Here is a 45,179-nt window from a genome sequence, read left to right as displayed (position 1 = left end):
ACATCATGCTCGCTGAGCCAAACAGGTGGTCCCTAGCTGGTGGCAAACCAGTGGTCCCTTCCCGGTGGCAAATGACAGTTGGTGGCCAAGCGCTGACTAGCTTGGACTGGGCTCGGGTGTTGTACTTGACGGAATGCTCCTGGGCCAGCGAGTTGGTGGGCGCGGGATTGGACTTTGCGACCGTTAGCGGGTTCTCCGACACGGGGGCGGTGAGCTTACTGCGCGGCTTGCAGCGCAAGATCGGCCGCGTCACCACGGCTGAGTTGCTGTTTCCTGGGAGCGGTCGGCACTCAAGACCCGCTGATGGAGGCTAGCGTCCTGCTCCTAATCGAAGTCTCTGACTCATCGGCGGAGTCATGCTGGGCCGGCGGGGCACAGCCCTGCGGAGCATCCTCATGCTAACCGTTGCTCATCGTCAATGGTGCGATTCTGGTGTACTGAATCTGAAATCGGGCTACCGGCAAGGGGTCACCGGTTCGACTCAACGACGAATTACCTGTCGTGCGCAGTGTTGCCACGCTGAGCGTCGCTGCGGTTAGTATCCGGGTTGCTTGCTGGGTAGGGGACACCGCGCATTTCCGTGCCACGTCGAGGATCAGATTGCCCCCCGTCCGTAGGCTTCACTGAGGTGCCCGGTGCGACCGGTGGTGCTGCCGGGCTGGCCGAGGAAGCGCCCACGTCTTGAGATGGTTCTGTGTGCTGTATAGCCACCTCGTAACCCATCGCCCTGCGCACCTGAAGGACATCGCGAAGCGGCGGGTTGGCTGGGTCTTGCCCCAGCAGCACCAACGTTCCGGTGCCGAGGTGTTCAACTGTTGCCCCAGCCGGCAACAACGCCATGTCGAATTTTACCGAATCGGAATCGCTGAGGAAATTAGCCCATCCGGCCGGATGTCCAATCAATTTCCCGAGCACATATCCGCGGCCGTCTTTGGTAGGGCGGTCCGGCTCTTTTTGCTTGTTGCGAAGATCGCTGTTCGTCCAAACACCCCAGTCGGGGTCGAAGATATCCAGTAGCGCCTGCAGAATATGGTGCGCGGTCTCTAGTCTGTACAAGCATGGCGCCGATTCTTGATCGGGAAGATCGACCGTGACGTTGTTTAATCCGATAGCTGATGTCCCAGCGATACGGATCGACAATTTAGCAGGTGGCCGGTTGTCGTCGGAGCCGCCATTCCACCAGTGTGCCGCGTACCCGTAGGGTTCGATGACTTCGTTGTTGTCCGGGCGGCGATTGCGCCCTGCCAGCAGTCGCTGCACCAAGTCGGTGTGATCGTTGGTTACCAGCGGCTGGGCTAACGCGTCCCCTTTTGATCGGCCCCCGTCACGCCAGCCTGAAAGTACGGGATCGAGCGCAGCCAGCGTCGTCACGAGCCGCGCAATCCGATAAGCGCATTCATCCAGCGATTCAGCACGGGGTCCCCAATACACCCCCACATCCGCTTTAGGCATGCGACCCTCTCTACTTGGGCGGAACCACTATGACACTAATGGTGTATCCGTTTCTTGTCAGAAGATCTTCCACGAGCGCCGCGGCTTCCGGCTGAGCGAATACCCACTCTATCGGTGTTGTCCCTGCGACCCGTATTTGATTGTACGCCTGATTGAGTATTCCCTGCTCTCCGGTAAACCAGGGCTTCCAGTGACCGTTTTCGATAAACTGATCGTAATAGCTCTTGACTTCGATGAGCGTTCCGTCTGTGAATCCGTCGAATTTGACTCCGTCGACGATGTATCCCTCGCTGACGGGTTGTCCGGTGATCTGCATTTGGTATTGGGCGGCGCGGTCGGACATGGATTCGGTGACCGGTTGCCAGGCGCCGGGGTCGTGCGGGACCGGTGTTGGCGAGTGTGCCGGCGGTTGCCATGGCTGTGCCCAATCGGGCACCAGCCGCGATAGCTGCGCCGGCGCGGTCTCCGAAATACCCAATTTCGCCTCTAGGGCGGCCTTTCTGGCGTTGAGCGCATCAGCTTCTCGATCGTAGGCGCTGACCGCGCCAGCATCGTTGAGTGGGGGCCGCCACGCATTATGCTTGCGGATCTCCTCCTTGAGTTGGTCATAGGCGGTCCGTGCCTGCTCAGCTGTCATACCCGACGGATCACCCGGCTGCGGTTGCTGTGGGCTGTCTTTGAAGGTGTGGCGGTCGACGGCTTGGATGTGAGGTTTGTGGTCGTGGGGTGTTTCCGGAAAGGTAGTAGTCGCGATTCCGGCGGTTGCGGCGGTGATCTTGCCGGCCACTTCATGTTCGACCGCCAGCAGTTGGGTGGCGCGCTGGCGGATGTCGGCAGCGAATGCTTGGGCTTGGGCTTGGCGCCCCGCCCGCTCGGCGGCATTGCCGCTGGCCCGGGTATCGGTCACCGAGAAGTCTTCTGCGACAGTGAAACCCGCGTTCTGAGCGTCCTCGACGGCATAGAGGACCCGGCGTTGGGCGGTGCCGATGGTTCCGGCGCCGTCCCGGGCGATCTTACTGGCTTGGCGTAGTTGGTCGGCTTTGGCGCTTACGACTGCGAAGTCGGCGCCGGTTCGCGCCCGCAGCGCATCACCGCCGGCGCCTTCCCACACCAGGGTGTGGGATTGGTTGCGCATCTGCAAAAACACGTCTTCCCACTGATGGGCGGTCTTGGTCCAGTAGGTGGCCGCCTCGATCAGATGCTGGGTGCTCCAGGCCCGGACTTGGGAAAGGGTGGCCACCGATTACACCAACCTGGCTTGCACGGCTGCCATCTCGGCCACAGCGGTCGCTTCGTTGCTGGCATATCCCGTAGCACCGGCCTGCACCGTGCTGGCCGTCGCTTGGGTGCGGGCGGCCAACGCCGCCGCAGCCAGGTCAACCGCTGCGTGGGCACTGCCCACCGCTACGGCGGTGGGTTGAAACGGCTGCCCCGGCAAGGGCGGTGCTAGGACGGCAAGTTCGGCGCTTCGCTGACTCCATTGACACGCCGTAGCTTCTAGCTGACCGACATCGATCCGCAACGGACCCTGCTCCATCCTCGGGAAGTGTAGCGGCGGGCCTAGAGCAACGCATCGGAGGCCGAATGATAGCGCGCCCCCGTCGGTTGCCGGGCCGTCCTTGCGCTTTGCCCGCGTCATCGCAAGACGCGATAAAGTGCTGGCCAAGAACGCCTTACGGACCAACCGAATGCGCATTCCCACTTTCCGGCCGGAAATCGCGTCGCACGAGACGGTACTTGCGTGGAACTGGGTCGTAATCCGAGCTATTGGCGAATTCGACTAGGGCACCAGCAGTTTCGGGTGAGTTGCATCCACTCGCCAGTGGAAGGCTCGGCAAATGACTGAACAGCCGCCACCCCCGCCCTCCGGTTATCCGCCACCGGCCGGTTCGCCACCGCCACCGCCGGGATATCCGCCGCCGCCGGCGCACGCGGGATATCCGCCGGTCCCGGGCCAGCCGATGGATGACTTGCCGATGGAAGCCTACGCCTCGTGGATCCGGCGGGTAGCCGCCTATCTCATCGACCACATGCTGGGGTTGGCGATCGGCGTGGCTCTCGGGATCGTCGGCGGGTTGATCGTCGCATGGGCCGGCGGGGGCGCACGCTTGCAGGGCGTCGTCGGATTGATCGTCAATCTGGCGATGCTGGCGTACTGGATCTGGAATTGGGGCTTCCGCCAAGGGATTACCGGCTCGACCGTGGGACAGGTGCGCCCATTGGCGTCGGATCGTCGATCGGCCGCTACTTCGCCCACATCCTGGATGCGATCACGTACGGCATCGGCTACCTGCTGCCGTTGTTGACCGCCAAACGGCAGACAATTGCCGACATGGTCATGGATACGGCTTGCTTGCTCGACGAGCCGCCGCAGGTGCCGAGTAGCCGCCAACCAAGACCGAGACTGCGGATGGCGATCGGTGTCGCGGTGCTGGCAACTGCGGCCATCCTCACCGTGCTGGCCTGTTTGAACAGCACCAGCCAGTGGGTCTGCACGAGCGGCGGCCGGTATCCGCACTGCGGGCCGCAGGTATCGGTCGGCCCGATCTCCTACGGCGCACCAAAAGTTTTCAACCCCTATATCGAGGCGGCCCTCGTAACGCCGCTGTGGACCGCGGGGATCTTCATCCTGCGGCGGTACTACCGGGCGATCTACGTGTTGGTAACGATTGCGGGCATCGATTATGGCATTCGCGCAGGGTCGCTACGACTGGGGCTGGAATCACAATTGGTTTGCGTTCCTGGCATGTGTTTCCTTGACGACGGCGGTGTTCGAGCTGATCGCGCGAAGCATCACCCGTTACGTTGCGGCACGCCGGGCTTAGCCACGGATGGCCCGGCGATCAGCCTGCCGGCTGGTACACACTCGTCACCTCCAACAGGCGCATCACCGGCGGGGGATCGAACTGCAGCGCGTCGGACATGTGCAACCGGCCGGCCGAGGCAACCATGTTGTCCAGGATCGCCTGCAGGTCATCGCCTTCGATCTCGTAGAGGGCCACGTATGGCCCGTCATCATTGACCGGTCTGAGGCGCCGCGCCGAGACGAATCCGTCGAGCGCCACCAGTTCGGGAATGTGGACGTCGTCGTACCAGCGGTTGTATTCCGGTTCGCGTTCGGGTGAGCTGGGACGAGTCTCGACATAGATGATTCCCCTGGCCATGGTCGGTGCCTCTCTGCTGACTATTCGTAGCGCACGGTGATCGATGCGGTTTCGGGAACGCCCTGGCAGGTCAGAATGTAGCCCTCGGCCACCTCGTCTTCCTCGAGCGCGTCGTTGACCCGCATGGTCGCGCTGCCCTCGACGAGCCTGGCCATGCAGGTTCCACAGTTGCCGGCCTCGCAGCTGAACGGTGGGTCCAGGCCGGCCCGGCGCGCGCTTTCCAACAGCGTCTCGCCGGGGACCAGGGGCACCGACACCTTCTTGCGGTCGAGCTGGATCGTCACCATGCCTGGCTCCGTCATGACCGCCTTCTCGGACTAGCTCGACTTGCGTTCTTCACTATAGAGAATAGTATTCTCCTGAGACGATAGTATCTTCTCAAGACGTCAAGGCCCTGGGGAAGGACGAGACGTGACCGAACCGGCCGCGCTCGTGTTCGAGGATCGGCGCTTCAGCCTGCCCACGCTCGACGCGCTGACCGGCGGTCTCGGAGCGGCCTTGCGGAAGCGCGGTGTCAACGCCGGCGAACGGGTCGCGCTGATGGCGTCCAACCGGCCGGAGTTCGTCGCCGCGTTGCAGGCGATCTGGCGGCTGGGGGCGGCAGTGGTGCTGATCAGCCCCGCCTGGAAGCGCGGCGAGGTCGACCATGCGCTGGGCGTGACCAACCCGGCTCACGCCGTCGGCGACCAACCGGTGCTGGCCGACCTGATGCCGATGCTGCACCTGGACGACCCGATCGCGCCCGCAGCGCCGTTGGCGGGTTCTCCTCGGCCCGGGGACGATGCGGTGCTGGTGTTCAGCTCGGGTACCACGGGTATGCCAAAAGCCGTGCGGCACACCCATGCATCGCTGGACGTCGCCGTTCGCCAGTGGCGCGATGCGTTGCAGCTGACCGAGCGCGACCGCATCCAGGTCGCCACGCCGCCGTCGCACATCCTCGGCCTGCTCAACATCCTCACCGCGTTTCGGACCGGCTCGTGGGTGCGGCTGCATCCCCGCTTCGACGTCGACCGGATGTTGTCGCACATCGAAAATGACCGCATCACAATCGAAATGGCGGTTGCGCCAATCGCGCACGCTATCGCGTCGCACCCTCGACTCGAGTCCTACGATCTGTCGTCGCTGCGTTTCATCATGTGGGGTGCCACACCGGTCACCGCCAGCATCGCCGAGACGGTGACCCGGCGGACCGGCGTCGGATGGGTGCCCGCCTACGGCACCACCGAATTACCGGTCATCGCCTGCAATCCCGTCCACCAGGCCCGGCTGGACTCGGTGGGGCGCCCGGTTGCCGGTGTGGATTTGCGGATCGTGTCGCCGGACACCGGCGAACCGGTCGACCCGGGGAAGGTCGGTGAGATTCAGGCCCGCTCGGCGTCGCTGATGGCCGGCTACCTGCCGGCCGCGGCCAGCGCTGAGGTGTGCTGCAACGGCTGGTATCGGACCGGGGACGTCGGCTGGCTCGATGGCGAGGGCTGGCTCCGAATTACCGACCGGCTCAAGGAGATGATCAAAGTGCGCGGGTTCCAGGTCGCGCCGGCCGAAGTTGAGACCGTGTTGCACGGTCATCCGGCGGTCCGTGATTGCGCGGTATTCGGTGTTCCCGACGGCGTCAACGGGGAGGCGGTCGTCGCCGCGGTCGCCACGCATACGCCCGCCAATGCCGGGGTGGCCGCCGAGCTCACCGAGCGGGTAGCGGCGAGGCTGGCGCCCTACAAACGGCTGAGCCGGGTGGTGTTCGTGCCCGACATTCCGCGCCTGCCCTCGGGCAAGGTGCTGCGCCGAGTGCTCAAGGAGCTTCATGGATGTCCGTCTGACAGCTGAACAACAACAATTGTGCGACGCCGCAACGAAATTGGGCGACGATCTGGGACCCGGGTCCGTGTCGGACCTGGCCGGTGAGGACCGGATTGCCCGGCTGGACCGCCAGATTGTCGCGACGGGCTGGCGGTCGCTGCGCTCCGATGGGGCATCAGGCATCGAAGTCGCCATTGTCGCAGAGGAATTCGGGCGCCGACTGGTCGATGCCCCGTTTCTCGGGCCGGTGCTCGCCGACGACCTGGCCCGCCATCTGGACACCGAGGCCGGTAGCAAGACGATCGCGGTCGACGACCTGGCATTCGATGCTCGCGGATATCGGCGGGCCCTGCTGCTATCAGGAACCGCGGTGTTCGCGGCTGACATCGATGCCGGCCGGGGCAGCGGCGCGGACCTGACCCGAGTGACGACGGGCATTGTCGAACCGCCGCTGCCCGTCGGCGAGGTATCCGCCGATACCGCCGGACGATGGCTAGCGCTCGCGCTGGTAGCCACCGCGGCGGATCTGGTGGGTGACGCCCGCGGCGCGCACGCGCTGGCCTGTGACTACGCGAAAATCCGTGAGCAGTACGGAAAGACGATCGGTTCGTATCAGGCCGTCGCGCACCTGCTGGCCGAAAGCCTGGCCCTGATCGAAGGGTCCATCAGCATCCTGCGCCACGCCGCCTGGGCGGTCGACGAACTCGAACCGGCCGCGGCGCTGCACGCTGCCCGGGTCGCCAAGCTCTATTGCGCACGAGCCACCCGAACGGTCTGCGAGACCGCGGTGCAGGTACACGGCGGCATCGGCAACACCTGGGATTGCCTGGCGCATGTGTACCTGCGCCGGGCCTTGACGTCGACCGAGCTGTGGCCGGTGAGCCTGAAGGAGGTCGGTCGTGGACTTTCGTGATTCCCCGCAGGAGGCCGCTTTCCGGGAACGACTGCGGGCCTGGCTTACCGTGCATGCCAAGGAGTTCTGCGCTATCGGCGACGAATACTGGGCCCGTCAGGCCGATTGGCATCGGGCGCTCCACCGAGCCGGGTTCTTCGGATTGTCCTGGCCGCGCGAGTACGGCGGCCAGGAGCTGCCGCCGGTCTACGACGTCATCGTCGACGAAGAGCTGGCGCGCGCGGGCGCTCCGCCGCGCCCCAGCGTGGGCTACCTGGTCTTCGGGATCGGCAGGCACGGCAGCGACGCACTGCGGCAACGCTTCCTGCCCGGCATCATCGACGGCACCCAGCGCTGGTGTCAGGGCTTCAGCGAGCCGGGTGCCGGCTCGGATCTGGCGTCACTGACCACCACCGCCACCCGCGAGGGCGACCACTATGTGGTGCACGGACACAAGATCTGGACCAGCTACTCCGATGTGGCCGACTGGTGTCTGCTGCTGGCCCGCACCGATCGGGAGGCGCCGCGACATCGCGGCCTGTCGGCGTTCGTCATCGAGATGAAACAGCCCGGCGTGCAACAACGTCCGCTGCGCATGATGAACGGCGTCAGCAACGAATTCGGTCAGGTGTTCTTCGACGGCGCAACCGTTGCGGCGGACCGCATGGTGGGCGGTCCCGGCGACGGCTGGGCGGTGGCCATGACCGTGGTCGGGCACGAACGCGAGCCGTCGACGCTGGGCTATGCGGCCCGCTACGCCAAGCTGGTACGAGAGTTGCTGGCGCACAACGATGATCCGATAACCGACGAGCTCGCATGGGCGGCGGTCCAGGCGGAGATGTTGACCCACCACGTCCGCCGCCGGCTGTCCGAACAGCTCGACGGGGTCTCGCACGGACCCGAAGGATCGCTGGACAAGCTGCTGATGACGTGGGTGGAGCAGTCCGTCGGGCACGCCGCACTGGCCGTCGGCGGAACCCGCGACCCGGACCTGCTCAGCGCCTACCTGTACAGCCGCGCGCAGAGCGTGATGGGCGGCACCTCGCAGATACAGAAGAACATCATCGCGTCGCGAATCCTCGGATTGGGAGTCTGAATGTACGACATGCCAACAGAAATCGATGTCCGTGCCGACGGGGGGTTGCGGATCATCACCCTCAACCGTCCCGATGCCCTCAACGCCGTCAACGACAATCTGCATGTCGGGCTGGCGCAGCTGTGGCCGCGATTGAGCGACGATCGCACTGCCCGCGCCGCGGTGCTCACCGGCGCCGGCCGGGCGTTCTCGGCGGGCGGCGATTTCACGTATCTGGCGGAATTGGCCCACGACGCCGATCTGCGCGCCAAGACCATCGCGCACGGGCGCGACATCGTGTTGGGTATGGCACGCTGCCGAGTGCCGGTAGTGGCGGCGGTCAACGGCCCGGCCGTCGGCTTGGGCTGCAGCCTGGTCGCACTGAGTGACATCGTCTACATTGCCGAAGAGGCCTACCTGGCCGACCCGCATGTGCAGGTGGGATTGGTGGCCGCGGATGGGGGTCCGCTGACCTGGCCGTTGCACATCAGCTTGATGCTGGCCAAGGAATATGCGTTGACCGGCACCCGAATTCGCGCCCGGCGAGCCGTCGAACTCGGGCTGGCCAACCACGTCGTCGCCGACCCGGTCGCCGAGGCGGTGGCGTGCGCCCAGCGGATCATGCAGTTGCCCCAGCAGGCCGTCGAGAGCACCAAGCGGGTGCTCAACATCCATCTGGAACGAGCGGTGCTGGCCAGCTTGGACTATGCCCTGTCGGCCGAGCACCAATCCTTCACCACCGAGGACTTCCGTTCGATCATCACCAAACTGACCGCCGGCAAGAACTGACGAGCGGAACGTCACGGCGAAATTTCGCGCCGGTTTTGGCCCCAGTTTTGGCCCCGGTTTTGGCCCCGGTTTCGGCCCCGGTTTTGGCCTTGGCGTTACGCGCGCGATGGGCCGCGTCGGTCGTGGTGACCCAGGAAGTCCCGCAGCAGCGCGTCGAAGCGGTCCGGTTCCTCGATGAAGGGCAGGTGTGCGCTGCGCTCGAAGAACTCGAACCGCGAACCGGCGATACGGCGGTGCATGTCGCGCATGTGTTCCGGCGAACATTCGTCATACCGACCGGCGATCAGCAGCGTTGGCAGGGTGATCTCAGCCAACCGATCGACGATGTCCCAGGATCGGATGGTGCCGACAATGTGAAAATCGCTGGGGCCGAACATCGTTTCGAAAATCTCGGTGCCCATGTTGCGGAATGCTTCGTAGAGTTCGTCGGGCCAGGGGCGGGTGCGGCACAGATACGTCTGGTTCCAGGTGGTGATCGCGGCCTGGTATTCGGCGGAATGCGTGGTGCCGGCGGCTTCGTGGCGGTCGATGGCGGCTTGGGTCGCCGGGTCCAACCTCGACTTCAGTCGGATCACGTGGTCGGCGAACTGTGGTATGGACGCGGTGCTGTTCGAGACGATCAGGCTGACGGCACCGGATGGAACGTCAAGAACATACTGTTGGGCGAGCATCCCGCCCCACGAGTTGCCGAAGATGTGAAAGGCATTGAGGCGCAGCGCTTGCACCACGGCATCCATTTCGGCCACCGAGCGTTGCATCGTCCACAGGTCCGCGTTCGACGTACAGTCGGAGTTTCCGCAGCCGAGCTGATCCCAGAAGATGACTTCCCGCGCGGTTGCCAGGCGTTCCAGCGAGGTCAAGTAGTAGTGCGGCAAACCCGGGCCGCCGTGCACCACAAGCAGCGGAAGGCCCGGTCCGCCGCCGACCCGCTTGAACCACACATTTCCGCCCGGGACCGCGATCGTCCCTTCCGGTCGAGTCATGCCACCAGCCAACCATCGGCCCCGACGAAGGCTGCGCTGCGCCCGCCCGCGTGGGCCCAGGTCGCGGCGGCCCACCTCCTTGCAACTCGCACTCTCAGACTGAGAGAATAGTGTTCTCGCCAACCTTGTGGATGGAGAAGACCTGTGCCAGAAGCCGTCATCGTGTCCGCCCTGCGTACGCCTATCGGCACCGCTCGCAAAGGAACCCTGCGCGACACCAGCGCGTTCGATCTGGCCCATCACGTGGTCAGCGAAGCCGCAGCCGGTCTCGACCCGGCACTGGTCGACGACGTGATCCTGGGCGAGGGTCTCTACGGCGGCGGCGTGATCGCCCGCCACGCTGCCATCACCGCCGGCCTGAGCCACGTACCCGGTCTGGCGAACAATCGGCACTGTGCGGCCGGGCAGGCGGCCGTGCAGAGCGCTGCGGCCGGTGTGCGCGCGGGAATGGATCAGCTCGTCATCGCCGGCGGAGTGAACTCGGCGTCCACGTCGCCGCGGTCTCGGATGCAGGTCGACGGCGACTGGGTCGACTGGTTCCCGCCGACCCACCCCGACCGGCCCGACGCGCCCAACCTGGACATGTCCATCACCGTGGGGTGGAACGCCGCGGTCAAAGCGGGCATCAGCCGCGAGGAGATGGACGCGTGGGCGCTTCGGTCACACCGCAACGCAATCGCCGCGATCGACGAAGGCCGGTTCAAGGAAGAGATCATCCCCATCGAGACGCCGCATGGGCTGTTCTCGGTCGACGAACATCCACGCCGCGACACCACCATGGAGAAGCTGGCTGCGCTCAAGCCCTTGCATCCCGAAATAGCGGGCTTCTCGATCACCGCGGGTAATGCCTGCGGCGCCAACGACGGTGCCGCCGTGCTGACCGTCGCGAGCGACCGGCTCAGTGACCGGCTGGGACTGCCCACGCTGGCCCGCATCGTGTCCTGGGCGTCCGTCGGTGTGGACCCGGCGGCAACCGGCTTGGCGCCGGTCGAGGTGATCCCGAAAGCCCTTGCCCGCGCTAGATTTTCGATCTCCGACGTGGATCTGTTCGAAATCAACGAAGCATTCGCGTCGATGTGTGTGGCCACCGTGAAAATGCTCGACCTCGACCCGGACCGGGTCAACGTCAGCGGCAGCGGCTGCTCGCTGGGCCATCCCGTGGCGGCAACCGGCGCCAGAATGCTGGCGACGCTGGTGCACGAACTGCGCCGCCGCGGCGGCGGTATCGGCGTCGCGGCGATGTGTGCCGGCGGCGGCATGGGTTCGGCGACGGTCATCGAGGTTGCAGCGGCATAACGAGCCGCAACGAGCCGTAACGCATGGACATCGCCGATCTGATTGCCCGGGCGCGCAACGGATCTCCCCGCGCGGCAGGTCGGCTGCTGAGCCTCGTCGAGGGTGACCGGCGTGACGAGGTACTGGCCGCCATCGACGCTGCGCTGAAATCGGAGATCCGCGTCGTCGGCATCACCGGGCCGCCGGGCGCCGGAAAATCGACGACGATAGCGGCCCTGGTCGGCGCCTACCGGGAGCGCGGCTGCCGGGTGGCGGTACTGGCTGTGGACCCGTCGTCGCCGTTCAGTGGGGGTGCCCTGCTCGGCGATCGGATCCGGATGACCGCACACATCAACGACTCCGACGTACTGATCCGCTCGGTGGCCAGCCGCGGCCACCTTGGCGGTCTGGCCGCCGCCGTTCCCGCCGCCATCCGGCTGCTGCAAGCCATCTGTTACGACGTCGTTCTGCTGGAAACCGTCGGGGTGGGCCAGTCGGAGATCGAGATCGCCGCCGTCGCCGACCCGACCGTCGTCATCCTCAACCCCGGCACGGGTGATGCTGTGCAGGCCGCCAAAGCGGGTCTGCTCGAGGTCGCCGACATCGTGGTGGTCAACAAGGCCGATCGAGACGGCGCCGAGCAGACCGTGCGGGATCTGCGGGCCGAAACCGATGCTCCCATCCTCAAACTCGCGGCCGCACGCGGTGAGGGCGTTGCGGACCTGGTAGCCGCGATCGACGCACATCACCGCGGCGACAGCCGGGACCGCCGGCTGGCCCGTGCCCGCTCGCTGATCCTGTCATTGGCACACACCCGGCTGCGGACCCGTGCGGACCTCGATCGTCTCGCCGAGTCGGTGGTCGACGGCCGCGAAGATCCGTATACGGCTGCCGAGTGGTTGTTGTCCCCGCACCCGCAACCGGACTGAAACCCCCGACCGAAGTGCGGCCCATCGCGCCGGGTGGAGGACACCAACTCCGTCGATCGGTGGACAGCATGATTCCGCCAGCAAAGTGCCCGCTCGCCCGACAGACATCGGAGGGAAGCCACGGCACTGTTGTGTCATGTCTTTCGTGACCAGTGAACCCGAGGCGCTGATCTCGGCAGCGGGGAACCTGCAGTCGATCGGTAGCGCCATGAACGCGAGTAATGCGGCCGCGATAGCTCCCATCACCGGCGTCGTACCGGCCGCCGCAGACGAGGTGTCGGCGCTGACCGCGGCACACTTCGCGGCCCACGGCGCTCTCTATCAAGCGGTCAGCGCACAGGCCGCGGCGATTCACGAGCTCTTTGTGACCACCCTCGGAGCCAGCGGCGGTTCCTACGCGGCGACCGAGGCGGCCAACGCGATCGCAGCCCGCTAAGGGACGGATTCCGCAGCGATGGTGTACGGGGCGCTGCCGCCCGAGATCAATTCCGGACGCATGTACGCCGGGCCGGGGGCAGGATCGATGCTGGCCGCCGCCGGCGCGTGGGATGGCCTGGCCGTCGAGTTGACCTCCATCGCAATCGCCGTCGAGTCGGTGGTCATCGGACTGATCAGCGGGCCCTGGCTCGGCGCCAGCGTGACCACGATGGCCGCTGCCGCCACACCGTATGTGACGTGGCTGAAAGCCACCGCTGCTCAAGCTGAGCAGGCTGCCGGCCAAGCCAAAGCGGCGGCCGCCGCTTACGAGTGCGCCCACGCGATGACCGTTCATCCGGCACTCGTGGCAGCCAATCGTGCGCAGCTGGCGGTCCTGATCGCCAGCAACCTACTCGGCCAGAACTCGCCGGCGATCGCGGCCATCGAGGCCCAGTACGGCGAGATGTGGGCTCAGGATGCGGCCGCGATGTACGGCTACGTCGCGGCGTCGTCCGCCGCGACCAGCTTGACCCCGTTCACCCCGCCGCCGCCGACGGCCAACCCGGCGGGGCTGGTCAGCCAGGCCGCCGCTGTTGACCAAGCCGCCGGCAATTCGGTGGCCACCAACGTCGCCACGGTGCTGTCCGAGCTGATGTCGGGGTTGACCGCCGGCGACGCGTCGGTACTCCCGGAATGGGTGCAAGACCTGCAGACCGTGGTGAGCCTTTTCGGTACCCCGTTCTTCGTCTGCACTTCGTCTGCCGGGCTGATGATGTCGGCGATGTCGACCATCAAGGGCCTGTTCCCGGCGGCGGCTGCGGTCGGCAGCCAGATCGCGGCGGCGGCGGAATCCGCCGCCGCGGGAGCCCTGGGTTCGGCGGGCATGGCGGGCCTGACCGGCGCGGTGTCGGCCGGCCTGGGTGAAGCGGCGAGGGTCGGCGGCTTGTCGGCGCCCGTGGCGTGGGCCGCCTCCGCCCCCACCCTGAGTCATGCCGCGGTCGCGGCGCTGCCGGGCGCCGTCTCCACCGGCGCTTCCTCGCTCGGGTCCGGCGCGTCCCCCGGTCTACTGGGCGGGTTACCGCTGGCTAGCGCAACCGAGCGGGCCGCCGCGGCCGGCAACGCAGCGCAGGACGGCATCGAGCCGCTTCGGGTGCTGCCGCAGCTGATCGGATAGCGACTCGGGTAATGACGAGCGTTTGGCGGGTCCGGGCAGCCCGGCCCTTATCCAATCCGGCCACGTCCCCCGATCGGTGGACCGAGATCGCGGCGTTTTTGCGGCCGATCGGCGGAGTTGTCGCAACGTGATCATCTCTACCGTTCAATTGATGACGACAACCGCGGCCATCGCAGGCAGCGAACCAGTGCTGACTTCGGGCTCGGACGTCGATCTCCGTTCCGCTTTGCTGCGGCCGCGAACGGTGGCCGCCACTCACCGGTGTGCCGGCGAGCACTGGGCCGGGTCGAGGGCGGTGAGAGCAAAGCGCTCCGGGGTGGTCAAAGTAGTTGGCGGGCGTGCCGGCCTCGCCCTGCGTCACCGGATGCCTGATTCGAACACCTCATCACGCTCGTCCTGCCCGGATGGGTTTCCGGGCGTCATCTGGCTGCTGCTGGGCGGCAACCTGGTAGTGCGCGCGGCGGGGTTCGCTTATCCGTTCATGGCGTTTCACGTGGCCGGGCGAGGGCACCCGGCGAGCGCTGTCGGCGCGGTCCTGGCCGCCTTCGGACTCGGCTGGGCAGTGGGCCAGCTGACATGCGGCTGGCTGGTGGACCGTACCGGGCCGCGCGCGACGCTGGCGTCCACCATGCTGGTTGCGGCCACGGTGCTGGTGCTGATGGCCCAGGCCCGCAGCGTGCCGGCATTGCTGATCGGTGCTCTGGTCACCGGTGTGGTCTATGACGCGCCGCGCCCGGTGCTGGGTGCCGCGATCGCCGAGTTGGTGCCCGATCCCGGGCGGCGGGCGAAGATCGACACCTGGCGCTTCGGCTGGATCGTCAGCATTGGCCGCGCGATCACCGGCGGTGTGGGTGGTCTGCTCGCCGGCTGGTCGGGCGTGCCCGTGCTGTTCTGGATCAACGCCGTTGCGTGCGCGATGCTGGCGCTGCTGGCGGCCCGCTGCATCCCGGCCAGGGAGCATCGCCGGTCCCCGGCGGTCGCCGAGCCGGTTGCTCAGACGGCTGACATCGGTTACCGCGGAGCGTTTTTGGATGCTCGGCTGGTCCTGCTGCTGGGGTCCAGCCTCGCGACGTTGACGGCGGTCCGTGGTCTTTATGCCGCGGTACCCATGTTGATGGCCGACAGCGGTTTGGGCGCCGGCGAATTCGGCTGGGCGCAACTGGCCAATGCCGTTGCCGGCATTGGCCTGACCCCGGTGATGACACCGTGGCTGGGCCGGAAAGCGGCGGCCCGCTTCCGTCCGAGGCTCGACATCCTGGCCGGCGCCGGCGTGTGGACGGCGGTGAGCATGTCGGGCGCCGCGCTCGCACACACCACCCTGGGCTTCACCGTCGCCACCGCGGTCTGCACCCCGGGCGAGATCGCCTGGTTCGTGATCGCCGCCGGCATCGTGCACCGGATCGCTCCGCCCGCCAATGGCGGCCGTTACCACGGCATCTGGTCCATGACGCTGGCTATCGCTTCGGTGGTAGCCCCAATCATCGCCTCCTACAGTCTGATTCATGGCGGTCATCGTCTGGTGGCGATCGTCACCGTGACGGTCGGCCTGACCGGCGCCGCCCTGTGCCTGCCGCTGGCCCGCGCGCTGGGCCGGTCCATTTCAGCGCCGGCCCTGAGTCACCCTGAGGCGGAGCCACTTTGCCGCACACGGTACGTCACCGGCGTCGAGCAGCCGGGTCACCAAGCCGCGCCGAGGTGACGTCATGCGCGCACTCGTTCATCACAGCTCGACCCGCGGCGTGTCCCCTGGCCGGAGGAACTGGCGTTCATCAAGCGATGGGCCCGATCGGCGGTACCCCGCGCGGCGCCGCGTCGCTACCTTGAGGCCCGTTGCCGCGGTCTCGTCATCCGCGGCGCAGCCGGCCCGCGATCGCTATCCGGCGGTGATGTGGTTACTGCTGGCCGGTAACCTGCTGGTGCGCTCGGCAGGCTTCGCCTATCCGTTCCTGGCCTACCACGTGGCCGGACGGGGTCATCAGGCAGGAGCCGTGGGCGCGGTCCTGGCGGCCTACGGCGCGGGATGGGCGGTGGGGCAGCCGCTGTGTGGCTGGCTGGTCGACCGCTACGGTGCCCGATCGACGCTGGTGTCCACCATGGCCGTGGCGGCCGCGATGCTGATGCTGATTGCCGTGGTGCACAGCCTTGCAGTGTTGTTGGTGGCGGCCATGATCGCCGGATTAGCCTGCGACACACCGCGTCTGGTGCTCGCCGCCGCGATTACCGCCCTGATTTCGGATCCCCGGCAACGCGCCAGACTTGACAGCTGGCGCTACGGGTGGATTCTCAACATCGGCGCGGCGATCGCGGGCGGGGTCGGCGGTCTGCTCGCGGAGTGGATGGGCACCTCGCTGCTGTACTGGATCAACGGGATCGCATGCGCAACTTTCGCGGTGGTGACGGCCCGCTGCATACCGGCCGGCCGGTACCATGCGGCGACGCCGGTGACCGCCCACGCCAGAGGCGATTACCGGCAAGTCTTCGCCGACAAACGGCTGGTTCTGTTGGTCGCGTCGGGCTTGGCGACTCTCACGGTGCTGATGGGCATCTTCGCCGTCGTACCGATGCTGATGAACGCGTCCGGCCTGGGTGCCGGCGCTTACGGCTGGGTGCAGGTGGTCAACGGCGCGGCGGTGGTGGCCCTAACCCCTTTGATGACACCGTGGTTGAGTAAGCGGCTGGCGGTCGGCCCCAGGATCGACATGTTGGCCGTCGCGGGAGTGTGGTTGACTCTGTGCATGGGCGCGGCCGGGATCGCGCACACCACGGCCGGTTTCAGTGTTGCCGTGGCGGCGTGCGCACCGGGTGAGATCGTCTGGTTTGTGGTTAGCGCCGGCATCGTCCACCGGATCACTCCGCCCGCCAGTAGTGGCCGTTACCAAGGAGTTTCGTCCATGACGACGGCGGCTGCGGCGGTGACCGCGCCAATTCTGGCTTCCTGCAGTCTCGCACACGGCGGGCGACTGCTGATGGTCGGCACCACCGTGACCGCCGGCCTGCTCGGCACTGCTCTGTGCGCACCCCTGGCACGTGTTTTGGCCGGAGCCGACCCCGGCGGGGGGGTTGCGCAACCACGGCGCCAGGCGCTACTGAGCAGCCGGACGGCGAAGCCGGTCCAGAGGGACCGGTCCGCTCCGCATCCGGCGGTGAAGCGCCGCCGTGAGTACGGTGTTCCCGTGGCAATCGCCAGCGACGTGGAACTGGAGCGGGTACGCAACCTGCACCAGCTGCGCTCGTACCGGATCGTCTCGGTACTTCGCATCGGGGTCCTGGTGTTCGTCATTGCCGCGATGGTCGTCGGCACCCCAGAGCGCGAATGGGCCCGGCAAACTGTCTTAGTCGCCTTGTATGGCATTGCCGCATTGTGTGCCCTGGCATTGGCCTTTTCCCCGGCGCGACGACAGCCCGGAGCGGGGGAATCGTCGGGCGTGCGCCGGTGGGAACCTCTGGTGTTCACCGGCGTCGACATCGTGGCGTTGACCGGCTTCCAGCTGCTGTCCGCCCACGGATTCTATCCACTGCTGATCATGACGTTGCTGCCGGTCCTGGCGGGCGTCGATATCTCGTCACGGCGAGCTATGACGGTGCTGGCGTTCAGCCTGCTCGGGTTCGTGCTGGCGGGGGTCCACGACGGCGTGCTCCTCGGCCCGAGTGGCTGGCCCCATACCGGTTTTCTCTTCTCAATGTATGCATTTCTGTGCGCCACAGCGTTGGTGGTGGTGCGCATCGAGGAGCGCCACATTCGCTCGGTGGCCGGGTTGAGCGCGTTGCGCGAGGAGTTGCTGGCTCAGACCATGACGGCCTCTGAGGTGTTGCAGCGCCGGATCTCGGAGTCCATTCACGATGGGCCGTTGCAAGATGTGCTGGCCGCCCGTCAGGAACTCGTCGAGCTGCAGATCGCATGGCCGGGCGACGAGCGGGTGGACCGAGCGTTGGCCGGCTTGCAGGATGCCTCAGAACGTCTGCGGCAGGCCACCTTTGAGCTGCATCCGGCCGTCCTCGAGCAAGTCGGGCTGGGGGCGGCGGTCGAACAGCTGGCCGCCTCCACCGCGCAGCGTTCGGGCATCAAGGTCAGCACCGACATCGACTATCCGGTGCGCAATGAGATCGACCCGATTGTGTTCGGTGTGGCCCGTGAGTTGCTGTCGAACGTGGTGCGCCATTCCCGGGCCCGCACCGCATCGGTCAGCCTCGGGATCATCGACGACACCTGCGTTTTGGATGTCGCCGACGACGGGGTGGGAATCAGCGGCGACACCATGGCCCGTCGCCTCGGCGAGGGGCACATCGGCCTGGCTTCGCATCGGATGCGGGTCGACGCCGCCGGGGGCATATTCGTTTTTCTGGATACCCGGGCGGGCACCCATGTCCGCGTGGTACTACCGCTGAAGTCCTGATCGCCGCACGCGATTGCTGGCCAAGAGGCAGTCAGTCGAGCGGCACTCAGTCGAGCAGCCCCTGCCGCATGGCTTCGGCCACTGCGGCCGCACGGTCGCTGACACCGAGCTTTTCGTAGAGCCGCTGCACATGGGTCTTGACCGTCGACGGCGCCACATACAGTTCGCCGGCGATCGCGGGAATGCTCTGGCCGCGGGCAATACGATTGAGCACCTCTCGCTCGCGGGCGCTGAGCACCGGAGCCGTCGGGGCCGCTCGCTGGCGGATCTCGCCGGCAAGGCCGCCAACCAAGGAGGGCGCGACGACGTCTCGTCCCTTGGCGCAATCGAGTACGGCTTTGACGATCTCGGTGCGTGTCGAATCCTTCAACAGGAACCCGGCGGCGCCCTGCTGCAATGCCTGGTAAACGATCGCCGATTCGTCGTGCGCCGAAATCAGCAGCACGCGGGTCGGCAAGTCGTAGCTTCGCACCGCGGCGGCCACCTGGGCGCCGTCCATGCCCGGCATCCGGTAGTCGAGCAAGGCAACGTCGGGCAGCTCGGTCTTGATCAACTCCAGTGCCGTCGCGCCATCATCGGCCTCACCGACCACGTTGACCGAGCCGCTCAACGAAAGCGCGCGCACCACGCCCTCACGGAACAGCGGGTGGTCATCGCCGACCACCACACGGACTTTCTCGGGCGCCGTCATGTTCGAGTCATGTCCCTGTTATTTCCGGGTCATGTCTGGGCCATGTCCGGGTCATGTCCATGTCGGCCGACCATGGCGATGAGTGTAGTCGTTCGCCGCGACCATCTGCCCGCAATTCCCGGACAACTCGCGGGCCCGCTCGACAGTTTGCTCCGGCGGATCGGCGATCTTGCCGCGCAACACCCCAATCGCATCCGCGGTCATGACTACGGTGTTCTTGTGGTAGAAGCCAGCGACGCAGAACTGATACGGGTGCGCGAGCTGCACCAGCTGCGCTCCTACCGAATCGCTTCGGTGCTCCGAATCGGAGTTGTGCTGTTGATGGTCGCCGCCATGCTGGTCGGCACCAACCACTCGGAATGGCTGCAGCAATCCGCGTTGATCGTCGCCTACGCGTTGGCCGCGCTGTGGGCCCTGGCCTTGGCGTATTCGCCGTCGCGACGCGTCATTGTGTTGCGCCGATTCGTCAGGATGGCCAGACACGAGCCGTTTGCGTTCACCGCCGTCGACGTATTCGCGTTGACCGGTTTCCAGTTGCTGTCCACCGACGGGATCTATCCGTTGCTGATCATGACCTTGCTGCCGGTGCTGGTGGGCTTGGACGTGTCGTCGCGGCGGGCGGCGGTGGTGCTGGCTTTCACACTCATCGGATTCGCCCTCGCGGTGGTCCAAGACCCGGCGATGGTGCGGGCAATCGGATGGCCCGAAGCGATATTCCGATTCGTCCTCTATGCGTTTCTTTGTGCCACCGCATTGGTCGTCGTTCGGATCGAGGAGCGCCACGCCCGCTCGGTAGCGGGTCTGAGCGCGTTGCGCGAGGAGCTGCTGGCTCAGACCATGACGGCCTCTGAGGTGTTGCAGCGCCGGATCTCGGAGTCCATTCACGATGGGCCGCTGCAAGATGTGCTGGCTGCCCGTCAGGAGCTCATCGAGTTACAGACGGTTGCGCCCGACGACGAGCGTGTCAACCGGGCGTTGGCCGGTCTGCAGAGCGCATCGGAACGATTGCGGCAGGCCACCTTTGAGCTCCATCCGGCCGTCCTGGAACAGGTTGGCCTCGGTGCGGCCGTCGAACAGCTGGCCACGTCCACCGCGCAGCGTTCGGGCATCAAGGTCAGCACCGACATCGACTATCCGGTGCGCAATGAGATCGACCCGATCATGTTCGGTGTGGCCCGTGAGCTGCTGTCGAACGTGGTGCGCCATTCCCGGGCCCGCACCGCGTCGGTCACCCTCGGGATCACCGACGACACGTGCGTTTTGGATGTCGCCGACGACGGCGTGGGAATCAGCGGCGACACCATGGCTCGTCGCCTCGGCGAGGGGCACATCGGACTGGCCTCGCATCGGGCCCGGGTCGACGCCGCCGGCGGGACTTTCGTCTTCCTGGACACCCCGACGGGCACCCACGTCTGCGTCGAGCTCCCGCTGAAGTCCTGAAACGACCGCTACTGCGGGTCGACGGAGGCCCCGGTGGCGGCAGCGTACCCGGCGCGGTACCCGAAAACCATTGCGGGGCCGATGGTTCCGCCCGCCCCGCCGTAGGCTCGGCCGGTAACTCCGGCCATCGTGTTACCCGCCGCGAACAGACCGGGTATGGGGTTGCCGCTGACATGGAGCACCCGTCCGTCGCGGTCGGTGCGGGGTCCGCCCTTGGTGCCCATCGCACCCACCCGGATCGGTATCGCATAGTAGGGGGCTGTGTCGAGCGGGCCGAGGGTCTTGCCGGCAAGCGTGGTGGCACTCTCGTCGCCCCAATAGCCGTCGTAGGCACTGGAACCGCGGCCGAAGTCGGGGTCACCGCCGGCCGCGACGTTGCGGTTCCATCGCTCGATGGTGCGCGTCAGCCCGTCGGCGTCGATGCCGGCCTTGGCGCCCAATTCGGCCAGGTCGGCCGACTCGCAGAACCAGTCCGGAACCGGTTGCGCGGGAGCGACACCAAGAAACCCATAGCGCTGCAGGTGAATCGAGTCGAAGACGATCCAGCCGCGGTCGTTGACGTAGCCGCCCCGGGGATCGAGGTAGTGGAAGGCGCCGGCCATCGAGTTGTAATCGCATGCCTCGTTGACGAACCGCCGCCCGGCCCGGTTGACGATGATGCTGCGCGGACGGGTCCGCTCCAGGCGCACGCTGCGGCTGCGTTGCCTGCCGCCGATGGTGTCGCCCGGGATCTGCACGATCGGAACCCACCACGCTTCACCCATATTGGCCAGGTCGGCGCCGCATGCCATCGCCATGCGCAGTCCGTCCCCGGTGTTGTTGGGTGGCGAGACCGCGCCGTGCATGGGTCCGCGCAGGAATGCCCGCACCAGAACCGGATCCCATTCGAACCCGCCGGTTGCCAGGATGACCCCGTGACGGGCCCGAACGCTGATGCTGTGTTGGAGGCGCGTGATTCGCACTCCGGTGACGTCTGCGCCCTCGACCATCAGTTCCTCGGCCGGCGCGTTCGGGAATAGCGCTACCCCGTTGTCCAACAAGCCTTTCAACAGCCCGGCCACCAGCGCGGTGCCGGCCACGCACACGTTGCCCGGCCCGGCGTCGGTGCCGGCGTGCAACCGGGCGCGGGTCTCGGCGTCGAAACCGACGTTGGACCAGTCGGCGGGGAAGGAGGTGATCCGGCCGGCCCACTGACCGAGTCGGTCGAGATCGAACGGCGCGGCGCTGAGCGAGCGCCCACCGTTGGGTTGTCCTCCGGGCAGTTCGGGCCGGTAGTCCGGGAATCCGGCGGCGACCTCGAAGCGCAGGCCGCTGTGCTTCTCGACGAGGTCGAGCATGGCCGGGCCGGTCCGCACGAACGTTTCCACCAGGGTGTCGTCCATCGATCCCCACGATTGCGCGTGCAGGTATTGCAGGGCGTCGGCCACCGTCAGCTCACGGTCGGGACAGCGGTGATGCGCCGGAATCCAGGCGATGCCGCCCGAGACGGCGGTGGTCCCGCCGATTGTCGGCGCCTTCTCGAACACCGCTACCGATGCGCCGGTGACTGCCGCGGTCAATGCGGCGGTGAGCCCGGCGCCGCCGCTGCCGAGCACCACGACATCGAATTCCTGATCCCACCGCATGCCCGGTATCCCTTCAGCTCAGCAGTGTGGACAACTGGGCGGCGGCCGTGATAACCGCGTCCTTTCCCCGGCGCACCACGTCTTCGCGGTGGGAGATGAGGTTGATGCAAGTCGGCGGGGACGGTGCGACGCGGCGCACGGGCACGGCCAGGCCGTAGGTATTCGGTTCGATCTCCCCGTAGGTCATCACCCAGCCACGCTCACGCGTGGCCGCGACCAGATCGCGTTCGCCCGGACGCGGCGGCATGCCCGCCAGCAGGGCTATTCCGGCGGCGCCGCGGTCCAGCGGATATCGGCTGCCCTCGTGGAAGGCAAGTTGGTAGGCGACCTGGGTCGGCACGATGACCGCGACCGCCACTTGTTCGTCGCCCTCGGCGACCAGCAACGACACCGTGGTGCCCAGTTCGTCGGCCAATGCCCGCAGCGTCGGCAGACTCAGCTGGCGCAAGTTGTGGTCGAAGGACGAGCCGAGGACGGCCAGCGCCGCAGCCGGCCGGTAGCGCCCGTCGTCGCCCTTGGAGATCAGCCGGAACTGGGCCAGCGTCGAGAGCAATCGGTAGGCGATGGTCCGGTGTACGCCAACCTGGTCGGCCACCTGCTGCATGGTGAGCCCGCTGGGTGAGTCCGCGACCAGTTGCAGCGCAGTGAGCCCCCTGGCCAGGGTCTGCGAGCCGGTCACAGTCTTGACAGGCCGTCGGACGAGAGCAAAGCTCTATATATATCGCACATTAATGTGCGATAGTAGCACATCTGGTATCCGCAAGCGAGAACCAGGTTTCCAGCGGGGAAGGAACCGTGGCGGAGTTCGAGAGCGTGTGGAGCGATCTCCAAGGTGTCCCGTTCGAGCAGGGCTACCTCAACGCCGCGGGGATCCGAACGCGCTACCTGCGCGCCGGCGATCCCGGCAAGCCCGTGCTGGTGCTGTTGCACGGGTCGGGTGGTCACGCCGAGGCTTACGTCCGCAACCTGGCGGCGCACGGCGAACATTTCTGGACCTGGTCGATCGACATGCTGGGTCACGGCTACACCGACAAGCCCGGACACCCACTCGAAATCCGGCACTACGTCGAGCACCTGATGGCAGTCGTGCGCAGCATCGGGGCCGACCGCATCAAGCTGAGCGGTGAGTCGCTGGGTGGCTGGGTGGCCGCCCGCGCCGCCATCGACCACCCGGACATCGTGGACCGCCTGGTGCTCAACACGGCTGGCGGCTCGCAGGCCGACCCGGAGGTCATGGCGCGCATCGTCGCGCTGTCCATGGCGGCTGCGGAGAACCCGACCTGGGAGACCGTGCAGGCGCGGATCAAGTGGCTGATGGCGGACAAGTCCAAGGGCTACGACGACCTGGTGGCCGCCCGGCAACGCATCTATCGCCAGCCCGGATTCGTTGCGGCCATGCGCGACATCATGGCTTTACAGGATCCGCAGATCCGGGCCCGCAACCTGCTGGGTCCGGACGACTACGGGGCCATCACCGCGCCGACGCTGGTGCTCTGGACGAGCCACGACCCGACGGCCGATGTGTCGGAGGGCAACCGGATCGCGTCGATGATTCCCGGCGCGCGCTTCGAGGTGATGGCGGGCTGCGGCCACTGGCCGCAGTACGAGGACGCCAAGACGTTCAATCGCCTGCACCTCGATTTCCTGCTGGGCCGCTCATGACCGGGAGCGGACACGAGGTAGACGTGCTGCTGGTCGGCGCCGGTCCGGTCGGGCTGACATTGGCCAATATCCTTGGGCTGCAGGGTGTTCGCACGTTGGTAGCCGAGGAACGAGCCAGTCTGATCGACTATCCTCGCGGGGTCGGACTGGACGACGAGGCGCTGCGCACCTTCCAGTCGATCGGCCTGGTCGACGAGATCCTCCCGCACACGGTGCCCAACCAGATTCTGCGGTTCTTCGACGCCAAGCGCCGGATACTGGCCGAAATCGCGCCTCCCGACGCGCGTTTCGGCTGGCCTAGGCGCAACGGGTTCGTGCAGCCGCTGGTCGATGCCGAATTACTGCGGGGATTGGACAGATTCGACCATGTCGAGGTGTGGTGGAACCGTCCGGTGACCTCATGTGTGCAGACCGGCGATGCGGTGACGGTCGAGTGCGGCGGCCAGGGCGGTCCGTCAAGGGTACGCGCCGGCTATGTCGTCGGCTGCGATGGTGGGCGCAGCATCATCCGCCGGACAATGGGGGTGTCGTTCGACGGCACCACGTCGCCCACCCGATGGCTGGTGGTCGATATCGCCAACGATCCACTGGGCCATCCCAACAGCGAGGTCGGCGCCGACCCGCGGCGCCCGTATGCGTCGATCTCGATCGCACATGGGATTCGCCGGTTCGAGTTCATGATTCACGCCGACGAGTCCGACGAGCAGGCGCAGGATCCCGCGTTTTTGACCCGGATGCTGGCCCGCGTGGTCCCATACCCGAGCCGGGTCGAGGTGATCCGCCGGCGCGTCTACACCCATCACTCGCGAATCGCCGGCGCCTTCCGCAGCGGCCGACTGCTGCTGGCCGGAGACGCCGCGCACCTCATGCCGGTGTGGCAGGGGCAGGGCTACAACAGCGGAATCCGGGACGCGGCGAATCTGGGATGGAAGCTTGCCGCGGTGGTCAGCGGACAGGCCGGCGACTGTCTGCTCGATACCTACGATATGGAACGCCGCAAACATGCCAGGGCCATGATCGACCTTTCCACCATGGTGGGGCGGGTTATTTCACCCACCGACCGCAGGATCGCGGTCGGCCGGAACCTGATTGTGCGCGCCGCCTCAATTGTGCCGTCGCTCAAGCGCTATGTGCTCGAGATGCGGTTCAAGCCGATGCCGCGCTACGAGCGTGGCGCGGTAGTCCATACCGAGCCCCGCAAGCCGGGGTCCCCGGTGGGCACGTTGTTCGTTCAACCCCGGGTCAATACCCGCACCCAGCACGACATCTTGCTGGACGACGTGCTGGGCAGCTGGTTCGCGGTGTTGTGCTGGAACAACAACCCGCGGAAGATCCTTGGCGAGCCCGCATTTGCGACGTGGCAGGCGTTGGGTGCCCGGTTCGTCGCCGCGCGTCCGGAGGTGCAGCTGCACTGGACCGGACACGACGACCCCGATGTCGTCGTCGTCGGTGACCACACCGGAGACCTCAAATCCTGGTTCGACGCTCACGACGAGTCGGTGGTGTTCCTGCGTCCCGACCGGTGTGTCGCCGGCGCATGTATCGCGCAACTCGCTCCCGAGTTGAGCGCATCGCTCGTCAAGGCCCTCACCCTCACTCCGAGAGGCGGTGATTTCCAAAGTGCCACTGGCTCTGTGCTGTATGTCCCACAGCCCGCTGCTGAATCTACCGGGGCCGCCGCGGGACCTGCTTGACGACGTCAATGCCGCGATCGGAAGGGCACGGGAATTCGTCGGCGAGTACGATCCCGAGCTCGTCGTCATCTTCTCGCCTGACCACTACAACGGATTCTTCTACAAGCTGATGCCGTCATTTTGTATCGGCTTGCACGCCAACGGAGTCGGCGACTACGGCAGCTACGCCGGCCCACTCGACGTCCCCGAGCAGATCGCGCAGCAGTGCGCCAAGGCCGTGCTAGGGGCGGACGTCGACATCGCCGTCTCGGCCAGCATGGACGTCGATCACGGAACGGTTCAACCGCTGGAGAAGCTCTTCGGCACGGCGACGTCGTGCTCGGTGATACCGATCTTCATCAATGCGATCGCGATGCCGCTGGGACCACTGCGCCGTTGCCGGGCACTGGGTACCGCGGTAGGCGAATTCCTTGCCACGCTGGACAAGCGGGTGCTGGTGATCGGGTCCGGTGGATTGTCGCACAGCCCGCCGGTGCCGACGCTGGACAACGCCGGGCCGGCCGGTCTGGAGCGGATCGTGCACGGCCAGCCGATGAGCTCCGAGCAACGCCAGGCCCGGCAAACGGCGGTGATCGACGCCGCCAAGAGCTTCGCCGCCGGAGACAGCACCCTAGCGCCCCTCAACCCGGCCTGGGATCAGCGCTTCCTGGAGATCGTCGACGGGGGACACCTGGAAGACCTGGATCAGTGGTCGAACTCGTTCGTGATGCACGAGGGCGGTAGCTCCGCACATGAAATCCGGACCTGGATAGCGGCTTTCGCTGCCCTGGCGACAGCCGGCCAGTATCAGACCACCGTTCGCTATTACAAACAGGCTCCGGACCTGATCGCCGCGTTCGCCATCAGGACGGCGGTGCCAAGCCCATGAGCTCCGCCGACGCCGAAACCTTCGACCACGTCGTCGACGTGCTCATAGTGGGCTCCGGCGCCGGCGGCATGACGGCCGCGTTGGCTGCCGATGCCGCCGGCCTAAAGACGCTGGTGGTGGAAAAGTCCCGACACTTCGGCGGTTCCACCGCCTTGTCCGGTGGCGGTATCTGGGTACCCGGCGCGCCGGCGCAGCGCCGAGCGGGCTACACCCCGGCACCCGCTGATGTGATCGAGTACCTGCGCCGGGTTACCGACGGCCTGGTCAGTGCGGCGCGGATACGCCAATACGTCCAGTCGGCCCCGCAGATGCTGCATTTCCTGGAAGGGCTCTCGCCGTGGCTGGAATTCGTCTGGAAACCCGGCTACGCCGACTACTACCCGGAGTTGCCCGGCGGCTCCACACTGGGCAGCACCATCAACGTGCCGCCGATTGATCTGCGCTCGCTGGGCGCCGATGAGGAGAAGCTGCTCGCGCCGCTGTCGCTGGCGCCGAAGGGAATCTGGCTGGGCCCCAAGGAACTGCGGTCCTTCTACCAGATCCGCCAGTCGTGGAGCGGAAAGGTGGTGCTGCTGAAGCTGATAGCCCGCATGGTGCGGGCCAGGGTGCTCGGTGAGCGGATGGCGGCGATCGGCCAGTCACTGGCGGCGCGGCTGCGACTGGCCATGAAAGAGCGCGACATCCCGCTGTGGCTGGACTCGCCGATGACCGAATTGCTCACCGACACCGACGGATCGGTGATCGGTGCGCAGGTGGACCGAGCCGGCGTACCGACGCGGATCGGCGCGCGGCACGCAGTGATCCTGGCTTGCGGGGGTTTCGACCACGACCTGGCCTGGCGCAAGGAACACCAGCCCATCGTGGACCGGGACTGGAGCTTCGGCAATCCCGCGGCCACCGGTGACGGGATCCGTGCCGGCCAGCGGCTGGGTGCGGCCACCGACCTGCTCGACGAAGCCTGGTGGTTTCCGGCCCTGCAATGGCCGGACGGCCGAATGCAATTCATGCTCAACGAGCGGATGATGCCGTCCCAGTTCGTCGTCAACGGCGACGGCAAGCGCTTCGTCAACGAGGCCGCGCCCTACATGGACTTCGGTCACGCCATGATCGAAGGCCAGAAGTCCGGGGTCACCCACATCCCTTGTTGGCTCATCACCGATCACCGGTCCTGGAACCGCTACGTCATCGCCGGCCATCTGCCGATACCGAAGATTCCCGGAGCGCCGGTACCCACCGGGCGGACGGTCCCCGCCGCCTGGCTGGAGACCGGCGTCGTCAGAGCGGCGCGGACCTGGGAGGAGCTGGCGGCAGAGATCGGCGTCGCGGGCACCCAACTCCGCGCAACGGCAACACGTTTCAACGAGCTGGCCCGCAGCGGCCACGATGACGACTTTCGCCGTGGCGACAGTGCCTACGACAACTACTACGGCGATCCCACGCTGCCCAACCCCAACCTGTACCCGCTGGGCGATCCGCCCTACTACGCGTTCCGCATCGTTCTCGGCGACCTCGGCACGTCGGGAGGCCTGCGCACCGATGAACACTCACGGGTGCTGCGCTGCGACGACACCGTGGTGCGTGGACTCTACGCGGTGGGCAACACCGCCGCGCCGGTGATGGGGCGCAGCTATGCCGGCGCCGGGGCGACCATCGGACCCGCCATGGCCTTTGGCTACGTCGCGGCGAAACACGTTGCGGCACAGGCATGTAATGCTCATAGGAGGTAACCATGAAAATCTCGTTGTTCTACGAATTCGCCCTGCCGCGGCCCTGGACCACCGACGACGAACGCATCCTGCTGCAGGATTGCCTCGATGAGGTCGAGGCCGCCGACAAGGCCGGCTTCGCCACCGTCTGGCTCACCGAGCACCACTTCCTCGAGGAATACTGTCATTCCACCGCGCCCGAGATATTCCTGGCCGCGGCCAGCCAGCGGACCAAGAACATCCGGTTGGGATTCGGCATCATGCACCTGCCGCCCGCAGTCAACCATCCGGCGCGGGTGGCCGAACGCATCGCCACCCTGGACCTGCTGTCCAACGGGCGGGTCGAGTTCGGCACCGGCGAATCATCCTCGGTCGGCGAACTGGGTGGATTCAACATCGATCCCGCCGACAAGCGGGCCCAATGGGAGGAGGCACTGGAAGTCGCGATTCGGTGCATGATCGAGGAACCGTTCTCCGGTTTCCGCGGAGAGCACATCCAGATGCCCGCGCGCAACGTCATTCCCAAGCCGATGCAAAAGCCGCACCCGCCGGTCTGGGTGGCCTGCACCCGGCCCGCCACCGTCCAGATGGCCGCCCAGAAGTGCATCGGCGCACTGAGTTTCGCCTATACCGGTCCCGGCCCGCTGACCGAGCGGGTGAACGGCTACTACAAGGAATTCGAGGAGAACGGCGTCCCGGTGACGCCGCGGATCAACCCGAACATCCTGGCCATCGGCGGTGACCTGTCGATGATGGTGGCGCGGACGGACGACGAGGCGCTGCGGCGTCTCGGGCAGGGCGGCGGGTTCTTCTCGTTCGGCATCATGCACTACTACATGACCGGTGTGCACACTCCCGGGCGCACGGGCGTGTGGACCCGCTATCTCGAAGAGGTCCAGAAGGATCCGACGCTGGCCTACGGGCCGGGCCGCGGCGCCATCGGTTCGCCGGCCACCGTACGCGAGTTCCTGCGCAGCTACGAGGAGAGCGGCGTGGACGAGATCATCCTGCTGCTCAACCCGCGCAGTCACGAGGGCACCATGGAGTCCATCGAAATCATGGGCGCCGACGTGCTGCCGGAGTTCATCGAGCGTGACGCGAAGGCGGTCGCCGACAAGGCCGCCAGGCTCGCTCCCGTCATCGAGCGAATCGAGGCACGCCGGCCGGAAACACGACCCTTTGGCGCGCCCGCCTTCGACGAAAACTACTCATTCGGCGGCTTGCCGACCGGACGCGGCGGTAAGTTCACTGCCAGCGAGATTCCCGAAGCCATGGCGGAGATCAACGAGGGCCGCGTCATGGCGGCGCGCCGCGCAAAGGAGCAGCGTCAATGACCAGGAAGTTGGTTAGGCGTTGGGCCTGAACGACCTGTGGCGCTACGACGGCCGCCGTGCGGTGGTGACCGGATGTTCCTCGGGCATCGGCGCGCAGGTCGTGCATCAACTCGCCGAACTCGGCGCGCACGTGGTCGGCTTGGACAAACATCGACCGGGCTACGAGATCAACGACTTTCACGTGGTCGACCTCGCCGATCCGGATTCCATCGATCGGACTGTCGCGGCTCTCGGCGGACGCGTCGACACGCTGTTCAACGTCGCCGGCGTCTCCTCGGGGATCGGGGACCCACTACTGGTCGTCACCATCAATTTCCTTGGGCTGCGCCATCTCACGGAGGCGCTGATCCCGATGATGGCCGCGGGTGCGTCGATTGTCAGCGTGTCATCGCTTGCCGCGGCGGCCTACCGGGAACATCGGTGGGCAGTGGCTCCGCTGCTGAATACCACGACGATGCAAGAAGGCATCCAATGGTGTCATCGCCACTCTGACGTTGTCGGTGCCGGCTATCAATTGTCCAAGGAAGCCGTCATCCTCTACACCATGCGACGCACGGCCGACCTCGGTGCGCGCGGTATCCGGATCAACTGCACCGGGCCCGCGGTGACCGAGACACCGATACTTGACCAGCTGAGGCGTGCCTATGGCCCGGAATTCCTCGACGACATCGCCAAGCCGCTGGGCCGGGTGGCCGATCCGGCCGAACAGGCCGCGGTGCTGCTCTTCTTGAACAGCCGTGCCGCCAGCTATATTTCGGGTCAGGTCCTCTGGGTGGACGGCGGAAACCTGGGCGCCGCAATCGCCGGTGAACTCGAGAAAGGACGGGCGTCATGGCCAGCCTAACCGAATTCAGGCGGGTGGCAAGCGATCTCAGCAACTGGGGCCGGTGGGGTGACGCGGACGAACTCGGGACGCTGAACTTCATCACCGCCGGCACCGTCCGGCACGCCGCCAGCCTGGTCCGCCACGGGAAGGTGTTCCCGCTCGGGGTGGACTTCGGGTCGTCCGGCCCACAGGGTGCTTTCGGGTTCCGGCACAACCCCATACACGTGATGACCGTGGACGGCGGCGATGCGAACACCCTGGGCCGGTACGGGCCGGGCTGGACGCAGAACCCGACGGCCGAACAGATGGGCAACTACCTGGTCGACAATCCGTTCCGGTTCAACGACGACATGGTCATCATGCCGCTGCAGGCGGCCACCCAATGGGACGCGCTGTCGCACGTCTACTACGACGACCTGCTCTACAACGGCTTCCCGGCAGGTTCGGTGACCAGTCTGGGGGCCTACCACTGCGGCATCGACAAGGTCGACGTCAAGGGCATCACCTCGCGCGGTGTGCTACTGGACCTGGTGCGCCATCGCGGCGCGGAAGTCTTTCTCGAGCATGGCAACCCGATCACTCCGGAGGAACTGGACGACGTGGTCCGCGCCCAAGGCGTGACGGTCGGCCGCGGCGACATCGTGCTGATCCGAACCGGTTGGTGGACGCGGTTTCTGATGACCGGCAACAAGACCGAGCGGTATTCCGGGCTGGACTGGCGCTGTGCCCAGTGGCTACACGACCACGAGATCGCCGCGGTGGCCTCCGACAATCTCCAGGTCGAAGACCCCGTATCAGGAGTCGACGGCCTGTTCCTGCCGTTTCATCTGCTGTGCCTGCGTGACATGGGGCTGATGCTGGGCGAATACTGGGACCTCACGGCGCTGGCCGCCGACTGCGCCGCCGACGGCGTCTACGAGTTTCAGCTGATCGCGCCGCCGCTGAGATTCGTTGGCGCGGTGGGATCGCCGGTGAATCCCATCGCGATCAAGTGATGGCGATACACCGCCGAACCGCCCTGGTCGACGGTCTGGTCACCGGTTATCTGGAGTCGGGCGCGGGTGACCCGGTGGTGCTGCTGCACGGGGGCGAATTCGGGGCCAGCGCCGAATTGGGCTGGGAGCACAACATCGTCGCGCTGGCTGGGCGCTACCGAGTGCTGGCGCCCGACATGCTCGGGTTCGGGCAGTCGGCCAAGGTGGTCGATTTCGTCGACGGCCGCGGAATGCGCATCCGGCATGTGGCGCGGTTCTGCGGCGTTGTCGGCGTCGACTCCGCGCATTTCGCCGGCAATTCCATGGGCGCCATCATGCTGCTGACCGATGCCACCTCGGATGCACCCCGGTTGCCGATCCGCACCATGGCGATCATCTGCGGCGGGGGAGAGATTGTCCAGAATCGGCACTTCGACGCCCTGCAGCACTACGACGCAACGCTGCCGGGCATGCGCCGCATCGTCGAGGCGCTGTTCCACGACGCCCGTTATCCGGCCGACGAGGACTATGTGCGGCGCCGCTACCAGTCCAGCATCGCTCCGGGAGCGTGGGAAGCCGTGGCGGCGGCGCGTTTTCGCCGCCCCGGCGCTGAGAAGGAATCTGTGCCGGCCTCGAAGCCGTCGAGTACGCGTGCGTATGAGCGCATCACCGTGCCGACGCTCGTGGTCGAGGGGCGCGACGACAAGCTCCTGCCCGCCGGGTGGGCCGCACAGCTCGCCAATCAGGTCACGGGCGGACGCGCGGTGGTGATCGACGACGCCGGCCACTGTCCGCAAATCGAGCAGCCCTCGACCGTCAACGAACTCCTACTGGACTTCTTCAGCCGTCAGAAGACGTAGTCCAGGCCCGTCATCATGCCGGCCTCCAGGTGATAGGCGTTGTGGCAGTGCATCACCCACGTTCCGGGATTGTCGGTGACGAGGACTGCCTGGACCTTTTGCTTGGGCAGGACGATCACGGTGTCCTTGCGGGCGCCGAGGGAACCGTCGGCCTTGATGACCTGATAGGTGTGGCCGTGCAGGTGCATGGGGTGCCACATCATGGTGGTGTTGTTGAACACCAGAGTCGGGCGCTGGCCCTGGTGTACCTGCAGCGGCTTGGTCCGGCTGTACGGTTCGCCGTTGATCGTCCAGTCGTATTTCGTCATAGTGCCGCCCAACACGACGGGAAGTTCGAGGCCGGATTCGGCCCGGCCCAGATTGGCCGACGTTGTGGCGGTGAACATCTCGATGGTGCCCACCCTCTTGTTGAGTTCCGCCGGCCGGAACTGCGGATCGGGCGCGCTGCCCGCACCGGTGGACAGCAGCGAGCGGGCCACGGCGTTCTTGCCTTCGGCGAGTGCGACGAGCGGGAAGACACCGGATGCTGCCCTCACGACGACGTCGTATCGTTCGCCCATGCCGATCAGCAGCGCGTCGACCGGCGTCGGAAGCACCGGGTAACCGTCGGTGTGGGTGACCGTCATCGAATGTCCCGCCAACGCGACCCGGAACGCAGTGTCGGCAGCGGCATTGATGATCCGGATCCGGATTCGGTGGCCCGGCTTCGCGTTGAAGGTCGTGGGGGCCGCGGGGATACGGCCGTTGATCAGATAGTAGGGGTAGGCGACGTCGCCGGCGTCGCCGCCGAGCAGGTCGCTGCTGGCCACGTCGCCGCCCGGCATACCGGGCATCGGGGATGGCGGCGACGTCTCCGTCGTGGCTGTCGTGCTCGTCGTGGTTGGCGTGCTCGTCGTGGTTGGCGGAGTCGTCGTGGGCATGGGCATTGCGGTGGGCTTGTTCGGATCGACCAGGGCGTCGTAAATCTGTTGCGGACTCTTGCCGACGCCGTCGGTCCAATCATCGAGCACGACAATCCATTCCGCATCATAACGGCCCGGTTCGGTCGGATCGTCGACGATGACCGGCAGATAGAGCCCCATGTCCTCTTGGAGGCCGATGTGCGGATGGGCCCAGTAGGTGCCCGGGTCGGGGACGGAGAATCGGTAGGTGAAGTCGTGGCCGGCCTCGATGTTCGGGGTGGCGGGCATGGCGCCGTCCATGTCGTTGCGCAGCGCGATGCCGTGCCAGTGCACCGACGTCGGATGGTCGAGCCGATTCGTCACCGCGACGACAAGCTCATCGCCGACGGCCGCCCGGATCATCGGTCCCGGAATGGTGTTGCCGTAGGCCAGCGTACGGGCGATCGGCCCGCCCAGGTCGATCTCCACCCGCTGCGGGGTCAGGCTGGCGGTGACGGTTCGCCCGCTGTGCGGCCGGGCCCGCTCGGCCGCGTCGATTGCAGCAGCCATGGCGGTCTCGCCTGCTGAGTGCGTTTGTGAGCGGCCGCAACCCGTCAGCGCCAACCCACTCGCGATTCCGGCGCCGATAAAGCCGCGCCTGCTGAGCTGCACTCCGCCCTGGGGATGACCGCTCGTTGGCAGTACCGGCATCGACAGCTCCTCGTCTCGGTTGATTCGGCCCGCGCTCTTACCCTGCTAGGAGACCGACTGTCGCGCAAGCCGCAATACCACACCTAGAGCATACCCATTGGGGGTATATAGTGAACGGCGTGAACCGTGCTGGGCGCCGCGGCAGTGTTCGCCGGGCTGACCGTGGCCCAGCTGCTGGCGCTGCAGCGGCCGTCGGCCGACCCCGAATACGAGCTGGACAGATCCGCGCAACGGGGCCCAACCCTGCCGGCGGCCGACATCACGATTGACGGTAGGTCCGGTAACGATCCCGGCCGAACCTCGCAACCAGTTTCCGTTTCACCGCTAAAGCAACTGCTTGACTTAAGGCAGCCCGCGCCGATTGACTCGTCGTGTGGTCAACGAACTGGCCGGCAAGGTCGCCGTCATCACCGGTGGGGCATCCGGTATCGGCCGTGCCACGGTTGAGCGGTTTGTGGACGAGGGCGCGCGGGTGGTCATCGCCGACGTCGACGAAGACAGGGGTCAGGCGCTGGCGACCAGCTTGCGGCCCGACGCCATGTTCCGGCGCACCGACGTCTCCCATCCCGGACAGGTCGGAGCGGTGGTGGCAACCGCCGTCGACGCGTTCGGCGGCTTACACATCATGGTCAACAATGCCGGGGTCTCGGGAACCATGCACCGGCGATTTCTCGACGACGACTTGGCCGATTTCCACCGGGTCATGACCGTCAATGTCCTGGGGGTTATGGCAGGTACCCGCGATGCCGCCCGGCACATGGCCGCTCACGGCGGCGGATCCATCGTCAACCTGTCCTCGATCGGCGGCATCCAGGCCGGCGGTGGCGTGATGACCTATCGCGCGTCGAAGGCGGCGGTCATCCAGTTCACCAAGTCGGCGGCAATCGAATTGGCGCACTATGAGATTCGAGTTAACGCCATCGCCCCGGGCAATATCTCCACGCCGCTGCTGGCGTCGTCGGCGGCGGGGATGAGTCAGGACGAACTCGAGCGGTATGAGGCGGCGATTCGCCAGACCATGCGCGACGACCGGCCGCTGAAGCGTGAGGGCACGCCCGGGGACATCGCGGAGGCGGTCTTGTATTTCGCTAGCGAACGGTCCCGCTATGTCACCGGGACCGTGCTCCCGGTGGACGGGGGGACGGTGGCGGGCAAGGTGATTCGATCATCGCGCCGAACGTGAAATCATTGCGAACTTTTCGCGGCGGATTCAATCTGAGTGCACTGTCGGCGATGGTGCGTCGACTATCCGCTTCGGCTAGTGCGCTATCAGCGATCGAGGACCTCGATCCGGCAGATCGGCCCGTGCGCACGGGCGAGCCGAGCGTCCAGCGTGAGCAGCGTCGCGTCGAACGCCTCCGCCAGTGCCACGTAGAACGCGTCCCATCCGCGTACCGAGTTCCGCAATTGCCATGCGCGGTCCAGCAGCCAGCGGTGCCCGAATCGTTCGCCGGGCCAGTCCCGGAGGTCGGCGAGGGCCTGCGCGGCGGCGGTGCCGTCCATGCGCCCACGCAGGTGTTGAGCGCGGATTGCTCCCATCACCTCGACGTCGATCACGTGCGGCGCTACCTGGTCGGTGTCGGACGCCAGGCGCGCCGCGATCTCGGTCGATCGCGGTGTGTCCGCGACGACCTCGAACAGGCAGGAGGCGTCAACGACCAGCATGGGGCCAGTCGCCGCGCCACTCGTCCAGCGTCGCCAGCACCTCGGGCGTGGATATCTCCGAGGGCCGCCGCCCGGTGCGGGCCAGCCATTGTGCGACCGACGGCCGCGCCGCCAGCCGAGCGGCCTCGCGGCGCAGCAACTCGGGCACCGTAATGCCCTCTGCTGCAGCGCGCTGCACCAAAGCTGCGTACACCTCGTCGTCTATGTCGCGTATTTGAACCGTCTTGGGCACAGGTGCAACATACCATGCATAGTTGCATGGCAAGGTGCAGATGCGCAGTCTAAATCAAGCGCTTGACTTAAACCCGGCCTGGCGGTTGACTAGGCGATATGACCACCGTGGGCAGGGCTGTTCGCAGCGAGCGGGCTAGTTCCACGCAGGAGGCGATCCTGGCGGCCGCCGAGCGGCTATTCGCCGAGCACGGTGTGTTCGCGGTGTCCAACCGGCAGGTCAGCGAGGCCGCCGGGCAGGGCAACAACGCCGCGGTCGGCTATCACTTCGGGACCAAGGCCGACTTGGTGCGTGCCATCGAGCAGAAGCATCGGCTGCCGGTGGAACGGCTTCGTGAGCAGATGGTGGCCGAGCTGGACGAGACCGCCGAAATGCGCGATTGGGTGGCATGCCTGGTGCGCCCGCTCACCGAGCACCTGGAGGCTCTGGGCAATCCCACGTGGTACGCCCGGTTCGCCGCCCAGGCCATGACCGATCCCGCCTATCACAACATCGTCGTCAAGGACGCGCTGAGCTCGCCGTCACTGGTCCGGGTGATCGACGGCATCAACAGTTGCCTTCCCGATCTGCCGGTCGACATCCGCTACCAGCGCAACCTGATGGCGCGAAACCTGTTGATGCACACCTGCGCTGATCTCGAACGTGCGCTGGCGACGGGTACCTCGACGCCCCGGCCTTCGTGGCGGGCCGCGGCTGACGCACTCATCGACGCGATCGTGGGCCTGTGGCTGGCCCCCGTGACATCGCCCGAGTGAAGGGCCGGCAGATGAAAGTGACCGTAGACCAGAATGTTTGCGCCTCGTCCGGGAACTGCGTCAGGCACGCACCGGAGGTGTTCGACCAGCGCGACGAGGACGGCGTCGTCATCCTGCTCACCGCGCACCCGCCGGCAGAGCACGCCGACGCCGCCCGCAAAGCCGCCGCCGCCTGCCCGGCAATGGCCATCCACATCGAGGAGTGACGGTGTCGGACACACTCGCAAGCAGTACCCCGGAGTCGGCCGCGGAGATCCCCGACTATCCGATGGCCAGGGCCGCGCGGTGCCCGTTCGCGCCGCCGCCGGACGTGATGGCGCTGGCCAAAGCCGGGCCGCTGTCGCGGGTGCGGATCTGGGACGGCAGCACTCCGTGGCTCATCACGGGCTACGAGCAAGTGCGCGAACTCTTTTCGGATTCGCGGGTCAGCGTCGATGACCGGCTTCCCGGCTTTCCGCACTGGAACGCGGGCATGTTGTCGACGGTCCACAAACGGCCCAGATCGGTGTTCACCGCCGACGGCGAAGAGCACACCCGGTTCCGGCGGATGCTGTCAAAGCCGTTCACGTTCAAGAGGGTTGAGGGGCTGCGCCCGACCATCCAGCAGATCACCGACGACCATATCGACACGATGCTGGCCGGAACCAAGCCGGCCGATCTCGTCGCGGCACTGGCCTTGCCGATGCCGTCGCTGGTGATCAGCCAGCTGCTGGGGGTGCCCTACGAGGACGCGGAGATGTTCCAGCATCACGCGACGGTGGGGCTGGCCCGGTATGCCACCGGCGAGGACACCGTCAAGGGCGCGATGAGCCTGCACAAGTACCTGGCCCGGCTGGTCGAGTTGAAAATAGAAAGTCCGGCCCAAGACGCGGTGTCCGATCTTGCCGAACGGGTCAAGGCCGGTGAGCTCAGCGTCAAGGAAGCCGCGCAGTTGGCCACCGGTCTGCTGATCGCCGGGCACGAAACCACCGCGAACATGATCGGCCTCGGTGTGCTTGCTCTGCTGGAACATCCGGAGCAGGCGGCGATCCTGCGCGACGCGGACGACCCGAAGGTCGTCGGCAACGCGGTCGAGGAGTTGCTGCGCTATCTCAGCATCATCCAGAACGGTCAGCGCCGGGTGGCGCTCGAAGACATCCACATCGCCGGCGAAACCATCCGCGCCGGTGAGGGCATCATCATCGACCTGGCGCCGGCGAATTGGGATCCGGACGCGTTCACCGAACCGGACCGGTTGTATCTGCACCGCTCGGGGGCCGACCGCAACGTGGCGTTCGGGTACGGCAGGCATCAGTGCGTGGGCCAGCAGCTGGCACGCGCGGAATTGCAGATCGTCTACCGAACGCTGTTGCGCCGCATTCCCACACTGGCGCTGGCCATCCCCGTCGAAGACGTCCCTTTCAAACACGACCGGCTCGCCTACGGCGTCTACGAACTGCCGGTGACCTGGTGACCACTACCGCCGACCCGAATGGAGGATCAAGGATGTCGGCTCGACCCAGCACGCTCTCGCTGTATCCGCGCGAAGGCTTTGGCGCACCGAAAGACCGGCGCGGCCATGCCGCGGGCACCGATCCCGGTCTGCCGGAAGGCACCGTGGTCTTCTCTGCGGACAATCATGTTTCCCTGGCCGCAGATATCTTCTACGAGCGTTTCCCGGATGACCTGAAGGACAAGGCACCGCGCATCTGGTACGAGGACGGCGCGTATCAGGTGGGGCGCAGGGGCCAATCGTTCCTGCCGGGCGACTTCAGCGCGGTGCTCATGCAGTACGACGACCTGCCGGGTGCGGCCAGCACCAACATCGAGGCCCGGATTCAAGAGCTGCGTGACGACGGCGTCGACAAGGAGCTCGCGTTCCCCAACGCCGTCCTGGCGCTATTCCACTACCCGGACAAGCATCTTCGCGAGCTGGCGTTCCGCATCTACAACGAGTACATCGCGGATCTACAGGAACGCTCGGCTGGGCATTTCTACGGCGCCGGACTGATCAACTGGTGGGATCCGGAAGGAACACGGCGCACTCTGACTGAGCTGAAATCGTTGGGGCTCAGGACGTTTCTGATGCCGCTCAACCCGGGCAAGGACGACGACGGCAACCCGATCGACTATGCCAGCACCTCGATGAGTGCGGTGTGGGGCGAGATCGAGGCCTCCGGTGTTCCGATCAGCCACCACATCGGGGAGACTCCGCCGAAGAGTCCGTGCGAGTTCAACAGCGTGGTCGTCGGGATGATGATCAACGTCGACGGGTTCCGGGAAACGTTCTCCAAGTACATCTTCGGCGGCATCCTCGACCGGCATCCGGGGTTGCGGATCGGCTGGTTCGAAGGCGGCATCGCCTGGGTACCGTGGGCCCTGCAAGATGCCGAGCACCTGGTGGCGTCCTACCGGCACATGTTCAACCGGCCGCTGGAGCACGACATCCGTTATTACTGGGACCGGCACATGAGCGCCTCGTTCATGGTCGACCCGCTGGGGCTGGAGCTGATCGACCGGATCGGCATCGACAAGGTCATGTGGTCGTCGGATTATCCGCACAACGAAAGCACCTACGGCTATTCCGAGAAATCATTGGCTGCCGTGGTGCAAGCCGTCGGACCGGCGAACGCGGCGCGGATCGTCAGCGGCAACATCACCGAATTCCTGGGCCTGTAACGGTGACGACGCTCACGCGGCCGCTGATTCCCGACACCCCGGATCTGACCCGGATGCGCCGGGAAACCGGGGCCCGGCTGCGCACGGCGATGGCCGAACGTGGGGTGGACGCGATGATCCTGCTCGGCAACAGCGCCGTCGTCTACGCCACCGGAACCAGTTGGCCCCTGGGGGACGCCGGATTGTCCTACGTCGAACGGCCGGTGGCGGTGGTGCTCGTCGACGACGAGTGGCCGCATCTGTTTCTGCCCTACCGTGCCGGCGCTTCGCACGAGTCGGAGTTGCCGGCCGATCACCTGCACGGGCCGGTCTATCTTGAATTCGACGAAGGCGTCGAGCTTTTCGCTCGCCAGCTGGCCGGCCTGATTCCCAGCCGCTCGACGATAGCGGTGGACGAGCTGACCGGCGCCATGTCGCGAGCCCGGAATATGTTGTTTCCCAATGGTCCTCCTGAGGATGCGAGCGCCATCGTCAGCGCCGCCAAGGTGATCAAGACTGCAGACGAATTGGCATGCATTCGCGCCGCCGTCCGGATCACCGACGAGGCGATGGTCGAAGTCCATCGCGCGCTGGCGCCTGGCGTACGCCAAATCGATTTGTCCGCGAAGTTTCTGCGCCGGGCCTTCGAATTGGGCGCCACCGCCAGCATGCTCGAACCGATTTGGCAGGTGATGCCGCAGAGTAGGGCCGAGGGAGTGTGGACCACTCACGGAGATCTGGCGCTACCGCTGCTCACCACCGAGCGGGAGCTGCGCGCGGGCGACGTGTTGTGGACCGACGTCAGCATCACCTACCGGGGTTATTGCTCAGACTTCGGGCGGACCTGGATCGTCGGGAGTGACCCGGCGCCGCGGCAGCAGGCGCAGTTCGACAGATGGCGCGAGATCATGGCCGCGGTGGTGGGTGTGGCCCGCGCCGGAGTCACCGCCGCCGAACTGGGCCGGGCTGCGACGGACGCCAACGGCGGCACCAGGCCCTGGCTGCCGCACTTCTACCTGGGGCATGGCATCGGCGTCAACGCCGCCGAAATGCCCATGATCGGAACCGATCTCGGCGACGAGTTCGACGAAAGCTTTGTCCTGCAACCCGGTATGGTGCTGGTCTTGGAGCCGGTGGTGTGGGAGGACGGCACCGGCGGCTACCGCAGCGAAGAGGTGCTGGTGATCACCGAGGAAGGCTCGGCACGATTGACCGACTACCCCTACGACCCTTATGTCGACTGAAGTTCTGCCCGACGATCGGGCGTTGCGCTTGGGACGTCGCCAACGGGCGCTGGAGCAGATGGCCGCGCACGACCTCGACATCCTGGTCCTCGGGCGGCAGGCCAATGTCCGTTACGTCTCGGGCACACCGCAACTGTGGGTCGCCGGGACCCGCCCGTTCGGCCCGACCTGCGTGCTGGTGCGCGCCACCGGCGCCGTTCATCTGCTCAGCACCTGGGACGAAGGCGTCCCCGACGATATCCCGCACGAAAACCTGTATGGGATCTCCTGGAATCCGCTGAATACCATTGCGGTGCTGCAGCGCATCGAGGGCGCCGCGACCGCCCGGCGCGTCGGCACCGATGCGCTGTCACCGGTTTTCGCGCAACTGCTGCCGACGGCCTTTCCCAACGCCGAGCTGGTGGACGGGGAACTCGCCATGCGTGCGGCCCGGCGGATCAAGACCGACCAGGAGGTTGCCGCGCTACGGCACGCCATTGCGGTGGCCGAATCGGGGTTGGCCGCAGCCGTCGCCGAGCTGCGGCCCGGGGTCAGCGAACAGCTCTTGGCCGGAGTGCTGCTGGAAGCCCTGGCCGCCGGCGGAGTGAGTACGCCGTCGAATCAGGACGTCGTGTGGGTGACGTCGCGCGATCACCCGTGGCGACTTGTCGACGGTGACGGTCGCGTGCAGGATGGCGACTTGGTAGCCTTCTCGGCCGGGGTGCTGGCCGACGGTTACATCGGCGAGGTGGGCCGGACCTGGCCGGCCGGCGGCGCCGCGCCTCTTTACCGGCGCTGGGAGGCCCTGTGGCAGAAGCTGATTGCGGCATGTCAACCGGATGCCCGGGCCGGCGAGCTGTTGGTGGCTTACGCCGCGTCGGGTGAGCCGGACCCGCCGATGCCGGTGGCGCGAGGCCTGGGCATGGGCTTCGACCCGCCGGTAATTTCATCACAGCTACCGCGGACAGCAGCCGATGAACGATTGGAGCCGGGAATGGTTCTTGCCGTGACGGGATACGTCTGGGAACGAGGGATCGGCGCGGTATTCGGCCGTGAAGCCGTGCTGATCACCGCCGACGGGCCCGAAGTTCTGACCTCCTGCCCGATGTGGCGGGCATAGCCATGGCTGAATCGGATCCACCGGTGGAGAAGGTCATCCGGTACGAGAAGGATTCCAAAAACCGCATCGCCACCATCACGTTCGACCGCCCAGGCCACCTCAACGCGCCAACGATCGCCGCCCGGCTGCGCTACGCCGACTTGCTGCATCGCGCGAGCATCGATGATGACGTCAAGGTGTTGGTGATTCGCGGTGCCGGGGAGGACCTCGGTTCGGGTGCCGATCTCGAGGAATTCATGGACGTCATGGACTCGGCCGATCAAGGTCGGCGGCTTGCCGAATTCCGCATCGGCGCAGACGAAGTCAAATACCCACCCATCGGTACGTTCCGTCACGGCGCGTCGGTGAGCCAATGGTATGCCAACCCGAACTCGGGGATCCGCGGCCTGCAGGATTTCAAGAAGATCAGCATTCTGGAGGTGAAGGGCTACTGCTACGGCTGGCACTTCTATCAGGCCGCCGACGCTGATTTGGTGATCTCCAGCGACGATGCGCTCTTCGGGCATCCGTCGTTTCGGTACTACGGGTGGGGTCCGCGGATGTGGTGGTGGGCGCAGACCATGGGCATCCGGAAGTTTCAGGAGATGGTGTTCACCGGACGGGCTTTCACCGCCGCGGAGATGTACGACTGCAACTTCCTCAACAGCGTGGTGCCCCGCGACCAACTCGAAGCCGAGGTGGCGAAGTACGCGTTGGCGTGTGCGCGCAACCGGCCCAACGACACCGTTTTCATGCAGAAGGTGTTCTTCGAAATCATGAAGCAGTTTCAGGGCGAGTATATGGGCAGCCTGCTCAGCGGTTTCTTCGAATCGATGGGCAGCGGCGTGCGGGCCGACTCCGACGACCTGATGCTCGACGACGCCATCGAGCAGGGTCTGGGAGCCGCGGTCAAAGACTACGACAGCCGGCTTCCCCCGGAATGGCGTCTGAGCAAGAAGGATCGCCCCGACCGGAAGAAGAAGAAGGGTTAGTGACGGCGAACTCAGCAGCCGAGCCGCCACTGGCCGGCTATATGGTGGTGGAGCTGTCCACCGGCATTGCCGGCGCCTACTGCACCAAACTGCTGGCCGACGGCGGCGCGGACGTCGTCAAAGTCGAACCGCCAGAGGGTGATCCGTTGCGCTCCTGGTCTGCTTCGGGAGCCGTCGTCGAGGCGGGCGCCGACGGGGCGTTGTTCAGTTTTCTGAATGGCGCCAAGCACAGCGTGGTAGCCGATCCCGCCAGCGAGGCCGACGTCGACTTGGTCAACGCGTTGCTGGCGTCGGCCGACGCGGTGGTGTGGTCGAGCGGTTCAAGAGTCGCCGAGCATTTCAGACCCGAGGAGATGCAGCGCCGCCATCCCCACCTCATCGTCACCTCGATCACCTCCTTCGGACTGGACGGTCCCTGGCGCGACCGCCTCGCAACCGAATTCACGTTGCAGGCGTGGTCGGGCGGCATAGTCGGATTGGGACGCGGCGTCCCGGACCGGGCGCCGGTATTCGTCGGCGGGCAGGTCGGCGAATACCTCGCCGGGGCCTACGCGAGCGCTGCCACCCTGGCGTTCCGTCACCACCAAATCAGCAGTGGGGGAGGGCAACTGATCGACCTGTCCATGCTGGAAACACAAATCCTCGGTCTGACCTACTATCCCGTGACCTACTTCGAAATGCTCGGGCGGCCCTGGCGCGACGCCCGCAAGCTCACCGTGCCGGGGGTGGCGCAGGCGCAAGACGGCTTGGTGGACCTCGGATGTGGGACTGCTCAGCAATGGTTCGACCTGTGCGCTATGGTCGGCCACTCCGAATGGATCGACGAGGAGTCACCACTGTCGATCACCGAACAGGCCAACGTCCATGCCGACGAGATCTACGCGTGGGTACGCAGTCACCCGGTCGACGACATCCGGGAACTCGCCACGGCATTCCGCATTCCCAACGCACCGGTGGCCAACGGCGCCAACATCGCATCGCTGGAACACTTCCGGGAACGTGGATCCTTCGTGAGCAATCCCCGCGACGGGTTCCTGCAGCCGGGTCACCCTTACCGGATGTGGCCCGTGCAGCTTCGCCAACCGGCACCCGCGCCGCGGCTGGGGGAACATAGCGAGCGTTACCGGTCCGCCCGCCCAGCGCCCAAGGCGGCGCCGATTGGTGCGTCAACATCGTTGCCGCTCAGTGGTGTTCGCGTCCTCGACATGACGACCTTTTGGGCCGGCCCCTGCTGCACTCATTTCCTTGCCATGCTCGGCGCCGAGGTCATCCATATCGAGTCCACCCGCCACCCGGACGGGACGCGGCTGATCGCCGGCATCCCGGTGACCGAGGATCAGTGGTGGGAGAAGTCGCCGATCTTCGCGGCACTGAACACCAACAAGAAGGACCTCACACTGGACCTGGGCAGCCCACGCGGCCGAGAGGTGCTGCATCGGCTCATCGCGACCTGTGATGTGATCGCGGAGAATTTCACGCCCCGGGTAATAGACCAGATGGGGCTGGATTTCGCGACCATTCAGTCGATTCGCCCCGATGTGGTGATGCTGCGCATGCCCGGGTTCGGCCTCGACGGGCCGTGGCGGGACAATCCGGCATTCGCCTACGTCATCGAATCCGCGGCCGGAATCAGCTGGCTGACCGGCTATCCCGACCTTTTGCCGTTCGAGCCGTATTCGGTCGGCGACCCAAATTCGGGCGTGCACGCGGTCAGCGCGTTGCTGCTGGCGCTCGAGCACCGTCGCCGCACCGGCCAGGGCGTGTTGGTGGAGGCGGCGATGGTGGATGCGGCACTGAGCATCGCCGCCGAGCAGCTCATCGAATACACCGCTTACGGCGCGGTGCTGCAGCGTGCGGGCAACCGAGGGCCGACGGCGGTGCCGCAGAACCTTTACCGCACCGCCGACGTCGACGAGTTCGGCCGCCTTGACAGCTGGGTGGCCATCGCGGTGGCGACCGACGACCAGTGGCACCATCTGTGCACCGCGCTCGGATCACCCTCGTGGGCAACAGACTCCGCGCTGGCGACCGCCGGGGGCCGGCGTGCCCATGAGGATGTGATCGACGATCATCTGGCGACATGGTGTGCGCGGCAAAGCGGGGAAGCGATCGTCGCAACGCTGTGGAATGCCGGTGTGCCGGTGGCCAAGGTGATGCAGCCACACCGGCAGCCGGAGTTGGCGCAACTAATCGCTCGCGGCTTTTTCGAGATTATCGATCACCCGGTGAATGGCCCGGTTAGGCTCAGCAGCATGCCGATGCGGTTCTCCGGCGGGCCGTACCGGTTCCACACCGAGCCGGCGCCGCTGCTGGGACAGCACAATCGCGAGTTACTGACCGAACTGGGCCTGTCGCCCGATGAGATCGCCGAATTGGAAGCCGGCGGCGTGATCGGCCAGACACCGGCCATCTACTCGGCAATCTGAAGCGCACCATGGCGATTGACCCGTCGGACATTCTCCTCAGCGGCCGCGTCGCGGTGGTAACAGGCGGCGGCCAAGGCCGGCGTGATTAGCTACACCAATACCGCGGCTCTGGAGCTGGCGCCGCACTGCATCCGAGTCAACGCGATAGCACCGGATATCACGCTGACCGAAGGCTTGGAGCGCCTCGGCGGTGGCACGGAGATGGCCGGCACGCCGCGGGCGGTTGACATCACGGCTCTCGGACCGGGGAGTACCGGCTGGGCTAGCAGGTCCCGGCCTGGTGCGGTAGCCGTCGGACGTGGCGACGAGTCCTCGAGCGCAACGATGGGGGTCTGTCCGGCGCCGGATGGGTGGCGCGACTTTTGTGGGTCGGGTGTGCTCACCGGGTCGAGTGTCATGCCCCCGTATCGAGTGTGCGCGGACGGCGTCGAGCGTGCGCGGACGGCGCCGAGTGTGCGCGGACGGGTGTGTCCCGAGCGTGGAAGGGAGTTCGATGTAGGTAGAGCTTTCCGAAGCGGTGCTGTGCAGGAGATGAAG

Annotated in this window: 43 protein-coding genes and 2 pseudogenes; 31 read left to right on the top strand and 14 right to left on the bottom strand. The window is 66.3% G+C overall.

Translation table 11 applies throughout. The features are described 5' to 3' along the window. Positions 1-492: 492 nt before the first annotated feature. The 3 genes from AWC07_RS19290 to AWC07_RS19280 are packed head-to-tail and all read right to left on the bottom strand — an operon-like array spanning position 493 to position 2,989. Positions 493-1,452 carry an Imm52 family immunity protein gene (locus AWC07_RS19290; protein WP_139829787.1) on the bottom strand — a complete coding sequence of 320 codons (960 nt, stop codon included), beginning with the start codon at positions 1,450-1,452 and terminating at the stop codon, positions 493-495. A gap of 10 nt (positions 1,453-1,462) precedes the next feature. Beyond that, positions 1,463-2,692, bottom strand: coding sequence for a Tox-REase-5 domain-containing protein (locus AWC07_RS19285; RefSeq protein ID WP_084293245.1), 1,230 nt, complete (start codon positions 2,690-2,692; stop codon positions 1,463-1,465). Between the two features lie 3 nt (positions 2,693-2,695). Continuing rightward, positions 2,696-2,989 carry a hypothetical protein gene (locus AWC07_RS19280; RefSeq protein ID WP_036408801.1) on the bottom strand — a complete coding sequence of 98 codons (294 nt, stop codon included), beginning with the start codon at positions 2,987-2,989 and terminating at the stop codon, positions 2,696-2,698. Between the two features lie 301 nt (positions 2,990-3,290). Between AWC07_RS19280 and AWC07_RS27105 the strand changes: the two genes are divergently transcribed. Then, the gene (locus AWC07_RS27105) at positions 3,291-3,758 is read left to right on the top strand and encodes an RDD family protein (RefSeq protein ID WP_244187640.1); all 468 of its coding nucleotides are present in this window, start codon (positions 3,291-3,293) and stop codon (positions 3,756-3,758) included. On the opposite strand, the gene AWC07_RS27735 is transcribed toward AWC07_RS27105, so the two are convergent. The 3 genes from AWC07_RS27735 to AWC07_RS19260 all read right to left on the bottom strand — a co-directional run bounded on the left by AWC07_RS27735 (position 3,739) and on the right by AWC07_RS19260 (position 4,918). Then, positions 3,739-3,948: a hypothetical protein gene (locus AWC07_RS27735; protein ID WP_051507758.1), complete on the bottom strand. Its 210-nt coding sequence runs from the start codon at positions 3,946-3,948 to the stop codon at positions 3,739-3,741. The genes AWC07_RS27105 and AWC07_RS27735 overlap by 20 nt on opposite strands. A gap of 347 nt (positions 3,949-4,295) precedes the next feature. Continuing rightward, positions 4,296-4,616, bottom strand: a complete 321-nt coding sequence (locus tag AWC07_RS19265) for a DUF4286 family protein (protein ID WP_036408799.1) — start codon at positions 4,614-4,616, stop codon at positions 4,296-4,298. Between the two features lie 20 nt (positions 4,617-4,636). Continuing rightward, positions 4,637-4,918, bottom strand: coding sequence for a 2Fe-2S iron-sulfur cluster-binding protein (locus AWC07_RS19260; RefSeq protein WP_036408797.1), 282 nt, complete (start codon positions 4,916-4,918; stop codon positions 4,637-4,639). A gap of 109 nt (positions 4,919-5,027) precedes the next feature. Here AWC07_RS19260 and AWC07_RS19255 point away from each other — a divergent pair, with 109 nt between their 5' ends. Genes AWC07_RS19255 through AWC07_RS19240 form a run of 4 tightly spaced genes read left to right on the top strand, consistent with a single transcriptional unit; the run spans position 5,028 to position 9,169 of the window. Further along, entirely contained in the window at positions 5,028-6,440 is a 1,413-nt protein-coding gene (locus AWC07_RS19255) for a class I adenylate-forming enzyme family protein (RefSeq protein WP_036417796.1), read from the top strand. Then, complete coding sequence (locus tag AWC07_RS19250; protein ID WP_036417794.1) at positions 6,418-7,326, top strand: acyl-CoA dehydrogenase family protein; 909 nt, start codon at positions 6,418-6,420, stop codon at positions 7,324-7,326. The genes AWC07_RS19255 and AWC07_RS19250 overlap by 23 nt, the downstream gene beginning before the upstream one ends. Continuing rightward, positions 7,313-8,401, top strand: coding sequence for an acyl-CoA dehydrogenase family protein (locus AWC07_RS19245; protein ID WP_036417793.1), 1,089 nt, complete (start codon positions 7,313-7,315; stop codon positions 8,399-8,401). The genes AWC07_RS19250 and AWC07_RS19245 overlap by 14 nt, the downstream gene beginning before the upstream one ends. After that, positions 8,402-9,169, top strand: coding sequence for an enoyl-CoA hydratase/isomerase family protein (locus AWC07_RS19240; protein WP_036417791.1), 768 nt, complete (start codon positions 8,402-8,404; stop codon positions 9,167-9,169). 95 nt (positions 9,170-9,264) lie between these two features. On the opposite strand, the gene AWC07_RS19235 is transcribed toward AWC07_RS19240, so the two are convergent. After that, complete coding sequence (locus AWC07_RS19235) at positions 9,265-10,152, bottom strand: proline-specific peptidase family protein (protein ID WP_036417789.1); 888 nt, start codon at positions 10,150-10,152, stop codon at positions 9,265-9,267. Between the two features lie 144 nt (positions 10,153-10,296). Between AWC07_RS19235 and AWC07_RS19230 the strand changes: the two genes are divergently transcribed. The 7 genes and pseudogenes from AWC07_RS19230 (at position 10,297) to AWC07_RS19200 (ending at position 18,341) form a co-directional block, all read left to right on the top strand. After that, on the top strand, positions 10,297-11,448 hold the full coding sequence (locus tag AWC07_RS19230) for a thiolase family protein (protein WP_036417787.1): 1,152 nt from the start codon (positions 10,297-10,299) through the stop codon (positions 11,446-11,448). A gap of 23 nt (positions 11,449-11,471) precedes the next feature. Further along, a complete protein-coding gene (gene meaB / locus AWC07_RS19225) occupies positions 11,472-12,356 on the top strand; it encodes a methylmalonyl Co-A mutase-associated GTPase MeaB (protein WP_036417785.1) in 885 nt (294 codons plus the stop codon). 136 nt (positions 12,357-12,492) lie between these two features. Beyond that, positions 12,493-12,792: a PE family protein gene (locus tag AWC07_RS19220; RefSeq protein ID WP_036417783.1), complete on the top strand. Its 300-nt coding sequence runs from the start codon at positions 12,493-12,495 to the stop codon at positions 12,790-12,792. Positions 12,793-12,810: 18 nt separating this feature from the next. Continuing rightward, a complete protein-coding gene (locus AWC07_RS19215) occupies positions 12,811-13,947 on the top strand; it encodes a PPE family protein (protein ID WP_036417781.1) in 1,137 nt (378 codons plus the stop codon). Between the two features lie 364 nt (positions 13,948-14,311). Then, positions 14,312-15,646, top strand: a complete 1,335-nt coding sequence (locus AWC07_RS19210; RefSeq protein ID WP_085105194.1) for an MFS transporter — start codon at positions 14,312-14,314, stop codon at positions 15,644-15,646. 187 nt (positions 15,647-15,833) lie between these two features. Continuing rightward, a pseudogene (locus AWC07_RS19205) lies at positions 15,834-17,000 on the top strand (MFS transporter); the annotation flags it as partial. A 120-nt stretch (positions 17,001-17,120) separates the two neighbouring features. Further along, a complete protein-coding gene (locus AWC07_RS19200) occupies positions 17,121-18,341 on the top strand; it encodes a sensor histidine kinase (RefSeq protein ID WP_036419901.1) in 1,221 nt (406 codons plus the stop codon). A gap of 46 nt (positions 18,342-18,387) precedes the next feature. Here the strand turns inward: AWC07_RS19200 and narL are convergent, their stop codons facing one another. Continuing rightward, on the bottom strand, positions 18,388-19,032 hold the full coding sequence (narL, locus tag AWC07_RS19195; RefSeq protein WP_023367793.1) for a two-component system response regulator NarL: 645 nt from the start codon (positions 19,030-19,032) through the stop codon (positions 18,388-18,390). 51 nt (positions 19,033-19,083) lie between these two features. Next, positions 19,084-19,299, bottom strand: coding sequence for a hypothetical protein (locus AWC07_RS27730; protein ID WP_167380107.1), 216 nt, complete (start codon positions 19,297-19,299; stop codon positions 19,084-19,086). Here AWC07_RS27730 and AWC07_RS19190 point away from each other — a divergent pair. Beyond that, entirely contained in the window at positions 19,252-20,472 is a 1,221-nt protein-coding gene (locus AWC07_RS19190; RefSeq protein ID WP_036416167.1) for a sensor histidine kinase, read from the top strand. The genes AWC07_RS27730 and AWC07_RS19190 overlap by 48 nt on opposite strands. Before the next feature lie 8 nt (positions 20,473-20,480). On the opposite strand, the gene AWC07_RS19185 is transcribed toward AWC07_RS19190, so the two are convergent. Together AWC07_RS19185 and AWC07_RS19180 are read right to left on the bottom strand one after the other, a co-directional pair. Then, positions 20,481-22,097 (bottom strand): FAD-dependent oxidoreductase, encoded by a 1,617-nt coding sequence (locus AWC07_RS19185; RefSeq protein WP_036416162.1) that lies wholly within the window; start codon positions 22,095-22,097, stop codon positions 20,481-20,483. A 13-nt stretch (positions 22,098-22,110) separates the two neighbouring features. After that, positions 22,111-22,776, bottom strand: coding sequence for an IclR family transcriptional regulator (locus tag AWC07_RS19180; protein WP_036416161.1), 666 nt, complete (start codon positions 22,774-22,776; stop codon positions 22,111-22,113). Positions 22,777-22,892: 116 nt separating this feature from the next. On the opposite strand from AWC07_RS19180, the gene AWC07_RS19175 reads away from it, so the two are divergent. Genes AWC07_RS19175 through AWC07_RS19140 form a run of 8 tightly spaced genes read left to right on the top strand, consistent with a single transcriptional unit; the run spans position 22,893 to position 32,021 of the window. Then, on the top strand, positions 22,893-23,759 hold the full coding sequence (locus AWC07_RS19175; protein ID WP_036416160.1) for an alpha/beta fold hydrolase: 867 nt from the start codon (positions 22,893-22,895) through the stop codon (positions 23,757-23,759). Beyond that, on the top strand, positions 23,756-25,453 hold the full coding sequence (locus tag AWC07_RS19170) for a bifunctional 3-(3-hydroxy-phenyl)propionate/3-hydroxycinnamic acid hydroxylase (protein WP_036416159.1): 1,698 nt from the start codon (positions 23,756-23,758) through the stop codon (positions 25,451-25,453). Before AWC07_RS19175 ends, AWC07_RS19170 begins: the two co-directional genes overlap by 4 nt. Next, entirely contained in the window at positions 25,401-26,321 is a 921-nt protein-coding gene (locus AWC07_RS19165) for a 3-carboxyethylcatechol 2,3-dioxygenase (RefSeq protein WP_036416158.1), read from the top strand. The genes AWC07_RS19170 and AWC07_RS19165 overlap by 53 nt, the downstream gene beginning before the upstream one ends. After that, a complete protein-coding gene (locus AWC07_RS19160; RefSeq protein WP_036416156.1) occupies positions 26,318-28,048 on the top strand; it encodes an FAD-binding protein in 1,731 nt (576 codons plus the stop codon). The genes AWC07_RS19165 and AWC07_RS19160 overlap by 4 nt, the downstream gene beginning before the upstream one ends. Positions 28,049-28,050: 2 nt before the next feature. Further along, positions 28,051-29,361 carry an LLM class flavin-dependent oxidoreductase gene (locus AWC07_RS19155; protein ID WP_036416154.1) on the top strand — a complete coding sequence of 437 codons (1,311 nt, stop codon included), beginning with the start codon at positions 28,051-28,053 and terminating at the stop codon, positions 29,359-29,361. A gap of 19 nt (positions 29,362-29,380) precedes the next feature. Next, on the top strand, positions 29,381-30,205 hold the full coding sequence (locus AWC07_RS19150; protein WP_036416152.1) for a coniferyl-alcohol dehydrogenase: 825 nt from the start codon (positions 29,381-29,383) through the stop codon (positions 30,203-30,205). Next, entirely contained in the window at positions 30,193-31,182 is a 990-nt protein-coding gene (locus AWC07_RS19145) for a cyclase family protein (RefSeq protein ID WP_036416150.1), read from the top strand. The genes AWC07_RS19150 and AWC07_RS19145 overlap by 13 nt, the downstream gene beginning before the upstream one ends. Continuing rightward, positions 31,182-32,021, top strand: a complete 840-nt coding sequence (locus AWC07_RS19140) for an alpha/beta fold hydrolase (protein ID WP_036416149.1) — start codon at positions 31,182-31,184, stop codon at positions 32,019-32,021. Before AWC07_RS19145 ends, AWC07_RS19140 begins: the two co-directional genes overlap by 1 nt. Here AWC07_RS19140 and AWC07_RS19135 read toward each other — a convergent pair. Continuing rightward, positions 32,009-33,613, bottom strand: a complete 1,605-nt coding sequence (locus AWC07_RS19135) for a multicopper oxidase family protein (protein ID WP_036416147.1) — start codon at positions 33,611-33,613, stop codon at positions 32,009-32,011. The genes AWC07_RS19140 and AWC07_RS19135 overlap by 13 nt on opposite strands. 373 nt (positions 33,614-33,986) lie before the next feature. Here AWC07_RS19135 and AWC07_RS19130 point away from each other — a divergent pair, with 373 nt between their 5' ends. Beyond that, entirely contained in the window at positions 33,987-34,796 is an 810-nt protein-coding gene (locus AWC07_RS19130; protein WP_036416145.1) for an SDR family NAD(P)-dependent oxidoreductase, read from the top strand. A gap of 86 nt (positions 34,797-34,882) precedes the next feature. On the opposite strand, the gene AWC07_RS19125 is transcribed toward AWC07_RS19130, so the two are convergent. After that, complete coding sequence (locus AWC07_RS19125) at positions 34,883-35,278, bottom strand: type II toxin-antitoxin system VapC family toxin (RefSeq protein WP_036416143.1); 396 nt, start codon at positions 35,276-35,278, stop codon at positions 34,883-34,885. Continuing rightward, on the bottom strand, positions 35,265-35,510 hold the full coding sequence (locus tag AWC07_RS19120) for a FitA-like ribbon-helix-helix domain-containing protein (RefSeq protein WP_036416141.1): 246 nt from the start codon (positions 35,508-35,510) through the stop codon (positions 35,265-35,267). Before AWC07_RS19120 ends, AWC07_RS19125 begins: the two co-directional genes overlap by 14 nt. Positions 35,511-35,608: 98 nt before the next feature. Between AWC07_RS19120 and AWC07_RS19115 the strand changes: the two genes are divergently transcribed. From AWC07_RS19115 to AWC07_RS29870, 9 genes and pseudogenes are all read left to right on the top strand, one after another. Then, the gene (locus AWC07_RS19115) at positions 35,609-36,265 is read left to right on the top strand and encodes a TetR/AcrR family transcriptional regulator (RefSeq protein ID WP_036416139.1); all 657 of its coding nucleotides are present in this window, start codon (positions 35,609-35,611) and stop codon (positions 36,263-36,265) included. An 11-nt stretch (positions 36,266-36,276) separates the two neighbouring features. Next, positions 36,277-36,471 (top strand): ferredoxin, encoded by a 195-nt coding sequence (locus AWC07_RS19110; RefSeq protein ID WP_036416166.1) that lies wholly within the window; start codon positions 36,277-36,279, stop codon positions 36,469-36,471. Between the two features lie 2 nt (positions 36,472-36,473). Continuing rightward, a complete protein-coding gene (locus AWC07_RS19105) occupies positions 36,474-37,718 on the top strand; it encodes a cytochrome P450 (RefSeq protein WP_036416164.1) in 1,245 nt (414 codons plus the stop codon). Positions 37,719-37,861: 143 nt separating this feature from the next. Next, positions 37,862-38,923: an amidohydrolase family protein gene (locus AWC07_RS19100; RefSeq protein WP_208622445.1), complete on the top strand. Its 1,062-nt coding sequence runs from the start codon at positions 37,862-37,864 to the stop codon at positions 38,921-38,923. Between the two features lie 53 nt (positions 38,924-38,976). Continuing rightward, a complete protein-coding gene (locus AWC07_RS19095) occupies positions 38,977-40,146 on the top strand; it encodes a M24 family metallopeptidase (protein WP_082277282.1) in 1,170 nt (389 codons plus the stop codon). After that, a complete protein-coding gene (locus AWC07_RS19090) occupies positions 40,136-41,245 on the top strand; it encodes a M24 family metallopeptidase (RefSeq protein ID WP_036416134.1) in 1,110 nt (369 codons plus the stop codon). Before AWC07_RS19095 ends, AWC07_RS19090 begins: the two co-directional genes overlap by 11 nt. 2 nt (positions 41,246-41,247) lie before the next feature. Then, on the top strand, positions 41,248-42,216 hold the full coding sequence (locus AWC07_RS19085; protein WP_036416132.1) for an enoyl-CoA hydratase/isomerase family protein: 969 nt from the start codon (positions 41,248-41,250) through the stop codon (positions 42,214-42,216). 41 nt (positions 42,217-42,257) lie between these two features. Beyond that, complete coding sequence (locus AWC07_RS19080) at positions 42,258-44,642, top strand: CaiB/BaiF CoA transferase family protein (protein ID WP_051508114.1); 2,385 nt, start codon at positions 42,258-42,260, stop codon at positions 44,640-44,642. A 63-nt stretch (positions 44,643-44,705) separates the two neighbouring features. Beyond that, positions 44,706-44,996 (top strand): annotated as a pseudogene (locus AWC07_RS29870) (SDR family oxidoreductase); the annotation flags it as partial. Between the last annotated feature and the right edge of the window lie 183 nt (positions 44,997-45,179).

The organism is Mycobacterium gastri, from assembly GCF_002102175.1.
GTDB lineage: Bacteria > Actinomycetota > Actinomycetes > Mycobacteriales > Mycobacteriaceae > Mycobacterium > Mycobacterium gastri.
Note: the sequence above shows the minus strand (reverse complement) of the source record. Positions and strands in the feature narration are given on the sequence as shown.

Coding starts and splice junctions, on each gene's coding strand:
- AWC07_RS19110 (WP_036416166.1), top strand. CDS start 36,277: ATGAAAGTGACCGTAGACCAGAATGTTTGCGCCTCGTCCGGGAACTGC.
- AWC07_RS19115 (WP_036416139.1), top strand. CDS start 35,609: ATGACCACCGTGGGCAGGGCTGTTCGCAGCGAGCGGGCTAGTTCCACG.
- AWC07_RS19095 (WP_082277282.1), top strand. CDS start 38,977: ATGCGCCGGGAAACCGGGGCCCGGCTGCGCACGGCGATGGCCGAACGT.
- AWC07_RS19085 (WP_036416132.1), top strand. CDS start 41,248: ATGGCTGAATCGGATCCACCGGTGGAGAAGGTCATCCGGTACGAGAAG.
- AWC07_RS19080 (WP_051508114.1), top strand. CDS start 42,258: ATGGTGGTGGAGCTGTCCACCGGCATTGCCGGCGCCTACTGCACCAAA.
- AWC07_RS19155 (WP_036416154.1), top strand. CDS start 28,051: ATGAAAATCTCGTTGTTCTACGAATTCGCCCTGCCGCGGCCCTGGACC.
- AWC07_RS19135 (WP_036416147.1), bottom strand. CDS start 33,613: ATGCCGGTACTGCCAACGAGCGGTCATCCCCAGGGCGGAGTGCAGCTC.
- AWC07_RS27105 (WP_244187640.1), top strand. CDS start 3,291: ATGACTGAACAGCCGCCACCCCCGCCCTCCGGTTATCCGCCACCGGCC.
- AWC07_RS19165 (WP_036416158.1), top strand. CDS start 25,401: ATGTCCCACAGCCCGCTGCTGAATCTACCGGGGCCGCCGCGGGACCTG.
- AWC07_RS19235 (WP_036417789.1), bottom strand. CDS start 10,152: ATGACTCGACCGGAAGGGACGATCGCGGTCCCGGGCGGAAATGTGTGG.
- narL (WP_023367793.1), bottom strand. CDS start 19,032: ATGACGGCGCCCGAGAAAGTCCGTGTGGTGGTCGGCGATGACCACCCG.
- AWC07_RS19260 (WP_036408797.1), bottom strand. CDS start 4,918: ATGACGGAGCCAGGCATGGTGACGATCCAGCTCGACCGCAAGAAGGTG.
- AWC07_RS19125 (WP_036416143.1), bottom strand. CDS start 35,278: ATGCTGGTCGTTGACGCCTCCTGCCTGTTCGAGGTCGTCGCGGACACA.
- AWC07_RS19170 (WP_036416159.1), top strand. CDS start 23,756: ATGACCGGGAGCGGACACGAGGTAGACGTGCTGCTGGTCGGCGCCGGT.
- AWC07_RS19160 (WP_036416156.1), top strand. CDS start 26,318: ATGAGCTCCGCCGACGCCGAAACCTTCGACCACGTCGTCGACGTGCTC.
- AWC07_RS19250 (WP_036417794.1), top strand. CDS start 6,418: ATGGATGTCCGTCTGACAGCTGAACAACAACAATTGTGCGACGCCGCA.
- AWC07_RS19290 (WP_139829787.1), bottom strand. CDS start 1,452: ATGCCTAAAGCGGATGTGGGGGTGTATTGGGGACCCCGTGCTGAATCG.
- AWC07_RS19240 (WP_036417791.1), top strand. CDS start 8,402: ATGTACGACATGCCAACAGAAATCGATGTCCGTGCCGACGGGGGGTTG.
- AWC07_RS19210 (WP_085105194.1), top strand. CDS start 14,312: ATGCCTGATTCGAACACCTCATCACGCTCGTCCTGCCCGGATGGGTTT.
- meaB (WP_036417785.1), top strand. CDS start 11,472: ATGGACATCGCCGATCTGATTGCCCGGGCGCGCAACGGATCTCCCCGC.
- AWC07_RS19140 (WP_036416149.1), top strand. CDS start 31,182: ATGGCGATACACCGCCGAACCGCCCTGGTCGACGGTCTGGTCACCGGT.
- AWC07_RS19265 (WP_036408799.1), bottom strand. CDS start 4,616: ATGGCCAGGGGAATCATCTATGTCGAGACTCGTCCCAGCTCACCCGAA.
- AWC07_RS19220 (WP_036417783.1), top strand. CDS start 12,493: ATGTCTTTCGTGACCAGTGAACCCGAGGCGCTGATCTCGGCAGCGGGG.
- AWC07_RS19185 (WP_036416162.1), bottom strand. CDS start 22,097: ATGCGGTGGGATCAGGAATTCGATGTCGTGGTGCTCGGCAGCGGCGGC.
- AWC07_RS19090 (WP_036416134.1), top strand. CDS start 40,136: ATGTCGACTGAAGTTCTGCCCGACGATCGGGCGTTGCGCTTGGGACGT.
- AWC07_RS19145 (WP_036416150.1), top strand. CDS start 30,193: ATGGCCAGCCTAACCGAATTCAGGCGGGTGGCAAGCGATCTCAGCAAC.
- AWC07_RS19280 (WP_036408801.1), bottom strand. CDS start 2,989: ATGGAGCAGGGTCCGTTGCGGATCGATGTCGGTCAGCTAGAAGCTACG.
- AWC07_RS19215 (WP_036417781.1), top strand. CDS start 12,811: ATGGTGTACGGGGCGCTGCCGCCCGAGATCAATTCCGGACGCATGTAC.